This window comes from Megasphaera sp. NM10 (assembly GCF_000417505.1).
Classification (GTDB): domain Bacteria; phylum Bacillota; class Negativicutes; order Veillonellales; family Megasphaeraceae; genus Megasphaera; species Megasphaera intestinihominis.
Genome location: NZ_APHY01000016.1, coordinates 1 through 57,671 on the forward strand (window position 1 = coordinate 1; position 57,671 = coordinate 57,671).

Consider the following 57,671-nt stretch of genomic DNA (forward strand, 5'->3'; position numbering starts at 1 on the left):
CAGATCGAAAGCGACGACAAAATCGTCGACAACACGTGCATGCAGATGGTCATGCGGCCGGAACAGTTCGACATCATCGTCACGCCCAACCTCTACGGCGACATCCTGTCCGACCTGACCAGCGGCCTCATCGGCGGCCTGGGCCTGCTGCCTTCCATGAATGTCGGCGACGACTATGCCATGTTCGAAGCCGTCCACGGCAGTGCCCCGGATATCGCCGGCAAACACATCGCCAATCCGACAGCCCTCTTGTGGTCGGCCTGCATGCTCCTGGAATACATCGGCGAAACGGCCATTGCCGCCAAGATCCGCAAAGCCGTCGATGAAGTCCTGGCTGAAAAGCAGCACCTCACACCGGACCTAGGCGGCAGCGCCACGACGGAAGAATACCGTGACGCCGTCATTGCCAAGCTGTAAGATAAAAGGAGGCATTCCATGAAGATCACCGTCTTAGGCTGCGGCCGCTGGGGCAGTTTCCACGCCTGGTACGCCGACCACATCGGCCATGACGTCACCTTATGGGGCCGTCCCGGTTCTCAGCACTTGCAGGAACTTATGGACACCCGCCAGAATGAATACCTGCGCCTGCCCGATTCTGTGAGCCTGACTTCGGACCTGACGGCAGCCCTGGCAGCCGCCGATATCTGCATCATCTCCATCAGCGCCCAGCAGCTGCGCAGGTTCACGCATCAACTGAAAGAAGCCGGCTTCGCCCCGTCCCTGCCCTTCGTCCTGGCCATGAAGGGTCTGGAAGAAGGAAGCGGCAAGCGATTGACGACAGTCATGGCAGAAGAACTGGGACCGTCCGTACGCACGGCCGTCTGGGTCGGGCCCGGCCACGTCCAGGATTTCATCAGCGGTATGCCGAACTGCATGGTCATCGCCTCGGCTGACGAAGACCTGACCCACTTCTTAGTCGATACCTTCACGAGTCCCCTCATCCGTTTCTACTACGGCCAGGACCTGTTGGGCATCGAAATCGGCGCGGCCGCCAAGAACGTCATGGGCATCGCTGCCGGTATGCTCGACGGCGCTCATCTGACCAGCCTGAAAGGAGCCCTCATGGCCCGCGGCGCCCACGAACTATCGGTCCTTGTCGCCGCCATGGGCGGACAGGCCATGACCGTCTACGGCCTGAGCCACCTCGGCGATTACGAAGCGACCCTCTTTTCCCTGCACAGCAATAACCGCCGCTTTGGCCAGGACTTCATCGAAGGAAAGCCCTTCAAAAAACTGGCCGAAGGCGTCAGCACGACAGAGGCACTCCTCGACCTGTCTGGAAAATACAGCGTAGAACTGCCCATTACGGCAGCCGTCCACGCCATCATAAAAGAAAAAAAGGACCCCCACGAGGTCCTGAAAAATCTATTTCTCCGTTCCACTAAGAGCGAATAAAAAAGACCTGTCGCAACGCGACAGGTCTTTTTTTTAGTGGTTAGCAGCTAGGGGCTAGGGGTTAGCGGATGGTTTTAAATTTAAAGCCATCTTCTCCAAACTACAAACTCCGTACTACAAACTATTTCCCTTGTTCGATCTGTTTGATTTCTTCCTGCGAGGCAGCCGTCAGGTCGCCCCGTTCGAACTGTTTATTATGGGGCATGTCGAGAATGAAGCGGTCGGCTTTGTTGAAAATGACACGGCCTTCTTCCAGGTCCAGGTCAAAGACGTGTCCGCCTTTTTTCCGGTCTGCCGAAATGAAGTGGGAATGCCAGCCCGACGTATTGACGCCGCTCAGATAGTCCGGGATGTAGATGCCGATGAGGCTGCCGTCGATATCTTCAAAAGTGAAGCGGCGTTCATCTTTTTCCAGGACCTTGGCAAAGGGCAGATAGGGCTCCTGCTGTTCCAGCTCGGTCCGGGCCGATACGCTGCGGAAATGGCCGTCGATGCGGACGATGTAGACATCATTGATGCCCAGTTCCCTGACCTGCTCGGTCAGGATATCCTTCAGGGCTTCAATCGACGGCTGGCGCTTCAATATGACGGGAACCTGTTCCCGCAGCCACGTCACCGTGGCAAAGGGCGTCGTATCGCTCGTGGCCGCTTCCACAGCCGATCCATCGCCTAAGACGCGGTAAGCATGGCCGTCGATGACGATGAGTTCACCGCCTACGGCGTGAAACGTCCCCAGCCCCGTGTCGCCATGGGTCAGCAGCGTTTCCATATCGGTACTGCCGTAATAATTGCCGCGGGCCAGGGCCTGCAGCGTAGACACCTGGTAAATTGCCTGGCGTTCTCCCATTTCCATACAAACTTCCTTTCTCAAAGACCTAATCATTTATCGGCACCTTTATCCGCTTTTTCATCGGCATCCGGTGTATCTCTGCGGGTCACCAGTATCTTATCGACCCGCAGGTTGTCCATATCCATGACTTCAAAAGTGAAATTTTCCCACTCGTACGTATCGGTTTCCCGCGGGATACGGCCGACACCATAGGTGATGAGGCCGCCCAGGGTCTTATACAAATCTTCGTCTTCGTCGGGCAAATCGTCTTCGATGTCGAAGAAATCCTTGAACTCTTCGATGGTCAGCAGGCCTTCCATGAGCCATTCATTAGGGCCGCGCTGAATGATGCGGTTCGCTTCCTCCTTTTTCTCTTCTTCGCCAGCCGGCATGATGCCGACCAGTTCTTCCAGGATATCATGCAGGGTCAGAATACCGCTGAAATTGCCGTATTCGTCGAGGACGGCGACTTCATGGACGCTGTGTTCGCGAAAGACGTGGACGACTTTCATAATGTCCATCGATTCGGGAATATAAATCGGCTTGTGGACGCTCTCTTCGACGATGGTCGTCAGGGAAACGGTCTTATCCTTCCGGACGGCGGCATAGTATTTCTGGAAGATTTCGCTGACGGAAATCATGCCGATGAAATCATCCAGCGAGCCCCGGCCGACGGGCAGAGTGTTGTGGTTAAAGGCTACCAGTTCCTGCATGATTGTTTCTTCCGGATCTTCGACATCGATCCAATCGACCTGGGTCCGGTTGGTCATGATATCACCGACGTCCATGTCGGCCAGGCGGAAGACGCGATCTACCAGTTCCGGTTCCTCTTTTTCAAAGGCCCCGAGTTCGACGCCCTGTTCCAGGAGCAGCTTGATTTCATCTTCTGTAACGGGCAGGACTTCCGGTTTATTGACGCCCATGATTTTCGTAACCATCGCCGTCGACCAGGACAAAATCCATACGACCGGTGTACAGAGAATGGAAAAATAGAGCATCGGCCGGGCCAGGAGACAGGAGATTTTTTCCGGTTTGTCGATGGCGATGCGCTTGGGCACGATTTCACCGAGGATAATCGTCAAGTAGGTAATGAAGGCGACGATGCCCGTCAGGCTGATCGTATAGGCATAGGCTTCCAAGCCAGGAATTTGGGCTACATACTTCGACAAAGGGCCGGCCATGGTGGTTCCGCCGTAAACACCGGTGAGCAGGCTGACCAGGGTAATGCCGAACTGGACCATGGAAAACATCTTATTCGGATTTTCACGAAGTTTCAGGACAATAGCGGCTGACTTGCTGCCTTCATCGGCCAGGGCTTCCAGCCGGGATTGATGACAGCTGACGATGGCCATTTCCAAGAGGGAAAAGATGCCGTTGCCAAAAATCAGCAAAATGATGACGAGAAATTGTTTTCCTAGGGAAAACTCCACAATAGATACACACTCCTTTTAAATGGTTACCACCAAGGGCCGACGCCAATACCGATACCACCGCCGTGGTGGTGCCAGCCGCCGCCCCAGCCGATGCCGATGCCTACGCCGACACTAGGGCCGCTATGGGACGGTTCACCCGTATGGCGGTCGGCTTCATCGACAATGGTAATCGACTTGGTCACAGTGCGCACAGTGTCACCGATCTTGATGTCGATGACCAAGTCGGTCTTGCCGGCTTGCATGGGATGAATATTCATTTTTTCCGTAATATCGGCGACTTTCGTATTCAAACTCGTCGCTTTGACGTCATAGGGTACCATCCCCGGTACATGGACGCGGATGATGCCGTAGCTGCCCAGGGGGATCTTCTTCGGATAGACGACGACTTCGACCTTATCCATCAGTTTTTCTGCATTGCCATAAATCAGGGCCGCATCGTCGCCGGCCTGCAGTTTCCAGGCGCAGCTTTCATCCTTGGCGACGAAATAATTGCCTATGAGGACGTGGGATACCGTATCATAGGCCTTGACGTGATAAAAGTAATCGCCGACGACATTCTTGTCGACGCGGAAATAATAGCTGCCAACGAGGCCTGTCGTCTGGGACGGCAGATTTTGCAAAAGTCCCGTCACTTTATCATAGGTACTCCCTTTGAGGATATAAAAATCGTCCAGGTTCTTGACGTTGACCGTCGGGTCGGTCAGGACGATAGCCGCTGCCGGCTCCGCCTTGGCGGGCTCATCGGCAGCAAAGGCTGTCAGACTCGATACGCTGATACAAAGTGCTCCTAAGAGAATCTGCCACTTTTTCATCAAAAATCCCTCCCCCTGGTTGCCATAGGCAACTTATTTTTTCAATAGAGAAATATTTTCGAGCCGTTCCATCGCCTTTTCCAGGGTTTCATCGCGGACGGCGAATTGCAGCCGCGCCAGGTGATGGACCGGTTCGATGAAGAACGTCGAAGCCGGCACTAAGGCGACGCCAACTTTTTCTGCCAGGTCCCGACAGAACGCTTCGTCGTCATCATAACCATAACCGCCGATATCGACGAGCATATAGAAGGCCCCTTGCGGCACATTATGGCCGATGCCGATGTCATCGAGGCGCTTCATGACGAAATCCCGCTTGCGCGTATACATGGCCCGCAGGCCATCGTAATAGTCCCGGCCGAAGCGCAGGCCCGTCACGGCCGCTTCCTGCAGCGGGCTGGGCGCACTGATGGTCAGGTAGACGTGGAGTTTCTTGATGGCATCCGTCAGAGCCGGCGAGGCGAAAATATAGCCCAGGCGCCAGCCCGTGATGGAATACGTCTTGGACAGGGAACCGCAGCAGAGCGTCCGTTCATACATGCCGGGCAGGGTAGAAAAATACGTATACTGTGTCGGTTCATAGATGATGTGCTCGTAGACCTCATCGATGACGACGAAGGCATCGTACTTTTCGACCAGCTTGGCAATGGTCATCAGCTCTTCCCGGGAGAATACCTTGCCGCACGGATTGGACGGATTGCAGAGGAAAATCGCTTTCGGATGCTGCTTGAAAGCCGCTTCCAATTCATCGGCATCAAAGGTATAGTCCGGTTCGCGGAGCGATACGTAGACAGGCTCTGCCCCGCAGAGCAGGGCGTCTGTACTGTAGGCTTCATAAAAAGGCGAAAAGAGGATGACTTTATCGCCAGGGTCGACGAGGGTCATCATGGCCGCCATGAGGCTTCCGTCCCGCCGCAGGTGACGACGACTTCCCGTTCAGGGTCGATGGTCTGGCCCGTGAACATGCGGCGGCAGTCGGCCATGGCCTGGCGCAGATTGGCTGCGCCATTATCCATGCTGTATTGGTGCGGTCCGGCCTGAGCTACTTCGCTGAGGCGGTCGCGCATGGCCTGGGGCGGCGGAAAGTCCGGGAAGCCTTCGGCCAGATTGATGGCGCCGCAGGCTTCGGCCACTTTCGACATGCGGGCGATGACGGAATCAGTGAATAAGTCTATCTTTCGGGAAATGTCCGGCATAGGCCCTCCTCTTACAAGTCCAGATTGCGGACTTTCTTGGCATTTTCTTCAATGAATTTGCGCCGCGGTTCGACTTTGTCGCCCATGAGGACCGAGAAAATGCGGTCCGCTTCGGCGGCGTCTTCCAATTCGACTTTGAGCATGGTCCGGTTTTCCGGGTCCATCGTCGTTTCCCAAAGCTGTTCCGGGTTCATTTCGCCCAGGCCTTTATAGCGCTGGACGACGACGTTGTTGCTGTCACGGCCCAGTTCATCGAGCTTGGCCTGCATCGATTCGTCCGTATAGAAGTACCAGACCTGTTTGCCCTTGCGCACCTGATAGAGCGGCGGCTGGGCGATATAGACGTGGCCGTCTGTGATGAGGGGCTTCATGAAGCGGTAGAAGAAGGTCAGGAGCAGCGTCCGGATGTGGGCGCCGTCGACGTCGGCATCGGTCATGATGATGATCTTGTCATAGCGGCGTTTGCTCAAGTCGAATTCCTGGCCGATGCCCGTGCCGAAGGCAGTGATCATGGAACGGATTTCATCATTGGCCAGGATCTTGTCGAGGCGGGCCTTTTCGACGTTGATGATTTTGCCGCGCAGGGGCAGGATAGCCTGGAAACGGCGGTCACGGCCCTGCTTGGCGCTGCCGCCTGCCGAATCCCCTTCGACCAGGTAGATTTCCGTCTGGTCCGGATTCTTTTCCGAGCAGTCCGCCAGTTTCCCAGGCAGGCTGCTGATTTCCAGGGCGTTCTTGCGGCGCGTCAGCTCGCGGGCGCGGCGGGCGGCCTGGCGGGCACGGGACGCAGAAATGGTCTTATTGATGATGGCCTTGGCTTCAGATGGATGTTCTTCAAAGAATTCTTTCAGCCCGTCGGAAACGATATTGTCGACGATGCCCTTGACTTCGCTGTTTCCCAGTTTGGTCTTGGTCTGGCCTTCGAACTGCGGTTCCCGTACTTTGACGCTGATGACCGCCGTCAAGCCTTCGCGGACGTCTTCGCCGGACAAGTTGTCTTCGTTCTCTTTGATGATGCCGGCACTGCGGCCATAATCGTTGATCGTACGCGTCAGGCCGGAACGGAAGCCGCTCAGATGCGTGCCCCCTTCTTCAGTGAAGATATCGTTGACGAAAGTCAGGATATTTTCACTGTAGCTGTCGTTATACTGCATGGCAATGTCGATGATGACCTTGTTCTTTTCGCCGTCGACGTTGATGACCGTCGGATTGACGGCCTGATGGCTTTCGTTGAGGAATTCGACGAACGACGTCAAGCCGCCTTCATAACAGTAGACTTCGCTCTTGCCTTCACCGCGCTTATCGGTCAGGGTGATGTGCAGGCCTTTATTGAGGAAAGCCAGTTCGCGCAGGCGCGTCTTCAAGGTATTGAAGTCATAGACCGTGTCCGGGAAGATTTCATGGTCCGGTTTGAAAGAAACTTTTGTCCCCGTTTCTTCTCCTGCTTCCAGAGGGCGTACCTTCCGGAGCGGCTGATCGGTCACGCCGCGGGTAAAGGAGATGTCCCATAAATAACCATCCCGTTTGACCTGGACCTTCGTCCAGACGCTGAGGGCGTTGACGACGGAAATGCCGACGCCGTGGAGGCCGCCGGAAATGGGATAGCCGTCGCCGCCGAATTTCCCGCCTGCATGGAGGACCGTCAGGACGACTTCGACAGCAGGCTTGCCGATCTTATGCATGGCTACAGGGATACCGCGGCCATTATCGACGACAGTGATGCTGTTGTCTTCCTGGATGGTTACTTCGATGTGCGTACAATAGCCGGCCAGAGCTTCGTCGATACTGTTATCGACGACTTCGTAGACCAGATGATGAAGGCCCCGTGTCGATGTACTGCCGATGTACATCCCAGGCCGTTTGCGGACGGCTTCCAGTCCTTCCAATACTTGAATCTGTTCGGCACCATATCTAGCTTTGTCTTTCGACATAGAGATTCTCAACTCCTGTTTCTTGCAATTTTAATGATTCATTTAGGCAATCTAACACTTTATTATACCGTAAAATCAAACATTTTTGAATACATACCTTGCCGGGTGCAGGCACTTCTGATAGCGCCGGACCACAGTCTCTCCCGTGACCGGCAGGGCAAAGACCTGCTTTCCTGTGACGACCAGGCAGCGCCAGGCCTTTTCCGGTATCCCGTCGACGGCGACGAGAGGCAGGCCGCAATGCTGGCAGACCGAGCGGCCCTGACGGCCTGACAGGTTGACGATGGCTACGACATCGCCGGCATGGATGGAGAGATTACGGCTCAGATGGAGATACATGGTCGTCCTTCTTTCTGTATTTGGCAACGAGGTTCTCGATGAATTTCGGCGGGATATCGCCGGGGACGCGGCGGGTGATGAGCATGGCCAGGGTAAAATCATCGGCTGCCGTATCGTATTCGTAATATACCTTTTCAATATAGGTATAGATGAGATTGCGGCGGACTTCATTGTACGCCTGTTCTTCCGCAGCCGCCGTCACGTCCGTCTTCAGATAGCCGGTCACGGCCTCCCACGACAGCCAGGGCATGTCGTCGAGGTAAGCGCGTATCTGCCGCTTCAAGGCATGCCGGGCCTCGCTGCGGCAAAAGAGGCACTGCCTTTCGCCAGGCGCCATCCAGCGGCCGCAACAGGGACAGGAAACGAAGCCTTCCAGCTGGTAAGCCTTCTTCCGCTTGGCCTGGGCGAAACGGAGCTGGACCACTTTTTCCCGCAGCCCTTCTGCCAGATGGGCCGTTTCCTGGCGGATACGGGCTACCGTATCGTCATCGAGGCGGACCTGGCTGATAGTCTCTTTAGGAAAGACATCTTCCCTTTCGCCCTGCAAGGTCTCATAGACCGGCCGGACCGGTTTTTTCCCCTTTTTGACAAAACGGACATCGGCAATGGCCCGATGCCCTACGTAAGAATTAATTTCCTCTATGATTTCATTTTTATACATAAACAGATAATTCATATATACCGGGTTCATGACGGCAATGATAACCTGTTTATCCTTAAAATCTAATATATATGAATATTTGGCAATCTGTTCGCCAGCAATCTGTTTCCAGTCCCGTTTGGCCTGGTATAAGTGATAAGGCAAAAGGAGCCGGTTTTTCTCCAATACTTTCGGTATGGCTAAACCGGCTTTTTTTAATTCAAGACTGCGTTCCTCCATGAGACAGGACCCTCCCTTGTTCAATGCAAATGGGATGACAGCCGGCCATGCCGGCAAAGATCCCCGGTTCCGTCGTCGTAATGAACGTCTGGATACGGTCGCGGACGAAATCGAGCAGGGCCTGCCGGCGGTCCGGGTCCAGCTCGCTCATGACATCGTCCAGGAGCAGGACCGGATATTCACCCGTCTCGGACTTGACGTATTCCAGCTCCGACAATTTCAAGGCCAGGACGGCCGTCCGCTGCTGCCCCTGGGAGCCGTATTTCCGCAGATCCGCCGGGCCGACGGAAAAAACCAGGTCGTCCCGGTGCGGCCCGACCGATGTCGCCTGACGGCGCACGTCTTCTTCGAGATGGCGCTGCAAGAGGGCATAGTACCATTCCGGATTGGTCTGATGGTCCCGGTCGCCGCCGCCATAGGGCTGAACATATGTTAGGTTCAGCATTTCCGTCCCCCGGCTCAGACGCTTGTGGAGGACGCCGGCCAAAAAGGACAACTTGTGCAGGGCTTCGAGCCTTTTCGCGACCAGCGAAGCTGCAAAGCCGGCAATCTGGCGGTCCCATTCATCGAGAGGATGGATGCCTTCATATTTCATCTTCTTCAGCAGGAGATTGCGCTGGGAAATGGCCCGGTTGTACTGCAGCAGTTCCCGGTAGTACGGCCGGCTGACCTGGGAGATTTCCATGTCGATGAAACGGCGCCGCAGCGACGGGCTGCCCTTGATGAGCTGCAAGTCGTCCGGCGAGAACAGGACTTCGTTGAGGGTCCCGACCAGTTCCTTTTGGGGAACTTTTGTTTCATTGACCCAGAGTTCTTTCTTGGCCGTCCGGGATAAGATGATTTTCAGCTGCTGCTGCGTATCACTGCGCTGAAACTGGATGATGATGCTGGCCTGGTCCTGGTTCCAGCTGATGAGGTCGGCATCGGCGATGCCCCGGTAGGACTTGCCGATGCCCCCCATATATAATGATTCCAATAGATTCGTCTTGCCCTGGCCATTCTTCCCATAGAGGAGGATGATGGCCTTGGGAAAGGTAATCATTTCATCATCATAATTCCGGAAACGGTGGAGCCGGACCGATTCAATCATCATAATTATTCACCTTTAATCAAATATGTACCGATACCTTTAATTTCAACTTTGTCTCCAGGATAGAGTTTTTTGCGTTTCGCAGTGCATAAAATTCCATTTACAAAAATCTTTTTTTCGTCCAGCAGAAAGCGGATTTCACCGCCGCTCTGTAAAATACTGGCCCATTTCAAGAATTGGTCGAGCTGGATCATCGGTGTCGTAATGTTTACTGTTTCCATTATTTTGTCCTCATAGGCGTTACAACAAATACACAGGAAGTATCTTCTTTATCCTGGACCAGCATGGGGCTGTTTTCCTTGGATTTCAAGATGACTTCCGAATCATGGCAATGCTTCAAGATGTCGAGGATGAATTTCCCATTAAAGGAAATATCCAGGCCCTGGCCTTCCAAATGGCAGGGGACGTAGTCTTCGACCGTACCGTAGTCAGGATGCTGGCTCATGAGTTTGATCTGGTCATCGGCGACGATGAAGTTGATGACATTGTACTGGGCATCTTTGGCGACGATAGAAGCGCGTTCGACAGCGCCCGTGAATTCGGCCCGGTCCACCGTGACGATGCACTTGAAGTCATTGGGGATGACGCGCCGATAATTGGGGAATTCCCCTTCGATGAGCCGCGTCCGGATGTAGACATTGCCGAACTGTACGGCCAGGTAATTGCGGACTGCCGTGATTTCGACGGTTTCCGGGATATCTGTCGGCAGCTGGCGGGAAATTTCTGATAACAATCGGCTGGGGATAACGGCCTGTAAGGGATTATCCACAGGCGCATCGAGGGTAGCCGTCTTCAATGCCAGGCGGTGCGTGTCAGTGGCGACCATGGTCATCTGATCCCCCTGGACGTCCAGGAAGGTCCCCATGAAAATTGGGCGGGCCACATCAGTAGCGCAGGCATAGGACGTATTGTCGATGAGGTCCTTCATGACGACGCTCGTCGTCGTAAAGCTGGTATAGCCGTTTTCAACGATTTCGACTTCTGTGAAATCATCGGGATTCATGGTCAGACATTCAAACTTGAGTTTGCCGCCTTTGATGAGCAGCTGTGTATCGGCATCTTCCTTGATGATTTCGATTTCATCACTAGGCAGGCGGCGGGTCAATTCCATTAAATAAGGATTGGCAATAAAAGCTTCACCGCCTTCTTCAATGATACCGGGAACGGTGATCTTAATGCCCATATCGTAGTCATTGGCCTGGAACTCGATGATACCATGGAGGGCTTTGATAAGCAAGCCGTTTTCAGAAGATATATTGTTGCTTTTGTTCTGGGCGACTTTCTGGACAGCCTGCAGGCCTTTGTTCAGATCTTCTTTTTTCAGTTTTAGTCTCAATGGAGTATCCTCTTTTCTGCGCTGAATAAATTAATTAAATGTGAATTAAAAAATAGTAGTCTTAGTAATAGGGGCTGTGAATTTGTGGATAAGTGGAAAAAGACAGCGATTTTAAGCTGTCCACAGCTGTGGATAACGTGTGGACAAATCGTCATTTTTTATCCACATTTCCACTGTGGATTTCTTTTTTTGACTTATCCACAATGTATGTACAATTTTATCAGCCTAGTTATCCACACCGCGGATTTCATTCATCATCTTTTCCAGATGTTCTTTGAAATGGCTGTCTTTGTCTATTTTCTTCCGAATCTGCGAGCAGGCGTGCATGACTGTCGTATGATCGCGGCCGTTGAAGGCTGTCCCGATGTGAGGATACGTATTTCCTGTCAGTTCGCGGCACATATACATGGCAATCTGCCGCGGCAGGGCGATGTCTTTGGTCTTTTTCTTGCCCATGAGCTCTTTATAATTGATGTTATAGTGTTGACAGATGTACGTCGTGATTTCGTCAATGGTGATATATTTCTTTTCATCCTGGGCGTCGGTAATGTAATGGATGGCGTGTTTTACTAAAGGCAGGGTGACGTTGCTCTTGGACTGCGATGCTTCCAGGAGGACGCGGATGAAGGCGCCGTGCAGTTTTCGGATGTTTTCGCTGACATTGGCTGCGATGTAATTGAGGGCATCCAGGTCGCAGGTGATATTTTCTTTTTCTGCCCAGGCCCGGAGGATAGCCGTGCGCGTTTCTAAATCAGGCGGCTCGATTTGCGTGACCATGCCGTTTTCAAAGCGGGAACGCAGGCGTTCTTCCAGTTTCTTGATGTCCCGTGGCGGACGGTCGCTGGTGAAGACCATCTGTTTTTTGTCCTGATAGAGCTTGTTGAAGGTGTGGAAGAATTCTTCTTTTGAACTTTCTTTATCCCCACGGCCCAGGAACTGGATGTCGTCTACGAAGAGGACATCGACATTGCGGTAACGGCGGCGGAAACTTTCCGTGTTTTTGTCCTGGATACACTGGATGAATTCGTTGACGAAGTCTTCACTGGTGATGCACAACAGGCGCATGTTAGGGAAGTTCTTCAGCAATTCGTGGCCGATGGCGTGCATCAGGTGGGTCTTGCCCAAGCCGCTGCCGCCGTAGATGTAGAAGGGGTTCCATTTCTGGGCCGGTGCGGCTGCAATGGACTTGGCGACAGCTGTGGCGACGCGGTTGCTATTGCCGACGATGAAGTTATCAAAGGTATAATCTTTATTTAAATTATTATTATAAGGGATTTCATCAGGCGTGACGGGGACGGCTTCTTTGACGACGGGCATGGGGGCTGACGGACCGTCACTGATGGGCAATTCAGGCTGGACCCATTCTGTCTGTCCTGACGGGACGGACTGCGCGTCTCCGGCCGGGGCAGCGGCTGCCGGTACGGGAGGCGCTGCCGGCTTTTTCGGCAGGGTGATCGTTTCAGCGACGGCTTCTGGCTGGCTTTCGGGAGCGGGCTTCTTTTCCTGGCTCGTAATCAGCTGGACCCTTGTCGGGCGGCCGATGGCGTCCTGGGCGACGGTTTCCAGGATATCCGTGTATTTTTTGCTGACGTAGTCGCGGAGAAAATTCGTCATTGTGTCTAATATGAGGAGATTTTCTTCTTCGGAATAGGAGTAGGGAATGATGTTGCCTTCAAACCAGTTGGTAAAAATCTCTTTCGGCAAGACTTGTTTCAGGTTAGCCAGCATTTTTTCCCATAAGCTGAGCAGGTCCATAATAATCCTTCCAATCTGTGCGTAAAATTGTGCGAGACATAGAGTGTACCATATAAAGTGTATATGTGTATAGCCTGAATTGTGGATAACGTGGACAAAGAGGACACAAAAAGGCGGAAAGACGATAATCATCGAATTTCCGGTTCTTTTCCACTTATCCACAAAATGTGGATAGATTGTTGACAACTTATTTATCTATCCACATTTTACAACAAAACCGAAATTAAGGGAAGAAAATTTTTACGGAATACTTATACATGAGGTATGCGCAAACAGTATAATACTTGGAAAATAGGGCTTGACAGCCGGGGCTTCGCTTACTATAATTAACCTGTTATGGTGTAAATTCATTTACTGTCAATGACGACAAAGGAGGTGTCTAGCTTGAAACAGACATATCAGCCGAATACATTATGGAGAAAGAGGACTCACGGCTTCCGCGAAAGAATGAAGACGAAAGGCGGCCGCATGGTTTTGAAAAAACGCCGCATGAAAGGCAGAAAGAAACTTTCTGCTTAATTATTACGAGATAAACAGAAAAGTTCCGGTTGGCGGAATTTTTCTGTTTTTCTGGCATTTTTAGGACAATTTGCGTATGTATGAACTAACAAAAGAACAACGGCTGTGCAAAAACCGTGAGTACCAGCTCGTATACCGCCGCGGCAAGTCGTATGTCAACCGCCGCGTCGTCCTGTACGTCCTGCCGCGCTCACCGAAACAGCCGACCCGGATTGGTTTCGTAACGGGTAAGAAAATCGGCTGCGCCGTCGAACGCAACCGCTGCCGCCGCCTGATGAAAGAAGTCTATCGTCTGCACCAGTTCGACCTGCGCGACGGGTTCGACTTGGTCCTCATCGGCCGCAGCAGTTTAAAATACGCCGGATACAAAGAAGCAGAACAAAGCATCCTGCAATTATTCCGGCATGCCAGGGTATTGAAAAAGAAGTGATGACACATGAAACGGTGTTTCATAGCCCTTATCCGGTTTTACCAGTTGTTCATATCGCCCCTTCACCGGCCGTGCTGCCGGTTTTATCCGACTTGTTCTGCCTATGCCATCGAGGCTTTGCAGAAGTACGGTGCTGTCAAAGGGAGTTATTTGGCACTAAGGCGCATTTTAAAATGCCATCCCTTTCACAAAGGCGGATATGATCCGGTACCGTAGATCCCTATTTTTACAACTGAACAGGAGTTGAGAGTATTGGGCTTTTTCAGTGGAATAATGGATGTCCTCAGCGGCATTATGACGACATTCATGAATTACTGTTATGCATTTACCCAGAATGTAGGCTATCCGAGCTATGGCGCTGCCATTATCATGCTCACCTTGATTATTAAACTGGTTCTGGCTCCGCTTACGGCTAAACAGATCCGTTCCATGGAAGGCATGCAGACCCTGCAGCCTAAGATCAAAGAATTACAGAAGAAATATAAGGGCAATCAGAAAAAGATGCAGGAAGAAATGACCAAACTGTATCGGGAAATGGGCGTCAACCCCTTGTCGGGCTGTCTGCCGATCCTCATTCAGATGCCATTCCTCATCGCCATTTTCTATGCTCTTCGGGAATATCCCTACGACCCGGCCTTTGAAAGTTTCTTATGGCTTCCCAGCCTGGGCCAGCCGGACCCCACATATATCATGCCGGTGCTGTCGGCTGTTTCGACTTACTTCATCCAGAACCAGATGTCAGGTACGCAGGTAGCGGCTTCGGATGCACAGGCTAAACAGCAGAAAATCATGAAGATCGTCATGCCGTTATTCATCGGCTGGATCAGCTTGAATTTCCCCAGCGGCCTGGTCATTTACTGGGTTGTTTCTAACGTATTCCAGTGGGCACAGCAGTTCCTCATGACCCACCTCAAGAAAAAAGGAGCACGATCAGAAGCATGAGTACCATCGAAACTACAGGAAAAACGATCGAAGATGCCGTCCGCTCCGGTCTGGTCCGTCTCGGCAGAATGAAGGACGAAGTCGACATCGAAGTCTTGGAAGAACCGAAGAGCGGTTTCTTCGGATTCGGCAGCAAGCCGGCGAAAGTACGCATTACCGAAAAAGAAGGCGTACCGACGGTCCCGACCATGGAAAGCCAGCCGGCAGCCGTGGAAAAGCCCGTCGCACCGGCAGCGGCTGAACCGGCTGCCAACGCAGCTGGCGCAGCTGAAGAAGCGGTTCCCCAGGTAGAAACAGAACCGGCTGAAGCCGAAACAGGCGATGATTTTACGGCTGAAGAAGCCGCCGCCAAGGCGAAGGCCTTCCTTCAGGAAGTGCTCAAGAACATGGGCATCGACGTCGTCATCGAAAAGATGATCAAGTCCGATAAAGTCCTGCTCCACCTGCACGGCAAGAACTTGGGTATCCTCATCGGCAAGCATGGCCAGACCTTGGATGCCCTCCAGTACCTGACCAACTTGACGACGAATCAGGGCGAAAGGACGCGCCATTTCATCATGCTCGATGTCGAAAATTACCGCCATCGCCGGGAAGAAACGCTGAAACAGCTGGCTATCCGTCTGGCGAACCGCGTCAAGAAGAACGGCGACCGCGTCGTCCTGGAACCGATGAACGGTTATGAACGCAAAATCATCCATGTGACCTTGCAGAACGACCCGCAGGTCCGCACGGAAAGTGAAGGCCAGGACCCGTACCGCCACGTCGTCATTTACTATCAAGAATAATTTTTAGTTTGCCCTATGAAGCTTAACAAAGAGGCTGTCGCATTCAGACAGCCTCTTTCGAGTATTTTTCTACAAACTCTGTACTACAAACTATAAAGTAAAAGGAATCTTGCATGATGTCAGGAAACTTCATGCGAGCCCCTTGGCTATGAAAGGAGTATTGCCATATGTACGATACGACCGATACGATCGCGGCCATTGCCACCCCCCTGGGGGAAAGCGGCATCGGCGTCATCCGTATCAGCGGCAGCCATGCCTATGACGTAGGCGATGCCATTTTCCGCAGCCCTTCGGGAAAGCCCCTGGCCCAGCGCCAGGACCGTTCTATCCAGCATGGCTTCATCGTTGCCGATGACGGCCGTCCTGTCGATGAAGTGCTCATGCTCATCATGAAAAGGCCGCACTCCTATACGGCGGAAGACGTACTGGAAATCCAGTGCCACGGCGGCCGCAAGGCCTTGGAAGAAATCCTCGGCCTGGTCCTGGCCCACGGCGCCCGCATGGCCAATCCCGGAGAATTTACGCAGCGTGCCTTCGTCAATGGCCGCATCGATCTGGCCCAGGCCGAAGCCGTCATGGATGTCATCCAGGCCAAGAGCCGCCAGGGCCTGACCAGTGCCGTCAATCAGCTTGAAGGGCGGCTGTCTAAAGTCATCGGTGCCATGCGCCATGATTTGACGGACTTCATTACCCGCCTGGAAGTCACCATCGATTATCCTGAAGAAGACCTGGAAGATATCACCGTCCCCGATGTAGCCGGAGCTATCCGCAAACAGCTGACGGCCCTGGACGATATGCTGGAGGCTTCTCACGACGGCCGCATCATCCGCGACGGCGTCATGGCCGCCATTGCCGGTACGCCGAACGCTGGCAAATCGAGCCTGCTCAACCGCCTGCTCCAGGAAGACCGGGCCATCGTCACCGATGTGCCGGGGACGACGCGGGATGTCCTGGAAGAATGGATTTCCCTCAAAGGTGTCCCGGTCTGCCTCGTCGATACGGCAGGTATCCGGGAAACAGACGATACCGTCGAAAAGATAGGCGTCACCAAGGCCAAGGCCTATATGGACAAAGCCGATATTATCCTGGTCGTCATCGACCGGTCCCGGTCCTTGTCCGATGAAGATAAGGCCATTCTGGAAGACACGAAGGATAAGAATGTCCTGGTCGTCCTCAACAAGACCGATTTAATGCCAGTCGTTACGGAAAAAGATTTGGCAGGCTATGGTCATCCCGTTCTCTCCTTGTCGGCTGGTACGGGTGACGGCCTGGATTCCCTAAAAGATAAATTGTTGTCCCTGGCCCTGTCCCATGCCGATACGGCAGGCAGTGCCCTGCTCACCAATACGCGCCATATCGAACTGGTGCGCCAGAGCCGGCAAGCCCTGCAGCGGGCCCTCGATTCCATCGAAGCCGGTATGCCCGTCGACTGTGCCGTCGTCGACCTGCGCGAAGCCTGGGAGCTTTTGGGCTCGATCACGGGCGATACGGTCCACGACGATATGGTCGAAGAAATATTCAGCCGATTCTGTTTAGGTAAATAAAGGGGTGTAACCATGTTTGTAGTCGATACATACGATGTCATCGTCATCGGTGCCGGCCATGCCGGCTGTGAAGCGGCCCTGGCCAGTGCCCGCCTGGGCGCCAAGACCCTGATGGCGACGCTGAACTTAGATAATATTGCCCTCATGCCCTGCAATCCCGCTGTCGGCGGACCGGGGAAGAGCCATCTCGTCCGGGAAATCGACGCCCTGGGCGGTGAAATGGGCATCAATACGGATAAGACGTGCCTCCAGATGCGCATGCTCAACACCGGCAAAGGACCGGCCGTCTATTCTCTCCGGGCCCAGTCCGATAAGAAGATGTACCAGATGGCCATGACCAAGACCCTGGAAAACCAGGACCACCTCGATGTCAAGCAGCTCATGATCACAGACCTTCTCGTCGAAGACGGCGCCGTCACCGGTGTCCGGACGGAACTGGATGAAGTTTATAAAGCCAAGTGCGTCATCCTGGCGACGGGGACCTACCTCAAAGGGAAGATCATCATCGGCACCTGTACCTATTCCGGCGGCCCTATCGGCCAGCGCTCGGCTGAAGATTTGTCGGGGTCCCTGGTCAAGGCCGGCCTCAAGCTTATGCGCTTCAAGACCGGTACGCCGGCCCGCGTCGACCGCCGTACCCTGCGGACCGATGAAATGGCCAAGCAGGAAGGCGACAAAGACGGTCATGCCTTTTCCTTCCTGTCGGAACGGAAAGACCGCAACAAAGAATGTTGCTGGCTGACCTTTACCAACGAAGAAACGCATAAGATCATCCGCGACAACCTCGACCGGGCTCCCATGTGCAATGGCATCATCACCGGCATCGGGCCGCGCTACTGCCCGTCCATCGAATCGAAAATCGTCCGCTTTGCCGATAAGAAGCGGCATCAGCTCTTCATCGAACCGGAAGGGGAATCGACGGAAGAAATGTACGTCCAGGGCATGAGCACCAGTATGCCTGCCGACGTCCAGTACGCCTTCCTGCGTACCATCCCGGGCCTGGAAGACGTCAAAATCATGCGCCCGGGCTATGCCATCGAATATGACTGCCTGGACCCGACGCAGCTCACGCCGTGGCTGGAAACGAAGAAGATTTCTGGCCTCTTCTCGGCAGGCCAGGCCAACGGGACCAGCGGTTACGAAGAAGCCGCTGCCCAGGGTCTCATGGCCGGCATCAACGCGGCCTTGAAGGTCCAGGGCAGAGAACCGTTCATCCTAACCCGCTCCGAAGCCTATATCGGCGTCCTCATCGACGATTTGGTCACAAAGGGGACGAATGAACCGTACCGCATCATGACCAGCCGCAGCGAATACCGCCTCATCCTGCGTCAGGACAATGCCGACCTGCGCCTGACCCAGAAAGGCTATGACCTGGGCCTGGTCACGCAGGAACGGTATGACCGCTTCACGGCCAAGAAAAAAGCCATCGAAGAAGGCATCGCCGCCCTCCAGGCCATTTCCGTCACGCCGTCCAAGGCCAATCTGGAAAAATTGGAACGCCTGGGCACGGCACCCATCCACACGGCCATCACGGCCTACGACCTCCTGCGCCGCAACGATGTCGACTACGAGGCCCTGCGGACGGTCTTCGACCTGCCGGAACTGGCTGCCGACGTGGAAGAAGAAATCGAAATCATGATCAAGTACGAAGGCTATATCAGCCGCCAGATGGAACAAGTCGAAAAGATGAACCGCCTGGAACAGAAGAAGATGCCCGCCGATATCGTCTATGCCGATATCGACACCCTGTCGGCCGAAGCCCGGCAGAAACTCGATGAAATCGGGCCCTTGTCCTTAGGCCAGGCCAGCCGTATTTCCGGTGTGTCCCCGGCGGATATCACGGCCTTGCTCATCGTACTGGAACAGCACAGCCGGGAGGAAAAAAATCATGTTTCGCAGTGAATTAGAACAGGCCCTGAAGGCCATGGGCCTTACCGTGACAGACGGGCAGCTTTCCCAGTTCTGCGCTTTTAATGAAAGACTGGTGGAAACGAATAAAGTCATGAACCTGACGGCCATTACCGACCCGAAAGGCGTCGCCATCAAGCACATGGCCGACAGCCTGTCCTGTTATGACCCGGCTTATTTCAAAGAAGGCGCTCGTGTCCTCGATTTGGGGACTGGCGCCGGATTCCCCGGCCTGCCCCTGCTCATCTACCGGCCGGACTTGAACGTGACGTTCTTCGATTCCCTGCAAAAGCGCCTGACCTTCCTGGAAAACACGGTCAGCGATATAGGACTGACGGCGTCGTTCCTCCACGGCCGGGCCGAAGAAATGGCCCATAAGCCGGAATACCGCAGCGCTTTCGATATCGTCACCAGCCGGGCCGTCGCCCGCCTGAACATATTGGCCGAATGGGCCCTGCCCTACGTGAAGACCGGAGGCTATTTCATTTCCCTCAAAGGGGCCCAGTATGAAGACGAACTGGCAGAAGGCGAAAAAGCCTTGCAGATCCTGGGCGGCAAAATCGCCGAAGTCCGACCTGTTCACCTGCCGGGACTCGATGACGTCCGCGCCGTCCTTTACATCGAGAAAGTGAAGGAAAGCCCCAAAAAGTATCCCCGCAAGCCCAAGATGGCTGCGAAAAATCCCTTATAGAGAAAGAAGTGTATGCTATGTCTTTGAAAAGAATCTTCTGTCTGGCTGCAGCCGCCTGCCTGACTGTGTCGGCCGCCGTCTTTGCCGATACGCCGCAGCCACCTGAAATCAGCGCTCATGCCGCCTATGTCATGGATGCCGATACGGGTGACACGCTCTATGCGAAAAATGCCGACGACCGGACCTATCCGGGCAGTACGACGAAAATCATGACCGGTATTCTCGGCGTCGAATTGGGCAAGGCCCAGGGCAAAATGGACCAGCCCCTCAACATCACCAATGACGTCTACAACATCGAAAGCGATGCGTCTGTTCTGGGCATCGATCCTGGCGACCAGATTACCCTGCGCCATGCCCTGACCGGCATGATGACCGTATCCGGCTGTGATGCGGCCGTTGCCGTAGCCGAAACGGTTACGCCGACCCAGGCCGATTTCGTCGCCAAGATGAATGAAAAAGCAGCCGCCCTGGGCTGCACGAATACCCATTTCGCCAATCCCCATGGCCTGCCGGACAGCGATCACTATTCGACGGCCCGCGATATGGCGACGATTGCCGCTTATGGCATGAAAATGCCGGAATTCCGCGACATGGTCAGCCACAGTGAATACGACATGCCCTATATCAACGGCGGGTCCAAGCACTGCACGACGACGAACTATTTCCTGACCAGCGGCTTCCCCGGTGCCAACGGCATCAAGACCGGCACGACCAACGCCGGCGGTCCCTGCCTGGTCGCTTCGGCTACCCAGGATGGCCGGACGGTCATCGCTTCCATCATGAACTCGGACGACCGCTTCGGCGATGCCCAGAAATTGATGGCCTATGGTTTTTCCGTCCTGAAACCGGTCGAACCGGCAGAAAACGTCTATATCCTGCGTCAGGCACCGGCAGGCCAGACATTGTCGGATATCAGGGAAAAAAAGGCCCAGGCTGCTGAACTGGCATCGCAGCAGAAGCAGGAAGCCGCTACGGCTGCCGCTTCCACGGCTGCGGCCAAAGCGCCTGTCAAAACAGCTACAACGGTAAAGACCGCAACGGAAACAGCTGCTAAAACGGCAGCCAAGACGACTGCGAAAACCGCTGCCAAAGCTGATACGGCGAAGACCAGTAAGCCGGCTGTTTCCAGCCAGCCTTACGTTCCCTTCTCGCCGGCTGCTTAAAAGTTAAAAAAGGGATATTGACAATCACCGTCCATATTCGTATAATAAGCACATCAGCAGATTCGTACAGGACTGACGGAATCAAGTGGAGTAACCACATGAACTGTACGGAGATTTTCATGCCGACCGTCTGGGCAAGAGTATGCTACATATTCTTGAGCCAGGCGGCCGGTATTTTTTTTCGCCAGTCTGGCTCCTCACAAGGAGTGTTGTCTAAATGAAACGAAATCGCTGGCTCATCGCCCTGTCTGCCATGGGGCTCCACCTCTGTATCGGCAGTGTCTACGCCTGGAGCGTCCTCACCAAGCCCATCATGGAATCTATGGGCTTCACCCTCAAGGAAACGACGTGGACCTTTTCCCTGGCCATCCTCTTCCTCGGCCTGTCGGCCGGCTTTTTGGGCAGTTTCGTCCAGAAAATCGGTCCCCGCAAGTCCGGCCTCTTATCCATGACCTGCTTCGTCACGGCCATGTTCGGCACGGCAGCGGCTTTCTATGCCCACAGCCTGCCCATGCTCTACGCTTTTTACGGCGTCATCGGCGGCGTCGGCCTGGGGACGGGCTATATCACGCCCGTATCGACACTGGTCAAATGGTTCCCGGAAAATCGGGGCTTTGCTACGGGCCTGGCTATCATGGGCTTCGGTTTTGCCAGCCTCATCGCCGGTCCGGCCATTCAGCTGCTGGTCCAGCATTTTGGCTTAGTCGCTAACTTCATCATCCTCGGCTGCGTCTATATGGTCGTCATGACGGCTTCGTCGCTCTACCTGGCTCCGCCGGCAGCCGGAGACGTTCCGGCCAAGGCCGAAAAAGAATCTTCCGTCGAATACGCCGACGCCCAGCCGCAGTTCACCGTCCGCCGGGCCATGAAGACCTGGCAGTTCTACGCCATCTGGTGGCTCTTCTTCACCAACATCACCTGCGGTATCGCCCTGCTGTCCGTCGCTTCGCCCATGGCACAGGATGTCGTCGGCATGTCGCCTATGGCAGCGGCTTCCATGGTCGGCTTCATCGGCCTCATGAACGGCGCCGGCCGCATTGCCTGGGCGACCATATCCGACTACATCGGCCGCTCGGCTACGTATGTCCTCTTCTTTATCATTGAAATCCTGGCCTTCTGGCAGCTGGCTGGCGTTACGGGCGCCTTCAGTTTCCAGGTCCTGGTCCTGCTCATCATTTCCTGCTATGGCGGCGGCTTCTCGTGCATGCCGGCCTACCTCAGCGACCTCTTCGGCACGAAATACCTCAGTGCCATCCACGGCCGCATCCTCACGGCCTGGGGCGCTGCCGGCGTTGCCGGCCCCCTGGTCCTGTCGCTCATCAAAGAAAATACCAATAGTTATGCCGTCACCTTGTACTTCTTCGTCGGCGCCTTCACCGTCGCCCTGGCCCTAATGCTCTTCCTCAAATACCGCACCCGCCACGGCATCGCCCGCGTCGCAGAAGCACGGGGATGATCGTTCATCGTAGGCCTGATGATCGTTTATCGTAGGTCGTTCGTCGTAGGGGGCCGCACGCGGGCGCCCCACGGGTCGCCCCTACAACGAAAAAAGCTGTCGCTATGCGGCAGCTTTTTTTTCGATGACGACGAACGATGAACGAATCGCAGCCAGGCGACAAATAATCCAAGGCCTGTGGCCTTGTGTGTAGGGGACGTCCTGTCAAGGCGTCCCGTTGTGAACAATGGAAGATATACTTAACTGATATATGTGGCATGGTTTTGCGACCTGCGACCGACGGCCTGCGTTCTCTTGGACTCAGATGCCGCTGTGCGGCGACAGACTCAAACTGACAACGACGCTTCGGGAAGCCCTCCGCGCGTAGCGGGCCGCCTTTACAGGCCGGCCCCTACGGAATCGCAGCCAGGCGATGTTATGGATTTACGACAAACGATGAACGCATTACCATAGGCGATGTTATGGCAGAACCGTTATGGATTAACGGCAAATCATTCACGGCCTATGGCCTTGTGCGTAGGGGACGCTCTTTAACCTCTCAGACCGCCTTCGGCGGCCAGCTCCCCTATAAAGGGAGCCTTGGGCGTCCCGTTGTGAACAATGGGAGATATACTCAACTGGTCTATGAGAAATGGTTTTGTGACCTGTGAACTGCGAATAATGATATCGACGAACAGCATTTCACGGGATTCCCACAACGGGCCGCCCAGCCTCTGCTGTCCGTTCCAGCAACCGTCTTGCGCCTCCCATTGGTCGGCACCCGACGGGCTGGAAAGGCTTTGGACGGCCCCTACAGCGACATCTGTGATGTCGCGGCGGCCTGCGGCCTGCGGGGCTGTCTCACGAAGGTTTCTGCCATCATGTGCCGTCCTTTTTTTATGGTTTGTAGCACGGAGTTTGTAGTTTGCAGAGAGGATTTTAAATTTAAAGCCATCTGCTAACCACTAACTGCTAGCCACTAACCACTTAAAGAGGCTGTCGCACCTGCGACAGCCCCTTTGCGTATGTGAATAAAATCACTTAATGAGTTGGACGCATAAATGAACGAAAATGATTGCTTTTTGATTATAATGAATGAATTTGATTGAAAATGATTGAATATAACGGTATAATGAGGCCAAAGGAGGATAAAAAGGGAAGTGATACGATGTTGACAGAAGAAAGACATGAAAAGATCATGCGTCTTGTCAATACGAGTGGTGCCGTTTCGGTTCAGGACTTAGTGAGTTTTCTGAACATTTCCGAATCGACGGTCCGTCGGGATTTACTCACGCTGGACCGGGAAGGCCGCCTGCGCCGTGTCCATGGCGGCGCCACGACGCTGCGCGATGATTCTTCATATGAAGCGGATATGGAAAATCTGCAGGACAAGTATTCCATTCATATGAGCGATAAACGCCGCATCGCCCAGTATGCAGCCAGCCTGATCAAGAAGGATGACTTCGTCTATCTCGACGCCGGTTCGACGACGGAACAGATGGCCGATTTCCTGGCCGAATCTGAAGCGACCTTCGTGACCAACAGCATCCCGCTGGCCCAGAAATTGGGGCGCAGCGGCAGCCGCGTCTACATCCTGCCCGGACGGGTCAAAGGCGATACGGAAGCCATTGTCGGCAGTGATATGCGGGATATGATCGGCCGCTATCATTTCACCAAGGGCTTCTTCGGAGCCAATGGAATCGCTCCCCATTCCGGATGTACGACGCCGGATGATGAAGAAGCTGTCTGTAAGCGCGCTGCCGTAGGCCAGTGCCTAGACCGCTTCGTCCTGGCCGATTCCAGTAAATTCGGTTTATCTTCGCACATTACATTTGCAGACTTATCAATGGTTACGCTGATTACGGCCAAAGATGAAGAACACGTCGATTACCGGCTTATCAGCAGATTACGGAGGTGCATATCCTGTGATTTATACAGTTACGTTCAATCCATCGTTAGACTACGTCGTCCACATGAAGACCTTCACGGCCGGTGACATCAACCGGGCCGAACAGGAAATAATCTATCCTGGCGGCAAAGGCATCAACGTGTCCCTCGTCCTGGGAAACCTTCATATTCCTTCTAAGATGCTCGGTTTCGTCGCTGGTTTCACAGGCCGGGAAATTGAACGCCTGGCCAAAATCAACGGCGGCGATACGGATTTCATCATCCTCGACGAAGGCTGCTCGCGTATCAACCTCAAAGTCAGCGCCGATGATGAAACGGCTGTCAATGGCATGGGACCGCATATTCCCGAAGAAAAACGGCAAGCCCTGCTGGCTCAGATCGATACCCTCAAAGCCGGTGACACCCTGGTACTGGCCGGCAGCATCCCCAGCGATATTCCCGATGATATTTACGAACAGATCCTCAAACGCCTCCAGGACCGCGATATCCGCGTCGTCGTCGATGCCACAGGCGACCTTTTGAAGAATGTCATCAAATATAGACCGTTCCTCATCAAACCGAATAACTTTGAATTAGGCGAATTGTTCAGCGTCGACCTCCATACGGATGAAGAAATCATCGTCTGCGCCAAACAGCTCCAGGCCATGGGGGCCCGCAACGTCCTCGTATCTCTCGGCGGTGACGGCGCCCTGCTCCTCGGCGAAGACGGCCAGGTCTACCGCCGCCAGTCCCCGAAAGGCACGCTGGTCAACTCCGTCGGTGCCGGCGACAGCATGGTCGCTGGGTTCCTGGCCGGTTTCGAAGCGTCCAAGGGCGACCTCCAGGAAGCCTTGAAAATGGGCATCAGCGCCGGCAGTGCATCGGCCTTCCATGAATGGCTGGCTACGGAAGACGATATCAAGGAAGTATACGCTACCTTATAAAGAAACACGCATTTTTGTGTAGAGAGTTGAGAAGAGAAGGAGAGAAATAATGCGTATTGTAGATTTACTCAAGAAACAGAGCATCGACCTCAATGCGTCTGTAGCCGACAAGGCCGCTGCCATCGACCACCTGGTCGACCTCATGGCCGCCGGCGGCAACCTGAACGACAAAGAGCTGTACAAGCAGCGCGTCCTCGCCCGTGAACAAGAAGGCAGTACGGGTATCGGCGAAGGCATCGCCATTCCCCATGCCAAGACGGAAGCCGTCAACGAACCGGGCCTGGCTTCGATGATTGTCCGCGACGGCGTCGACTACGAAAGCCTCGACGACGAACCGGCTCACTTGTTCTTCCTCATCGCCGCTCCGGCTGGCGGTGCCAACGTCCATCTGGAAGTCTTGAGCCGTCTGAGCCGTATGCTCATGGACGACGATTTCCGCGACAACCTGATGAAGGCCCAGACGCCGGAAGAATACCTGGCTATCATAGACAAGGCCGAAGCCGAACAGGTCGCAGCTGAAGAAGCAGAAGCTGCCGCTGAAGCCGCTGCCGAAGAAGCACCGGCTGAAACGGAAACAGCCGCTCCGTCGGATCGTCCCTACGTCATCGGCGTCACAGCCTGCCCGACGGGCATTGCCCACACCTACATGGCAGCAGAAGCCCTGGAAAACAAAGCCGCTGCCATGGGCGTCGACATCAAAATCGAAACGAATGGTTCCGGCGGTGTCAAGAACCACCTGACCCAGGCCGATATCGACCGCGCTGTCGGCGTCATCGTCGCCTGCGATAAAGACGTGCCGGTCCAGCGTTTTGCCGGCAAACCGGTCATCTTCACGAAAGTCGCCAACGGCATCAAGATCCCGGAAGAACTCATCCAGACCGTCCTCGACGGCAAAGCACCCATTTATCAGGGCAATGAATCGTCGTCGGAAGCCGTCGATGTCGAAAGCGCTGAAAAAGAAAGCGTCGGCCATCAGATTTATAAGCACTTGATGAACGGCGTATCCCATATGCTTCCCTTCGTCATTGGCGGTGGGATCCTCATCGCCCTGGCTTTCCTCTGCGACATGGATAACGCCGGTACGGCCAACTTCGGCAGCGGCACGCCGCTGGCTGCCTTCCTGAAAAATGTCGGCGGCCTGTCCTTCAGCATGATGATGCCTATCCTGGCAGGCTATATCGCCATGAGTATCGGTGAAAGGCCGGCTCTCATGCCCGGTATCGTCGGCGGTTTCCTGGCAACGACAGGCGGTTCTGGTTTCTTCGGCGCCCTCTTTGCCGGCTTCATCGCAGGCTATCTCATCATTTTCCTGAAAAAAGCCCTGGCCCATCTGCCGGAAGCGCTGGACGGCACGAAGTCCATCCTCTTCTATCCGGTCCTCGGCCTGGTCCTCATCGGCGTCATCATGACTTATATCATCAATCCGCCGACGTCTGTTTTCAATACGTGGCTCTTCGACGTCCTCAACAGCATGACCACATCGAGCCGTATCGTCCTCGGCTTCATCCTCGGCGGCATGATGTCCATCGACTTCGGCGGCCCGATCAACAAAGCCGCTTACGTCTTCGGTACGGCCTCGCTCATGAGTGCCAGCGGTCAGGCTGTCAGCTCGGGCATCATGGCTTCGGTCATGGTCGGCGGCATGGTTCCGCCTCTGGCTATCGCCCTGGCTATGCTCATCTTTAAAGGTAAATTCACACCGAAAGAACGACAGTCGACGATTACCAACTTCATCATGGGCCTGTCCTTCATCACCGAAGGGGCCATTCCTTTCGCCGCATCGGATCCGGTCCACGTTATCCCGCCCTGCGCTATCGGCGCCGCTGTCGCCGGTGCCTTGTCGATGCTCTTCAACTGCGCCCTTCCGGCTCCTCACGGTGGTATCTTCGTCTTCGGTGTCATCACCAACTGGCCTATGTACATCGTCGCCTTAGTGGCCGGTGTCATCGTCGCAGCTATCCTGCTCGGTATTTTCCGCAAAAAACGTCCGCAAGACTGATTGCGTTATCGCTATAAATCGTATACACTATATTATGTAGCTTTATCTCATCTTCTATATTTCCTAAAAGGAGGAATTTGTCATGAAAGAATTTGAATTTGTTGTCACTGATCCCCAGGGTATCCACGCTCGTCCGGCAGGCCTTTTGGTCAAAGAAGCAAAGAAATTTGAATCCAATATCAGCGTATTCAAAGGCGCCCGCAAAGGCAATTTGAAGAAAATCTTCACCGTCATGGCTCTCGGCGTAAAACAGGGCGAAACGATTAAAGTACAAGTAGAAGGCGCAGACGAAGAACAGGCAGCTAGTACTGTAGAAGCCTTCTTGAAAGAAAACTTCTAATTTCTTTGAGGGGGAAAGTACATGCTGACGTTAAAAGGTAAAAGTGTCTTCTCCGGTATCAGCATCGGACCGCTGGCACTGTTCCATCGTAATACGATTTCTACGGCCGTACGGCCAATCGAAGACGTCGATGCCGAAATCGCGCGTTTCCAGAAAGCCCGCGAAGAAGCTATCGGCCAGCTCAAGGACTTGTATGTCAAGGCTGTAGACAAAGTCGGTGAAGAACAAGCCGCTGTCTTTGAAGTCCATCAGATGATGCTTGATGACGATGACTATATCGAAGGTATTGAAACCAAGATCTGCGATGAAAAAATGAATGCTGAAGCCGCTGTCGACCAGACGGCTCAGAAATTTGCTGAAATGTTCCGTTCCATGGAAGATGCTTATATGCAGGCCCGCGCAGCCGACGTCCTCGACATCTCCCGCCGTGTAGAACAGCAGCTTTGCGGCGGCCCGGGAATCGACTTCAGCAATTATGACCACGTCATCATCGCAGCCGATGACCTGGCTCCCAGCGAAACGTTACAGCTCGATACGGATAAGATTCTCGGCTTTGTTACGTCAGCAGGCAGCACGAACTCGCATACGGCCATCCTGGCCCGCACACTGGGCATCGCTGCCGTCGTCAGCACGGGCACACAGCTCCACAACGACGTCGACAACATGACGGCCATCATCGATGGCACGACGGGCACGGTCTACATCAATCCGGATGAAGAAACCATGGCGGCCATGAAGCAGAAACAGAAGGAAGAAGAACTTCGCGTAGCCGCTCTGGAACAGGTACGCGGCGTCCCGACGGGTACCAAAGATGGCAAGAAAATCAACCTCTATGCCAATATCGGCAACCCTGGCAATCTGCCGCAGGTTCTGGCCAACGATGCCGAAGGCATCGGCCTCTTCCGCAGCGAATTCCTGTATCTCGAAAGCAGCGATTATCCGACGGAAGACCAGCAGTTCGAAGCCTATAAACAGGCGGCTGAAGCCCTGCAGGGCAAGACCGTCGTCATCCGTACCCTGGATATCGGCGCCGACAAGAAAGTCGACTACTTCCAGCTCGACCCGGAAGAAAACCCGGCCATGGGCATGCGTGCTATCCGCATCTGCCTGACCCGCGTCGACCTCTTCAAGACGCAGCTCCGCGCTCTCCTGCGCGCTTCGGCTTATGGTAAGATCGCCATCATGTTCCCGATGATCATTTCCGTCTGGGAAGTACAGCGGTGCAAAGAAATCTTTAACGAAGTCCGTCAGGAATTGGATGAAAAAGGCATTGCCTACGATAAAGATATGGAAATCGGCATCATGGTCGAAACACCGGCTGCTGCCGTCATGAGTGAAGAACTGGCTAAGGAAGTCGACTTCTTCAGCATCGGTTCCAACGACTTGACCCAGTATACCCTGGCCATCGACCGTCAGCAGACCCAGCTCGATGCCTTCTTCGATCCCCATCATCCGGCTGTCCTCAAACTCATCCAGATGACCATCGAAAATGGCCACAAAGCCGGCATCTGGGTCGGCATCTGCGGCGAACTCGGTGCAGACCTGACACTGACCGAAACGTTCCTGCGCATGGGCGTAGACGAACTCTCCGTCAGCCCACCGTCGGTCCTGCCGCTCCGTGAAAAAGTACGCTCTCTTGATTTGAGCAAGTAATAAAAAAGGTCTTGTCGCGATGCGACAGACCTTTTTAGCTGTTAGCCGTTAGCCACCTGCCTCCCCTGTGAAGGGGAGCTTTTTGGCATTGTAGGGGTCGCCACGTGCGAGCCCCTACGACCTGATAACCATTACTTCAGCACTTCTTCCGAGCTGGTCGGGAGGTTAGGCATATCGGTGTTGAACCATTTTTTGTAGATTTTCTGGAATTCGCCCGATTCTTTCAGTTTGGCCATGGCGTCGTTGACTTGTTTCAACAATTCCTTGTTGTCCTTGTTGATGGCGAAGGCCAGGTATTCCGGTTTGGTATCGGGGATATTGATGACATCGAATTTATCTTTGCCGTCCTGGGTCAGAAAGTAATCGGCAACCGGTTTGTCGAGAATGGCTGCCGGCGAACCGCCGACCTGGAGTTCCATGATGGCTTCGGAGTTATTGTCGAACTGTTTGATCGTATAGCCCTGTTCTTCGGCATATTTAGCGCCAGTCGTACCGATCTGGACGGCAATCTGTTTGCCCTGCAGGTCGGCTACGGAATGGACGCCGCTGTTTTTCGGTGTCAAGATGACCAGTTTCGATTCGTAGAACGGAGCGGCAAAGGCGACTTTCTGGGCCCGTTCCTTGGTGACGGTCATGCCCGTAGCGGCGATATCCATGTCACCCTGCTGGATGATGGGGATGATACCAGAAAAAGCGATGTTGTTGAATTCGACATCACGGCCCATTTCTTTGGCTACGGCGCGGATCAAGTCCATTTCAAAGCCCTTATATTCCGTCGATTGGTCGTTATCCTTGAATTCAAAAGGAACAAACGTCGCATTGGTAGCGACGCGAAGCGGTTTCTTCGTATCGTTGGCAGCATCTTTCTTGTCACTGCCGCAGCCGGCCAGCATCGAAGCGGCTAATACGCCTGTAAGCAAAGCAGCACCTAATTTTTTCGTATCCATACAATCCCCTCCAGAAATTGAATAAAAATAAATTTATGCTTATTATTATACCATCTTGTGGGAAAAAGTAAAGGGCTTGTCGCAAGCGACAAGCCCTTTATCGTTGTTCGTGATTCGTAGGGGAGACCACGTGGGGCGCCCGCTCCTGGGGATGTACGAATCTTCCGGCTACGGCTAATCTGCTGGAGAAATCGGACATATCCCGAAGCGGGTCGCCTTGAAAGGACGGCCCCTACGAGCAGCAAGCAGCTGACTGCTTACTGCTACTCCTTCAACTCCGGCATCTTGATAGGTGTCTTATCGATGAGGCGGACGACGAGGAGAGTGATGATGCAGATGATCCATTCAAAATAAATGACGTGGGGCAGGACGCGGATCTGCGGGCAGAGCTGCCAGGCAAAGAGGCCGATGATGCCAACCAGGGTCGTCCAGAAGGCCGTGTTCTTGCGGCACAGGGACGGGCAGAACATGGTGCAAAGGAAGACCAGCGTGAAGGCCGTCGTCAGGCTCAAACCGATGAGCATGACTTTGACGATGTCGACGGCGTTGAAGGCCAGCCACAACGTACCGGCGCCGATGATAAGGATGATTAGGCGGTTGGACTTGACGTAGCTTGCTTCGGAAATATCCGGTTTGATAAAACGTTTAAAAATGTCCTGAGAGATGAGGGTACCGGCACCGAGGAGAATCGTGCAGGCCGTCGATACATCGGCCGCCCAGAGGGCAGCCAGGGTCATCCCTGACGAGAACGGGTCGAGACTCATGATGATCTGCGGCAGAGCCATGGTCGGATTGATGCCCGGGAACTGGGCTTTGGCAGCCAGGCCGAGGATAGCCGACAAGAAGCCGACCGGGAAGATGAGCAGGCCGCCGAGGATGAAGCCCCTGCGGGCTGCCTTGGCGTTCTTGGCGCCGCAGGCAATCTGGACCGGCCCCTGAGCCGTGATGGCCTGGGTCGTCATGACGATGATCCAGCCCAGGAGTACGGCAAAGGACAGGCCGCCCATGGGCGAGAACCAGTTAAAATCCGCTGCCGGCAGGGCTGCATTGATGCCGCTGATGCCGCCGTCGCGGAGAAGGATGCGGACGAGGGAATAGAGGATGCCGAGGTAAATGACGGTGACGCTGAGGATATTCGATAAACCGGAAGACCAGAGGCCGCCGATGGCCGTGATGCCGACGAAGACGACGGCACTGGTGATCATGCCGGCGTGCATGGAGAAGATATCCGGCATGAGGGCGTGTAAAATCGAACCGCCGGCGACGTACTGCAGGGACGTGATGCAGATCATGATCAGGGACAGGCCGATGACGCTGATGATGCGGGCTTTTTTATCGTAACTCCGTTCAAAGAGTTCCGGAATGGTCGTGCAGTTCAGGGAACGGTACTTACCGGCAGCGACAAAGCCCATGATGATGGCGCCGATAGCCCAGGCCGCATTGTACCAGCCGGCAGCCAGGCCGATTTTCGTCGCGCTTTCAGCGACGCCGACGGTCGAAGCCGCGCCGACGGCCATACCCGTGATACTGACGGCGACCAGGCCCGTAGAAAACTGGCGCCCTGCAAATAAATACTCTGTCGGGTTCTGACTGGCCCGGCGTTTGACATAGAAAGAAATGGCAAATAATAAAATGATGTATAAGATGACAATACACAATTGAATCGACATTTTCTCTCCATCCTCCTTTGACTTATAAATTTAAAAATTTGCAACCTTAGTTCCATCTATGGGAACATAATATACCAATAATTAACGTTATTATAGGCTAAAACGAAGAAAAATACAAGGAGGAGAAAAAAGGGCTTGTCGCCGTGCGACAAGCCCTTTTTTTCAATCTATGCTTTTTTCTGTGCGGCCATGGCCTGGAGTTCTGGTTTGAATTCTTCGACCAGTTTCTTTTCGGCTTTGGCACCTTTGGAGAGGGCGTTGTAGATGATTTCCGCCATTTCGTAACGGGTCATCGTGCGTTCGCCGTGGTATTTTCCGTCTTCGTAGCCCTGGATGATGCCGTTGCCAGCGAGTTTGCTGACGGCTTCATAAGCCCAGTGGTTTTCCGGGACATCCGGGAAGTCTTTGGACATATTCGGATTGATGACCGAAAGGAGGGCATCGAGGCGGCTGGTGAGATAATCAATCTGTTTCTGCTGGGCTTTTTCCCGTTCTGTCAAGCCGTTCGTGGCATTGCGTCTTGCCTTATTGCCACCCTGGCCGATACGGAGGGAAATGCCGCCGCCATACATGTTTTCGCCTGTTCCGAAGGACGACGAAACATTGACCATGACGTTTTCATTCGGCCGGTAGAAGGCGCCGATAGCCGTAGCCGTTTCGCCTTTGTAACCGCCGACAGCAGCTGCAATGTTCCACTTGGAATCAGCATCGAATTCGAGGGGATGCAGGTTGGCCAATGCCGCTGCGTTAGCCCCGACTTTGTCGACGCGGCTGTCCAGCTTGTTGACCTTGTTTTCAACGCCGGTGACGCGTTCATTGGTCTGATAGAGCTGGCTGCCATTGACGGCATCTGTGCTGTCAGCGGCAATCCGGCCCGGAGCGACGTTGACCACTTTCTGATCGTTGGCGTTGATGCCGTTGGAATCGATGTAGGTCTTGTCGCCGACCTTATAGGAAGAAGCGGTCATGCTACCGGCAACCGTAGCGTTGCCGCCGACACTGAGATCTTTTTCCATGGTGACAATATCCTTAAAGGTTGCCTGGCCATCGAAGGTAGAGGTGCTGGTGACGTGGAGTGTATCCGCCGTCGTGCCGCCAGTAACGGTTGCACCATTGTTGACGACGAGTTTTTCTGTTTTTGTCGTACCTTCTACAGTCAGGTCTTTTTCAACCGTAGCGTTAGATTCCATGGTGACGTCGCCTTTCAGGTCAGACGTACCGTTGACTGTCAGGTTCTTGCTAACGTTTGCATTGCCCTGCAGGTCCGAATCGCCTTTGACAGTCAGTTTCTGATCAACCGTTGCATTGCCATGGACACCGAGGTCCTTCATGACATCAGCATAATCCATCGTAGCCTGACCCGTTTCAATCGTGTTGCCAGAAATGGTGGTCTTTGTGACGGTCCCTTCTTTAATGGCCGTATTGTGGTCCGTGTTTTCAAAGGTTGTTCCACTGTCCGTCGTCGTTACCGTCGTTTTACCTACGGTATTGGTAATGGATTCGCTGGCCGTGTTGGTAATGTTCTGAGCAGCATTGGCAATGGTTCCGCCAGCAGCACTCAGGCTGATGTCTTTGGCACTCTGACTGATACCGGTACTGGTGCTGCCATCCGTTACGGCACTGCTGACCATGCCTGTTGTCGAATCTTTTACGATGTCGATGAGGGTGGAACCGTTGACCAGGGCATCTTCCGTCTTGGTGGCCGTCTTGGTGGTGGCGCTGTACTGGGTATCGCTGGCTTTGATCAGCTGTTCCGATTTGTCCACGGTGCTGTTGGTGTTGTTGGCCTTGGTCCCGTCAGTGATGGAGGAGGCCAGGCTCATGGCATCCTGGTTCACAACGGTGGTGTTGGTGCCGTCCGTTACGGAGAAGGCAACCTGGTCCGCCTTCTGCAGGCTGTTGGAGGTATTGGTCCCATCCGTAATGTTGGTGTTGGTCTGGCCGGCAATGGTGTCGATGGTGGTCTTCTTATCCCCATCGGTGAGCTGGGATTTTTCTTCTGCTGCGCCCCGGAGATAGGAAGCGGTCTTGCCATCGACCTGGCTCATTTCTTCTTTAGTCTGATAGGACAACTGGGTGGAAGTGTTGGAGCCGTACTCGTTGGAAACCTTGCTGACAATGGAGCTGGAAGCATCCGTTTCTACATCAATAGCCTTGTTGGTGATCTTGTTCTTTGCTTCGTTGGTGATGTTTTCTGCTGTCAGGCTGCTGTCGCCGGTCACGGTCGTGGTCTGGTTTCCGCCTACCTTGGTATCCAGGTCGGACTTGTAGTCTTCCGTGACCTTGCCGGTGACAGTGGTCTTCAATTCTCCACCAACGGTGTTGGTCATATTGCCGGTTGCTGTGTTCACCAGATCTTTGGCAGAATTCGTAATGGTTCCGCCTACAGCCGTATTGGTAATGCCGTCCGCCGTCATTTCGCTCTTTACGGCAGAACCGTCACCGATCTGGCTGGTAATGGCCGTATCCGTCTGTTCGACCTTGGTCAGCGTATCGCCGGATGCGTTTTTGATTTCTTGGAGGATGTCTTTGACTCTCTGGCTGAAGGTGGAAGTATTGCCATCGGCATCCTTCACCACGTCGCTGGATTCTGTGGAAGTCTGTTTGGACTCATTGCTGTTCTTGTCAGAATCCACAACCTTGGAAGTCACATCACTGCCTTCCACAGTCAGGGTACTCTTCTTCCAGTTGCCATCTGCGTCGGTAGATTTCGCCCAGGTGGAAGTCCCATTTTCATCATAATCGATGGCACTTTCTTTTTCGCTGCCATCTTTGGTGCTGGTGGTTTTCTGATAGGACGTGATTTCACCGGCTGCGACTTTCGTGCTGGCCGTTACGTTGTTATCGCCTACAATGCCGTTCTTGGTCAGGTCGATTTCATCCACATTCAGCTTGCCGTTGACCGTCAGGTCGCCGCCGATAGTGGCATCGCCGCTGGTGGTAATGGTTTCAGTGCTCAGGTTCTTCACACCGGTGAGGTTGCCATTCTGCATGGTTGCCGTGCTATCGGAGATGCTCTTACCCTGGATAGCGCCGCCGGCGGTCAGGTCACCGGTAATGGTGGCGCTGCCTGCCGTCAGAGCGCCCTGGATGGAAGCGCTGGCTCCCGTAATGGCGCCGCCTGCGTGGATGTCACCCAATGCGGAGATATTGCCCGTAGAAGTTACGGTGCCGCCGGTAATGGAACCGCTGGTGTTGATGTTGCCATTGGCGATGGTAGCAATCCCATCGGTCAGGGTCTTGCCCGTTACCGTTCCGTTGCTCATGGAAGCACCCTTACCGTCGGTTACTGTTTCGCCGGTGATGGTTGCCTTGGAAGTGACATTCCCGTTTTCATCTACGGTGAAAGCCCCGTTGGCCCCTTTGATGCTGCCGTCTGCGCTCATCGCTGCCTTGGCTTCGCTGTAGGTATCGCCGCCGGTGTAGACGCCGTCTTTATCTACGACCGTGCTGTTGGTGCCAACCTTGATCCCCTTTTCGTTCAGGGTGATCTGGTTGTCCTTGCCCTTGTTCAGAATCATTTCATGAGCATCGGTCTTGGAGGTGGTCACGTTGCCTTGGGCATCAATGGTAGTGGTGTTCTTTTGCAGAACATTGTCATCGCTCAGGCTCAGTCCGCTGTTGACGGCTTCCACCAGCTTGGTATCTGCTGCCACACGGCCTGCCAATTCATTGGCATCAGCCTGGCTCAGGGCGTTGAACCCATCCACCATATTCTGGTTGACCTGCTGGATGACCTTATCCTGGGCTGCATCTGCACCCAGCCGAGCAGCCGTTTCGTCTGCCAGACCTTTATCCAGCAGCGCCACGTTTTCGCCAATGGTATTGGCGGCTCTCACGATAGCCCCATCCTGTACGGCGGCATCGTCCTTGCTCACATAGTTATCAGATGTCTGTTTTTCCAGATATTCCTTCACATTGGTGATCCGGGTATCCAGAGCCGTATCGGCAGCTTCCCGGGCAGCAGCTTCAGCGGCATCTGCCTTTTCCAGATTCGTCACAGAGTATTTCCGTTTCAGTGCTTCTTCATTAATGGCATCAGCATTGGCTTTGACCTGCGTATCCAGCGCATTCAGGTTCTCGCCCACAGATTTAAAAGCATCAACATATGCCCCATCCGTCGCTTGAATATTTTCACCTATCGAAAGGAGTTCATTTTGAACTTCCTTACTAAATTTTTGAATATCTTTCTGCAGGCTTTCTTGCCCTTTATCTATCCCTTCTTTGGTATAAACTTCTACTGCCGTAGTAGAACCAGTGCCAACCGGTTCCACCATTATGGTGGCATCCGCTGCATAGCTAAACCCTCCGACCGGGAGGAGTATGAGGGCCGTGATGGCGGCCAGGGCCGGGCGTCTGGTCTTATCGCCTGTGCTGGAGGCCTTGGTATGGCCTTTGGCTAATTCCGATGCTACGACGTAGCAATTTCTTGATTTACTCCAGATGACTTTAAATATCTTATTCATATTTTCGCACCCTTTCTGTATAAAAATTTGACAGGGACCTTAATTTTGCGTACAAAAATAAAAGGTACCGGAAATGCTGAAATTTTTGGGATTTTTATGCGTCTTTTTGGAAAATGAATTTGAAATAATCTTCCTGGAACTGGGCGATATTTTCGTTTGGCCAGGGGGATTTTGTGCCCCTTCACTTCGATGTACTCACTCTTTATGATGTGAATTGCAGACTGGTTGACGATATAACCTTTTCCGGGAGAGACGAACTGGCCGGGGACGATGGATTCAAAGGTCTGCAGCAGGGCTGACAGGGATTGGCGCGTTTCCAACATGGAGCCGTCATAGGTGTGGACTTGCTGGACATGGCCGTTGCTTTCGATGAAGAGCAGGTTGTTGACTTCTTCGACCTGGATGCCGCCGCCGACGAGGCGAAAGATGACCTTTTTGCTGTGCCGCTGGCGTATCGTGTCCATGACCCGGTCCATGGCCTGGTCGAATTGTTTTTGTGTAAACGGCTTGGTCAGGTAATGGGCGGCCCGGACGTCGAAGGCTTCGACGGCGAATTCGTCACTTGTCGACAGGAAGATGATTTCGGCTTGACTTTTCTGTTTTCTCATTTCACGGGCGATATCGGTTCCCAGCAGGCCGGGCATGCAGATATCCAACAAGATGATGTCGAAATCTTTCCTTTCTTCCACGGCGTCTACAAAGTTCATGGCGTTGTTATAGGCGTATATCTCGATATTCGAGGCTTTGTTCTGGTAATAAGTCTGTACGGCTGTTTTCATGATTTCCAACTGGTCTTGTAAATCATCGCAGAGGGCAATTCTCAACATAGGTACCTCCTTTCTGTTCACGGTAAGGGAACAATCATCCTTTTGCAAGTGTATTATAACTCGTGTTGATGCTTAAAAATTCCTCCGTGACATGAAATGTACTTTTTTTGGCATAAACGGAATAGGCCCTGATTTTTTTTATACAATATCAAGTACATTGCTATTATTCTGTAATTATCCTATGAAATTTAAGTTTTGACTCCAAACGTCACTTTATTTTGCCGAATTCCGTATAACTGGAAAATGCTTGAGGTCTATTATGCTTCCGTATACAATTTACTGGCATATTAATGTGACTGAGAAACGCCATTGCATCGCGTTCCTAAATATGGTATGATACGGCCGAGGCAAAAGATAACATCACGTATCGTGAGTTATACTTTTTTCGGATATTTTTCAAGATGGTTTTTTCATCTGCTTGGATCTGCTTTGGACCGAGACAGAAAGGATGGCTCATCATTTGTTGGTAGTGCTGAAATACGTGGGATTTTTCACAATTTCGCCTGCCAGTATGGACGTTTGTCGCTTAGACACCTTTCGGTCTGTGCCGGAAGGTGTTTTTTTTTGTTTCTTTTGCCCCAGATTCTCATAGGGAGGTTTTTTTATTGAAAAAGTGTTGTGATTTTCTGGTAAACAACATGGCCATTTTCGTCGTCCTCATCGGTATTGTCGGCGCCGTATGGCCCCAGACCTTGCAATGGGTCGGCCCGTACGTTGGCTGGCTGCTGGGGATTGTCATGTTCGGCATGGGCATGACCCTGACTGTACAGGATTTCAAGACCGTCTTCAAGCGGCCGTGGGAAGTCCTCATCGGCGTCGTCGCTCAGTTCCTCATCATGCCCTTCGTGGCCTGGGCCCTGGTACGCCTCTTTGCCCTGCCGCCGGAACTGGCCATTGGCGTCATCCTCGTCGGGACCTGCCCGGGCGGGACGGCATCGAATGTCATCTCTTATCTGGCCAAAGGCGACGTCGCCCTGTCTGTCTCGATGACCATGTCGACGACGCTCCTGGCGCCTATCGTGACGCCGGCCCTGACCTGGTTCCTGGCAGGCGCCTGGATCCATGTTTCCTTCGTATCCATGATGATTTCCATTGCGGAAATGGTCCTGGTACCGGTCCTGCTCGGTTTGGCGGCTCATCATTTCTTCGCCCGCGGCGTCGAAAAAGTCCTGCCGGCCATGCCCGTCGTATCGGTAGCGACTATCGTCATCCTCGTCGGCTGCGTTGTATCCCTCAGTGCATCGCGTCTCTTTGACGTCGGCCTGCTCATGGCGGCTATCGTCATCTTGCACAATGTCTTTGGCCTGGCCCTTGGCTATGGCATGGCCAAATTGTTCCGCCTCGATTCGCGTAAATCCCGGACCGTAGCCATCGAAGTGGGCATGCAGAATTCCGGCATGGCTGCGTCTTTGGCCGTCTTATATTTCAACCCGGCAGCGGCCATTCCCGGCGCTATTTTCAGCGTATGGCACAATATTTCCGGGTCCATCGTGGCCAATTTCTTCTCGCGCCGCGATGAAAAAGCCGAAGAAAAGGCTCGTGCCCTGTCTGTCGATAAATCGAGTGTTCCTACTCATTAATTCATATTTCAAAGGAGTCTTACAATCATGAAAATTTTCCGTACTGTCAAAGAAATGCAGGCATTTGCTGGTGAACAGAAAAAGGCTGGTAAGGTTATCGGCCTGGTCCCGACTATGGGTGCGCTCCACGAAGGTCATCTGACCCTGATGCGGGCTGCCAAGGCCAAATGCGACGTCGTCATCGCTTCGGTCTTCGTCAATCCGACCCAGTTCGGCCCGAACGAAGACTATGATGCTTATCCGCGTCGCTTCGATGAAGACTGCCAGAAATTGGAAAGCGTCGGCGTCGATGCCGTTTTCCATCCGGAACCGTCGGAAATGTATCCTGAAGGCTACTGCACCTATGTCAATGTCGACGGCGACATTACGCATAAACTCTGCGGGGCTCAGCGGCCTATCCATTTCCGCGGCGTCGCTACGGTCGTCACGAAATTGATGAACATTACCCGCGCCGATGAAGCCTTCTTCGGTCAGAAAGACGCCCAGCAGGTCGTCGTCGTCCGCCGTTTCGTCAGCGACCTCAATATCCCGGTCCACATCAATATGGTCCCCATCGTCCGCGAAGAAAGCGGTCTGGCCCGGAGCTCGCGCAATGCTTACCTTTCGCCGGAAGAAAAACAGGCGGCCCTGGTTCTGTCCCGCAGCCTGCGCAAAGCCAAAGCCGCTTATGAAGGCGGCGAAAAGGATGTAGAAACACTGAAATCCATCGTGACCAAGGAAATCCAGTCGGAACCGATGGCTTCTATCGACTACGTCGATCTCTTCTCCTTCCCGGCCTTGAAACCGATTGCGACGGTCGACCAGGAAAGCCTGTTGGCTATCGCCGTCCGCATCGGCAAGACGCGTCTCATCGATAACGTCATCTTGGGCTAAGGAAATCTTCACATTATCTTCACATTTCCTCCACATCTTTTTCGCACCCCTCTGGTATAGTAGAAGCATAAACAGAGGGGTACTACAAAGGAGGTTTTCGTGATGAAGAAAAAAATCTTAGCCGGATTGGCTGCACTCGTAGTGATTGCCGGTTTTTCCGCCTTTGCAGCGACACCGGCTGCTTCAGATGGTTCATCGTCAGGGACTTACGGCCCGGGCTATACGTGTTATGACAACGGTAACGGGTATTGCCGGGGACCGCGTGCCTGCTATGATGACCAGGATAACTGCTATACTGGAAATGGCTATTGCCAGGGACCGCGCCGCGGCTGCCGGGCTGATGGCCAGCGCGGTTGTCAGGGCCGTCAGGATTGCCCTGCCTATAGCGCTCAACAGTAAGCCGTTCTAATCAAAGGGGGAAAACAATATGGTAATGACTCACTACATGGAACTCTTATCGCTCTATGAACCTTGGTTTTTGATTCTCTTCATGCTCGTACCGATGGTACTGGCCGAAACGATTTTGGCTGCCGGTGCTTTTTCCTTGCTCTACAAGGACAGCCGCAGTGAAAAATGGGACAGCCTGAGCCACGTCTGCGGCCTCATCCTGGGTGTCTTCTTCATCGTAGCTACAGTATACATCGTCACATCCTACGTGCCGACTATCCAGTGGCGCGGCCCGATTGATTACATTTCTATCTGGGCCTATGTCCTGGGCGTCATCCCGGCCGTCCTCATCCTCTTGCAGGAATTGGGCATCATCTTTAAGGGCCTCGATACAACGGCAAAAATCAAGAAACACATCGTCCTCATGATTCTCTTCGTCTTGTTCACCCATTTAGCCATGGTCTTCGGCATGGCCGACCCGCAGCTCGCAGGCTACGTCCCGCCGAAACAGAACATGCAGATGCAGATGAACGGCAATATGCCTATGGACCACAGTCAGATGGACCATAGCCAGATGAATCACGACCAGATGAACGGTCAAATGAATGGTCAGATGAATAACAATAACGGCCAGATGGACCACAGCAAGATGTAGTTTCGTGGCTAGTGGCTAGTGGTTCGTGGCTTCGTAGGGGCCGTCCCAGAGGGCGGCCCGCCTCTCCTGTTAGGAGAGGTGGCCCGAAGGGCCGGAGAGGTTTAACCTCTCAGTCAGCTGTAGCTGACAGCTCCCCTATAAGGGGAGCCATTATACGAGCCACGAACCACTAAAAAGGGCTTGTCGCACGTGCGGCAAGCCCTTTTTTTATGCTATAATTGATGTAAAAAGGGGTGAACACGATGGACTTAGCGCAGCCGATTTTAGAGGGCATCATCGCTCTGGCTAAACAATACGATATTCAAAAAGTCATTCTTTTTGGCTCCCGTGCCCGTGGCGATAATTGGGAACGCAGTGATATTGACCTGGCTGTCTGCGGTGGAAATGTCACGCGGTTTTCTCTCGATGTCGACGAGGTCATACCGACGCTGCTCATGTTCGATGTCGTCGATTTAGATGAACCGGTCCAGCCCGAACTACGAGCCGCTATCCAACGGGAAGGAGTTGTTATATATGAAAAAGTATGAGAATTTCTGCAAAGCCTTGAATAACCTCAAAGAAATACAAAAAGAAATACCGCCTTATTCGACGGTCGTCCAAACGGGAATGGTTTCCCTTTATGAAATCTGCTTTGAACAGGCTGGGAAAGCCATGAAAGAAGTATTGGAAAACAATGGCTATAGCCAGCATAAGATAGGGTCACCGCGGGCGATTATCAAAATGGCTTATCAGGCCAATCTGATTGACGATGAGGATTGCTAGCTGGAGGCGTTGCGGGACCGGAACAATGTAGCCCATTCTTATAATGAAGAAATTGCCAATAATATCATCAAGGACAGCAAGGAAAAGTACATCGCCATGTTTGAAGAGTTGCAGCGGGAAATAGAAAAAAATTGGTTGTGAAAATGATCGGGAGGTGGAATTTTGCGAACGAATTCGATTTTGATCGTCGATGATGATGAAAAACTCTGTGCCCTGCTGCGGTCCTATTTCGAGCAGGAGCGGTTCATGGTCTATGTCGCCCATGATGGCATGACGGCGTTACATACACTGCGCACCCAGAAGCCGCAGATCATGCTCCTCGATTTGATGATGCCCGGCATGGATGGCTTCGAAGTCTGCCGCCGCATCCGCCAGTTCAGCGATATACCCATCATTTTTCTGTCTGCCAAGGATGATGAAACGGACCGCCTGGTCGGCCTCAACATGGGCGGCGACGATTATGTGACCAAGCCTTTCCACGTCAAGGAAGTCATTGCCCGCGTCTACAGCCTGTTGCGGCGGACCCGTGGTGAAGTACTGCAGCAGACGACGTCGTATACCATACGGGACCTGACTATCGACAAGGAAAAATTTACCGTCCTGCGGGGACAGCAGCCCATTGCCCTGACGCCGACGGAATTCAATCTCCTGCTGGTCCTGGCCTCGGCACCGGATCGGGTATTCAGCCGCATGCAGCTCGTGGATAAAGTACAGGGCGGCTATGGCTTTGAAGGCTATGAACGGACTATCGACACGCATATCCGCAATCTGCGCAAGAAACTGGAGCCCGACCCGGCCCATCCGACGTATATCCTGACCGTATACGGTATCGGTTATAAATTCGACGGAGGGAATCATGAAGAAAGCTGACAGCATCGTCATCCGCCTGACCGGGATGGTCTTTATCCTGATTTTCCTGACCATCGCCATCCTGCTCATCCTGGTCAATAATCAGATGGACAGCCATTTTTCCCAGTATTTGAATAACATGTCGCAAATGATGGGAAACAGCCATCAGGGCATGGGGATGATGCACGGCATGATGCATGGGCTGGCGGAAATTACGTATATATCGGCTGTCCACCGGTCGCTGTTGTGGGTCGGCCTGGTCATGCTGGCCGTCAGCGTTACCATCAGCTACTTCATTGTCCGGGAAATCATGCGGCCTTTGTCGGCCCTGACTGACGCCGTCCAGAAGGTCAAGTCCGGCACGTATGGCCAGACCGTACCCGTCGAGCGTCATGACGAAGTCGGGACCCTGACGGAGACTTTCAACGATATGTCCCAGGAACTGGCGAAAAACGATAAGATGCGGCGCCGCCTGTTTGCCAACATCGCCCATGAACTGCGGACGCCCCTGGCCATCTTGCAGGGCAATCTGGAAGGCATGATCGACGATGTCATCCCGACGGATAAGAAGGTCCTCCTGTCCATGGAAGATGAGACGTTGCGCATGGGCCGGCTCATCCAGGACCTGCGCGACTTGTCGCTGGCTGAAATCAACGAGCTCACCCTCCATAAAGAACCTTATGATATCAACGTCCTCCTGGAACGGGCCGTGAGCATGCTCCAGCCTTTATGCGACGAAAAATCCCTGACCGTCCATTTGGACTTGGCCAGGGATTTACCGAAAGTATCCATCGATATAGACCGTATCAATCAGGTCATTTATAATCTGCTCAACAACGCCATCCGCTATATCGAAGCGGGATGTATGATTACCGTTTCGACGCAGGTCGTCACCGTACAGGGCCAGCCCTATGTGCAGGTCCAGATCGCCGATACGGGCAGCGGCATTGCCCCAGAGGATTTACAGCATATCTTCCAGTATTTCTACCGTAGCGAGAAATCGCGGAGCCGCAAGAGCGGCGGCAGTGGTATCGGCCTGGCTCTAGCCCGGCAGTTCGTCCGCAGTCATGGCGGCAGGATATGGGCGGACAGCGAAGTCGGCAGAGGGACGACGTTTACTTTTATTTTACCAATTCATAGCCAGCATCGGCAATGACTTTGGCAAAGGCTTCCGTCGGGATGTCTTTGCTGGTCGTGACGTCGGCTTTTTTACCTTCCAAGTCGACAGTGACAGCCGTGACGCCGTCCATGGCAGCCAATGCATCGTGTACGTGTTTCTGGCAGTGCTGGCACATCATGCCTTCGATTTTCAATGTTTTTTCCATCGTTTCATCCTCTTCTTTCTTTGGTGTACTGAGATTTTGTAATGTATATCCAGCAGTAGTGATGACTTTTTTGAAGTCCTCTGCGGAGATAGCTTTGTCAGCCGAGACATCGGCTTTTTGACCATCGAGGTCGACGACGGCATCGGTGACGCCGTCCATGGCTTTCAGGACTTTCGTGACCGTAGCCACGCAGTGCTGGCACATCATGCCTTCGATGGACAGGGTATAGTGATACGGAGCCGGAACGGCTGCCACTTCGGGAACCGGCGTTTGCGTCGCTGCCTGTGCAGCTTTCGGGCTACTGGTTTCCGGCGCCGATGTTTCACGTGAAACATCGGTACTGTGCGTCGTCTTGAAGAAGCGCAGGCGCAGGGCGTTCATGCAGACCGTGAAGCTCGACAGACTCATGGCAGCGGCGCCGATCATGGGATTGAGGCGGATGCCAAAGGCCGGATAGAGGACGCCTGCAGCCAGGGGGATGCAGATGACGTTGTAGAAGAAGGCCCAGAACAGGTTTTCTTTGATATTCTTGATGACAGCCTTGCTCAGGCGGATGGCGCTGACGGCGTCGAGGAGGTCGCTGCGCATGAGGACGGCATCGGCGCTTTCGATGGCGACGTCGGTCCCGGCACCGATGGCCATGCCCAGATCGGCTTTGGCCAGGGCCGGCGCATCGTTGATGCCGTCACCAATCATGGCGACTTTATGGCCTTCGGCCTGGAGGGCGGCGATGTGTTTTTCTTTATCCTGCGGCAGGACGCCGGCGATGACCTGGGGAATATGCAGGCGCTGGCGGATGGCTTCGGCTGTGCGCTGGTTGTCGCCTGTGAGCATGACGACGTTGATGCCCATTTTGGCAAAGTCGGCAATGGCTTCGGCGCTGGTCTCTTTTTCGACGTCGGCTACGGCGATGATACCGATGATTTCTTTGTCGTCAGCAAAGAGGAGCGGCGTCTTGCCGTCGTCAGCCAGGGCATTGAGGCTGGCCGTGATGGCTTTGGTGTCGATATGGGCTTCGTCCATGAGGCGCGTGTTGCCGGCATAATAGGTCCTGCCGTCGATGACGGCCTGGACGCCGCGGCCGAAGAGGGCCTTGAAATCGCTGGCTGTCCTGCCGGTCAGCTGATGGTCGCCGGCATAGGTCGTAATAGCTTCGGCCAGGGGATGTTCGCTGCCTTTTTCCAGGGCTGCAGCGATGGCGACGAGGTCTTCTTTCGTGCCTTTCAGGGGAAGGATATCCGTGACTTTCGGACGGCCTTCGGTAATGGTACCGGTCTTATCCATGACGACCGTGTCGATGGCATGGGCCGTTTCCAGGGCTTCGCCGGATTTGATGAGGATACCGTTTTCAGCCCCTTTGCCAGTGCCGACCATGATGGCGACTGGCGTAGCCAGGCCCAGGGCGCACGGGCAGGAGATGACCAGGACGGAGATGGCCGTCGAGAAGGCGAATTCGGCGTCGACGCCCATGACGAAGTACCAGATGAGGCCTGTAATGATGGCGATGGTGATGACGGCCGGGACGAAGTAACCCGAAATGGTATCGGCCATCTTGGCGATAGGTGCCTTGCTGGCACTGGCTTCATCGACGAGCTTGATGATCTGGCTGATCGTCGTGTCGTCGCCGACGCGGCGGGCTGTGATGTGGATGAAACCCGTCTTGTTTATCGTAGCCGACGTGACTTTATCGCCGACTTGTTTTTCTACAGGGATGCTTTCGCCAGTAATGGCGGCTTCATCGACGCTGGTCGTCCCTTCAGAAATGATACCGTCTGCCGGGATGCTTTCACCCGGACGGATGACGATTTCATCGCCGACGACGAGGTCTTCGACGGGAATGACCGTTTCGACGCCGTTGCGCAGGACCGTGGCCTGTTTCGGCGCCAGGTCCATCAATTTTTCGATGGCCGTACTGGTCTTGCCTTTGGCGCGGGCTTCGAGGTATTTACCGATGTCGATGAGGGTGACGATCATACCGGCCGATTCAAAGTACAGATTGGTGCTGTACTGGGCGACGAGGGCCCAGTCGCCATGGCCCATGCCCCAGCTCATGCGGAAAATGGCGAAGACGCCGTACAGGGCAGCTGCCATGGAACCCATGCCGACCAGGCTGTCCATGTTCGGGGCGCCCTGGAAGAGGTTGCGGAAGCCGTTGACATAATACTTGCGGTTCAAGTACATGATCGGCAGGATCAGTAAGAACTGGGTAAAGGCGAAGGTAATGGCATTTTCATCGCCGTGGAAGACATACTGGAAACCTTCCGGTACGGGGATGCCGAACCATTCGTAGAACATGTGGTGCATGGCGATGTACATGACCGGGATGAGGAAGACGATGGACCAGATGAGGCGGTGCTTCATGGATTTCATTTCTTCCTTGGCTATGTCAGAGGCGCTCTTTTGCGGAGCGCCGGCCTGTTTCTGGCTGCCGCCTTCGGCCGGGCTGGCTCCGTAGCCGGCGTCGACGACGGCCTGGATGATGTCTTGCTCGCTGACGACATTTTCATCGTACGAGGCCTGCATACTGTTGGTCAGCAGGTTGACGCTGGCCTTGTCGATGCCGTCCAGCTTGTTGACGGCTTTTTCCACGCGGGACGAGCAGGCGGAACAGCTCATGCCTGTGATGTTGAATTTTTCGTGCTTCAACGGACTCACTCCTTTATTTCATGAGTTTCTGAAGGGCGCAGACGAGTTCATCGACGACTTCGTCTTTGCCTTCACGGATGTCGTGGACGACGCAGGACTTGATATGCTGGCCCAGGAGTTCCTTATTGAAAGAATTCAATGCCGACTGGATGGCACTGACCTGAGTCAGGATATCAATGCAGTAGCGGTCGTCTTCGACCATCTTTCGCACACCCCGTACCTGGCCCTCGATGCGGTTCAGGCGGGAAATGAGCGATTTATACTCTTTGCCCTCTTTGTTGCGATACTTATGTTTCTCCGTATCGCAGCAGGGACAGACTTTCTTTTCGTCCATAATTGAGTTCTCCTTTCATTTAAATACCCCTATGGGGTACATTGATATAATATACCGATATGGGGTATATGTCAAGGGGGTTTTAGCGGTTAGTAGTTAGGGGTTAGGGGCTAGCGGATGGTTTTTAATTTGTAGGGGCGCCCACGGACCCCTACGAACGCTAACCGCGGATTGTTAAAAAAAGGACTACGTATGATGATATAAGCCCTCATACGATAGTCCTTTTTCTGTAGGGGCGTCCGCCCCGGGATTATGCGATTTCACTGTAGGGGCGACCGCGTGGGGCGCCCGCTCCGGAATATGTCTGATATCCCAATCAGTTTGCCAGGGGAATCATCCCAGTTCCTAACGGGTCGCCCACGTGCGACCCCTACGGTGCGGCCATGAGGCCGCCACGAGCCACTAACACTAACCACTAACCACTAACCATTAAAAAAAGCTGCCGCAAAGCGACAGCTTTTTTACTCCTATTTCAACAATGCTTTTACAGCTTCTGTTTCATCCGTAGCGTTTTCAGTACCGGAGATGATGGCACCCTGGACTACGATGCAGTCGAGGCCTTTGTCCTTGCGGACCTGTTCGACTTTGGAAACGACGTCTTTTTCAATGGGGACGATCAGTTTGTTTTCCAATTTGCTCAAGTTCTGAGCCAATTCACGGCCGAGGTTCTGGCGTTCCTGGTCGGTCTTCATTTTCGGAGCTTTTTTAGCGAACTGTTCGTTAGCGTCTTTAACGGCAGCCTGCATCTGGGCGCTGACTTTCGGGAAGTCCTTATGGGACTGTACCAATGTATCGAAGTTGACGACACCGACGCCGGAAGCAAAGGCCGACGAAACAGCGACGAGGCTCATCATTCCCATAACGGCAAGGGATGCTAATTGTTTTTTCAGTTTCATAATGTATTCCTCCTGTGCCGCAGAGCGGCTGAATTACTCTTTCTTACTATGGTTCTATTCGTATATTATAACAAACTTACCGATAAAGTACAACCTGCACAGAATCAGGCTTTTTCGTCGTCGCCTTCTGCTTTGTCTTCTTCATCGTCGTGAATATAAATGTATTTGTCTTTTTTCATCTTGTCGATGATTTCCGGTGCCATGGCGATGAGTTTTTCAAAGGCCGAAGCCTGGTAGCCATCTTTCTTGATGGAGAACATTTCTACCCGGTCCCCTTTGATGACCAGGATGGCAGCTGGTTCCATCTTGGCACCGCCGCCGCTGCCGGCACTGCTGCGCCCGTTTTCGGTCTTGCCGTTGACGCCGCCGGACCCGAAGCCAAAGGTGACGTCTACGAACGGTACCAGGATGGCGTCACCGATGTGGACGGCCTGGCCGACGACGGTTTCGACTTTGATCATTTCTTTGAAACTTTCAAAAATTTGTTCCAAGTTGTTCTTGATGTACGAGTTATCCATGTTGTTCCTCCTTGTTCACAGCGTGCCACTCAGCCCATAAACGGCGTACAGGCCGGGAGGCGGCAAAGGCGGCTGTAAACAGAAGCAGCACTGCCGGATATAGACGGCCCGAAGCACGGACGGTACAGTCATACTGTTCCTCTACGAAATTGAATTGTAAGTCTGTGACGCTCCCCGGACAGATGGCATAGAGGGCACCGGCCAGCATCCCCGTTTCATGCGGTTCAGGGAGGCCGACGATGCCGGTCAGGGTGAAGCGGCGGATTTGGCCGTGGCCGAGCAGGCGCGACAGCCAGGTGAAGAAAGCCGCTAAAAAGTCGGCATTGAAGAAGCTGGCTAAGAACCGGCGTATGGGCGGTTTCTTTTTTTTTCGCTTCTTTCGCGTCACTCTGTGCTGGGGCATCCGGCCCTTCCTGGCGGAGCAGGTCTTCATACGTGAGGCGCTGGCTTTCTTTTTCCAGTTCGTCCCAGGCCTTTTCTTCCTCTTCCGCTGTAGGGAGCGGCGGTTCGACAGACCCTTTCACGGCAGGGCTGCGCTTCCAGCACATATGCAGTTCATGATGCGGCTCCTCGCCCAGCGTATAGGACCAGGATGCATCGGCCAATTTCCGGCCCCATCGGCCCTGGCCTTCGATGTGGAAAGGCGTCCCGATATGGATGGTAAGGGCGTAGGAGACGGGCAGGCAGAGGATGAGCAGTATGCAGCTGAATAAGATGGCAAGGATGACGATGATTGCCATAGGGCAGCCCCCTTTTGTGAAAATAATCCGTTACTTTTATTTATTCGATGAACTCGGGGCGATTTCCTCTTTTTTAGGCGTCTTGTTTCGCTTTTTCTTGTTTATTGAAAATGCAGTCCACATCTTCGGCACCGAAGCAGCGGGAACAGGAAATGCACAGGGCCGGTTCGGTATCGCCCGATTTCCAGCGGTTCGGCAGGTCCGGCTGGCGCAGGTAGGGACGGCTCATGGACACGAAAGCCAGGTCTGTCGATTCCAGTGTATCTTCGATATCTTCGACCTTGCGGAAACCGCCGACGACGCCGACATCGATTTTGTCTTTCAGCATAGCTGCGGCTTCAGAGGCATAGGCTTTGAAATACATCGGTTCCTTTGTGCGGCGGATAGCCCGGATCGGGCCCTTGCGCGGCAGGGACGATGTGTTGCCGCCGCTGACTTCGATGGCGTTTACACCCATGTCGGCCAGCCAGGTCATGACCTGCTTGCTTTCTTCAAAGGTCATGCTGCCGTCTTTCATGAAATCGGCACAGTTCAATTTGACCCAGACCGGATAATCGGCGCCGACGGCCTGGCGCATGGCGGCGACACATTCCAGGAGGAAGCGGGCCCGGTTTTCCAGGCTGCCGCCGTAGGCATCGGTGCGGGTGTTGAAATGGGGCGACAAGAACTTGCTGGCCAGGTAGCCGTGGGCGCCGTGGAACTGGACGCCGTCGAAACCGGCGGCCTTGGCTCTGGCAGCGGCTTTGGCGACGGCTTCCGTCAGTTCGTGGATCTGGTCGACTGTCAGGGCCTGCGATTCCTGGGTCCACTTGCCGACCTTTTCCGTAACGCCGCTGGGGCTGATGATAATGCGCGTTTCCCCTTCCGGGATTTCCGGCAGGAGGATGGCGGACCCCATGACGACGAGCTGGGCGATGATTTTTCCGCCGTGCTGGTGGACGCGGTGGACGACCTGGGACAGCGGGGCAATACATTCATCATCGTCGATGCGGATCTGGCAGTGCTGACGCGGTTCCATTTTGGTAGTAGCCATCATGCCGGTAATAATGATACCGGCACCGCCGTCGGCCAGATTTTCATACATTTGGGCCAGCTTTTCTGTCGGAAGGCCGTAGTTCCCCATTCCTTCAAAGGTAGCAGAACGGACAAGGCGGCACTTCGCTTCAATACCGCCGATGTGACATGTATCAAATAACATGGTAGAAATCTCTCCTTGGTAATAAAAAATGAATTTCAGTTTATCCCGAATATTATACAATATTTGAGGAAATAAGCCAATGCATTATTTGAGGAAATAAGCCAATGCATTGTTTTTTGAACATTTGGGAGTTCATTTTAAAAAGGGCTTGTCGTCGTGCGACAAGCCCTTGGCTATTCACTTATTGGGATCATCAGGAGGTTTTTTACCTGTTTCTCGTTCATATTCATCGAAATCAATTTTGCTTTCTGAACCGAGTTCCAATGCTTTTTTATAGTACCATTCTTTAAAATCCAGCTCTTCCATGTAGTACTGCAGTTGTTCAATCTGATCCAGGACAAACTGACGCTGCTGGCGGATGAGGGCCTGCCGTTCTTTCAGGCTTTCATCGCCGCGCTGAGCCAGTTCGGCATATTCGCGGATGCGCTTGATGGGCATGCCCGTATTTTTCAGGCAGGTCAGCAGGTGGAGCCAGCGAATATCCATATCGCTGAAGAGACGGATACCGTTTTTCCGTTCTACCTGGGGCAGCAGCCCTTCTTTGTCATAATAGCGGATGGCAGACGGACTGATACCAGTCATCTGCGCCGCTTGTGAAATCGTATAAGACATAGTTTATCTCCCTTATTTTAAATACTGCCGGTAGAAGGCTTCGATTTTGTCGAAGGGAATGACATCCATTTTATAATACAGGTCGGTGTGTACGGCATCGGGGATGATCAGCAGTTCTTTGTTGTTCCCTTTCAGTTTCTTGAACGCGTCTTCGCTGAAGTAGCGGGAGTGGGCTTTTTCCCCGTGGATCATCAGTACGGCGCTTTCGATTTCATCAGCCCGGGACAGAAGGGGCATGTTCATGAAATCGAGCAGGGAACTGAGAGTTGCGCCTGTGGTGGAGCCGAAGGACCGGGGGCTGTAGCCGCGTTTTTCCTGGTAGTAGTCATGATAATCCTTGACGAACTGTGGCGTATCGGCTGTTACTTCTGTGGGGACACCGCCGGCCATTTTATAGGTGCCATTCCGGTAATCTTCTGTGCGCTGGGCGCTGATGGCTTTGCGGGCTTCCATCCGTTCTTTTTTTAGGGTTGCTTCATCTTTTTCATAGTCGAAATAGCCATTGGCGATGACCCGGCTCATGTCGTACATGGTAGATGTGACCGTAGCTTTGACGCGCGTATCCATGGCAGCGTCATTCAGAGCAAAGCCGCCCCAGCCGCAGATGCCGAGGATGCCAATTTTTTCCGGGGCGATGTTATTGCGGGTGGACAGGTAATCGACGGCGGCAGAAAAATCTTCCGTGTTGATATCCGGTGAGGTCGTGTTGCGCGGTTCGCCGGCGCTTTCCCCGGTAAAGGACGGGTCGAAAGCCAGGGTGATGAATCCCCGGGCCGCTAATTCCTGGGCATAGCGGCCGGAAACCTGTTCCTTAACGGCACCATAAGGACCGGCTACGGCAATGGCAGCGAGTTTTTCACCTTGTTTCATATTTTTCGGCGTATAGAGGTCGCCGACTAACGTAATGCCATAGCGATTATGGAAGGTAATTTTTTGGTGAGCGACCTTCGCATTTTCTGGAAACGTCTTGTCCCATTTATTGGAAAGTGTTGCAGCGTCAATGGTTTCAGCCGGTGCTTTCGATGGAGCTGGGGCCTGGGCGGCATAACTGCTACCGGCACCTGCGCCGATGATGAAAAGGGAGCTGCACAGGGCAGCGAATACCATATTTTTCATGATGCGTTTTCTTAATTTCATAATTATAGGCCTCCTGTCAGAAAATTTATAGCTCATTTGTATTTCATGGCCTAAGCATAAACCTTAAAGGTAACTTTAAGTCAAGGGTTTTCTTTAGCGTGATTTCTTTATAACCCCCAAAACCTTTTGAGTTCATTGACAAAATGGGCTTAAATGATATACTTCTAGTAGAAGTAGTGAATTTTTGCAATTGAAACACGAAAGCCCCTGGAACTGCCATTCCAGGGGCTTTCTCTATGGTTTAGAACTATCCGCTAACCACTAACTGCTAGCCCCTAACCCCTTAAAAAGGATTGTCGTCATGCGACAGCTCCTTTTCTGCTCCTTTTGTAAAGAAATATGTTTTTAGTTGGCTTCACTAAGTGACTATGATATAATATAAGTGTTTGTTAATTTTACAATTCACGAAGGGATGTTGAATACATGGCTACAGCAATGGTAATCGGAACCCAATGGGGCGACGAAGGTAAAGGTAAGATTGTAGATTATTTGGCCCAGAAGGCCGATGTCGTCATCCGCTCCCAGGGTGGGAATAACGCCGGCCATACGGTCGTCGTCGACGATAAGTCCTTTGCACTGCGTCTTTTGCCGTCGGGTATCCTCTTTTCCGACAAAACTTGCATCATCGGCAGCGGCGTCGTTGTCAATCCGAAAGTCCTCCTTGAAGAAATCGAAGGCATGACCTCCAAAGGCGTGCAGATCAGCAAATTGGAAATTTCCACGCGTGCGCATGTCATCATGCCGTATCATATCCGCATTGATGAAGAAGATGAAAAACTCAAGGGCGACGCTAAAATCGGTACGACGAAGAACGGTATCGGACCGTGCTATGCCGACAAAGTCAACCGCGTAGGCATCCGCATCGGCGACCTCATGGACCGCGATGTCTTTGCCAAGAAACTGCGCATCAATATTGACCTTAAAAACCGTCTCTTTGAAAAATATTATGGCTGCGAAGGCTTCGATTACGATGAAGTCCTCAAAGAATACCTCGGCTATGCCGACCAGATCCGCCAGTATGTCAAGGATACGAACTACTCGGCGAACCTCTATGTCAGTGAAGGCAAGAAAGTCCTCTTTGAAGGGGCACAGGCTGCTATGCTCGACCTAGACCATGGTACATATCCCTTCGTTACCAGCTCCAATCCGACGGCTGGCGGTGCCTGCACTGGTTCCGGCGTCGGTCCTCGCCGTATGGAAAATATCGTCGGCGTCGTCAAAGCCTATACGACCCGCGTCGGCGCTGGCCCGTTCCCGGCAGAACAGCTCAACGAAGTCGGCGAATATCTGCGCAACACAGGCCATGAATTCGGCACGGTTACCGGTCGTCCCCGCCGCTGCGGCTGGCTCGACACGGCTGTCGTCAAATATGCAGCCATGCTGAACAGCCTCGATTACCTGGCTATTACCCGCCTGGACATCCTCGATGACCTGGATACTATTAAAATCTGCACGGGCTATAAATATAAAGGCCAGCTCTTGAAAGAATATCCGGCCAGCCTCGACGTCCTGGAAAACGTCGAACCGATTTATGAAGAAATGCCGGGCTGGAAAGCAGACATCTCGAAATGCAAATCCTATGATGAACTGCCTGAAGCTGCCCGCCACTATGTCGAACGCATCAGCGAACTCACAGGCGTTCCCCTGGGCATCGTCTCCGTCGGCCCGAACCGCAGCCAGACGATCATCCTCAAAAAGATTTTCTAAAAACAACTGAATTACACCATAATTGTGAAAAGGCGCTGTCTTATGAAGACAGCGCCTTTTTGAGTATTAAGTTCGCAGTTTGTAGTTTTTAGTGAAGGGTTTTAAATTTAAAGCCCTCTTCTACAAACTACAAACTCCATACTACAAACTATGAAGCAAAGGGAATCTCGCATGATGGCAGAAACCTTTGTGCGACAGTCCCTTTCAAGTTATTAGTGGTTCGTCAAAAACAAACGCCCCAATCGGGGCATCCGTAGGGGCCGTCCTGAAAGGCGGCCCGCCGTGACCAGTCGGTAATACATTATATGGTTCATGTGGCATGATTTTACGACCGGCGTTTTTTTCGGATTCAGATGCGGCGTTCCGCCGCGACAGACTCAAGCTGACAACGACGCTTCGGGAAACCCTCAGCGTGTAGCGGGACGCCCTTTGGGACGGCCCCTACGAGCTACGAGCCAGCGGTCCGCTGGCTAACGGCTAACCCCCCTAGCCCCTAGCCTCTACTCCCCGCAATGGCCGGCCATGGCGCAGGAGCTGCACGAGCCGGAGCAGCCACCGCCGATGAAGTTCAGGCCGATGACGCCGGTTACGGTTTTGCGTGGCATGAGCATGCCGCTGGGCAGGAGGGAGACGCCGATTTGTTCGGCGTGGACGGCCTGGGCGATGTTGGCCATCTGGCCGGACGGCCAGTCGCCAGTGCCGGGATTCATGATCCAGGCGGCTTTATAGCCTTTATCGGCGCCGGCTTCGTCGAGCATGTCGATGAGCTGTTTCGTATAGCCTGCTGTGGCGACGGCCAGGGCCGAATCGAGAGCCAGGCCGCGGGTGATGTCTTTATTCATGAACAGGGCATCGACCTCTTTTTCCAGGGCTTCGCCGAGGGTAACGGCATACATCAGGACGATGGCCGAATCTTCGATGCGCTGGTGGACAGTCGGGCTGTTGATGGTAAAGGGGCTGTCGCAAAGGACCATATGGGACGTGCTGTCATAGAAGCACTGCTGGCACGTAGCCTGGGGTTTGGCCAGTTCCATGACGCGCTGGCACGCTTCCTGGACGAAATCATCGGAAAGTTCAGCAGCTCCGCGCTGCAAGGCGTATTCTTTGACGCTGGCAGCGTCGATTTCCCGCAAGGGGTCGGTAAATGTTGGCATTTTTTACATCCTTTCTGAATCTGTACATTTGCTTCTTATTATACCATAGAAATTGTTAGAAAAATCAATGAAATCAGGGCAATAAATATTTGATTAAATGGTGGATAGACGATATACTATAATATAGACTTCAAAAATAATTTTGGAAGAAATGAGGTGGACATGGTGGCAGTCGACGAGTCTCCTGCTGAACGGGGCGCACCGGCGGAAATCGCCGTAGAATGTATCGTCCCCAATCCCCGGCAGCCGCGGCAGACCTTTGATGAACAGGGGCTGGCCGCTTTAGCGGATTCCATCCGTCAGCATGGGCTTGTCCAGCCTGTCGTTGTCCAGAAGGCCGGTCCCGGCCGATATGAGCTCATTGCCGGTGAGCGGCGGCTGCGGGCGGCCAAACGCTGTGGCCTGAAAACAGTGCCGGCTATCATACGAAGCTATACGCCCGATGAAGCGGCAGAAATTGCTCTCATCGAGAACCTGCAGCGCCAGGACCTGGATGCTATTGAAGAAGGCATGGCCTATGAACGGCTGATGAAGGACTTTGGCCTGACACAGGAACAGACGGCGCAGAAAGTCGGGAAAAGCCGGTCCCATGTGGCCAACATGGTCCGTCTGCTGCAGCTTCCAGCCGACATCAAGGAATGGATCGCTGCAGGCCGCCTATCCATGGGACAGGCCCGGCCTCTGTTGCAGCTGCCGTCTGCGAAACTGCAGCGGGAAGCGGCTCTGTACATTATGAAGCATGAGCTGTCGGCCCGCAAGGCAGAAGCCCTGGTCCGCCATCTGATGACCCAGGCCAAGCCCCGCCCGGAACCGGACGCCCATGTGGCCTGGCTGCAGGATAAGCTGAAGATGGCCTTGGGGACCGATGTGGCCATCCAGCTGGGGAAGGGCCGGAAAAAGGGGAAAATCGAGATTTCCTTTTCGTCAGAAGCAGAATTTGAACGGCTGCTGTCGATACTGACTGAAGAAAAAGAAGACACGCCGCGGTCACCTCTTTCTTCGTTTCATATATAATATTTTTGCATATTCATGTTCATGGGAGGAAAGAAATGCTGAATGTCGATATGCAGGCTGCCACGATGGCGCTTGCCGGTATTGGCGGGTTGATTTTATTGCTCTTGCTCGTCTATATCGTCATTTTACACAAGAAAATCAGAAAATTAGAAACGAATTACACCTTTTTTATGCAAGACGAAACGGGAGCCAGCGTCGAAGCGAAGCTGCGTGACGATGTCGATAAGCTGCATAACCTGCAGGGGACACTCGACATGATCCACCAGACGCAGAAGGATATCATGGCTGTCCAGAATCACTGTTTCCGTAAAATCGGGTTCGTTAAATATAATGCCTTTGACAATATCGGCAACAATCTGAGTTTTGCCTTTACCGTCCTCGACGGGAAAAATGATGGCTTCTGTCTTTCCAGTGTCTATGGGCGCAATGAATCGCGTATTTTTGCCAAACCGATCGTAGAGGGCAAGTGTCTCTATGGCATGAGTGAAGAAGAAAGGGAAAGCCTGGATAACGCATTGAATTACAGCGGTGACATGCAGGCTGTTCAAAAGGATCTGGAAGGATAACAAAGAGGGGAAAAGCGTGAAGATCCACATCAAGATATATCCATGGATGCGCAACCTGCAATCATGGTGCCAACGCATGAAGGCCTGGGAAACACCGGCATGGTGGCCGTCGTTCCTGAAAACGGACCGGACGGAGCCATTAGTCGTGACACCGGCGCAATATAAGAAACTCGTCCGCGGCTGTGCTGTCGCAGTGGTCGTCATTGTAATCGCTGCAGGCATCGGCATTTACGAGTTCGTTTCGCTTCAGCAGGCCAAGGCCCAGGAAGCACTGCATGAACAGCAGCTGGAATTGATGCGTGAAAAGACGACATCGCTCCAGGAAAAGATGGATAAAATGGATTCCCTGGATCAGGAGCTGCGGCAAATGGTCAAGGGGTCGGGGGCTGGTGACAGCCCAAAAGGTGACGGTGGCGTAGCAGGGGGACAAAAGAAATCTCCGGACCTTTCTCATGCCAGCTACAATGACCTGTTATTGGCCACCTCCCGCTTGGAAACCCGCAGTAACGCCCGCATCATCAGCTTCATCACCTTGAAGACGGTCTTGAGCGATACGGCAGGCGAACAGGTTCGGCAAATGCAGCAGATTACGCATAAATATCAGGGTGGTGCCCTGGGCGGCGGAAATAATGGCGATGCCAGCAGCACGTCGACGACGCCTTCCATCTGGCCCGTCAGCGGGACAGTCACGTCTAACTTCGGTTATCGCGGCAATCCTATTGGCGGCGGTTCCGGCTTCCATGAAGGCATCGACATCGGCGTCGACTACGGGACGCCTGTCCGGGCGACGGCAGCCGGTAAAGTCACCATGGCCGGCTGGGTCGACGGCTATGGCAACCTCGTCGAAATCGACCATGGCAATGGCTTCGTTACCCGCTATGGCCATAACTCCATGCTTTTAGTCACAGTAGGACAGGAAGTCCGGGCTGGCTCGATCATCTCCCTGGCCGGCAGTACCGGCCGCAGCACAGGGCCGCACGTCCATTACGAAGTCCGCGTCAATGGATCCCCGACCAACCCGCTGCTGTTCCTGCCGTAGAGATTAGCGCATGCCGGTCTTTGTCATCATGCACGGTCTCTTTGTCTTCAAAGTTTGTAGTACAAAGTTTAGAGTTTGTAGAAGATGGTTTTCAATTTTTTACCATTTGCTGTAAACTAAAAACTACAAACTCAAAAGGGGACTGTCGCACGTGCGGCAGTCCCTTTTTTTACTACTATCCCCCAGGAAGGAGGCGCGTTTATGAAGAGAAACATGCAGATACTCGGCTTTTGTATGCTTTTTGTCATCCTTCTCTTGAGTGGCTGTTCTTTGATGCCAGCCAATACAGGGGTCCTCATCGGGACGAACCTGGCCTTGAGCGGCAAGGGTATGTCCTATTCGACATCGACGGAACGGGGCATCGAACTGGCCAAGGATATGGTCAATGACCGGGGCGGCCTCTTAGGTAAGCCCGTCCAGCTCGTATCGGTCGATAATCATGGTAAACCGGAAGATGCCGTAGCCGCTATCCAGCAGCTCACGGTGCGCCATGTGTCGGCCATCATCGGCCCGGACTTGGCCGATTGTACGCGGGC

The 57,671-nt window shown here is 53.5% G+C and carries 54 protein-coding genes, 1 pseudogene and 1 riboswitch (1 of these 56 running past the window's edge); of the genes and pseudogenes, 30 read left to right on the plus strand and 25 right to left on the minus strand.

The window, feature by feature from the left end; genetic code table 11:
* Together NM10_RS03655 and NM10_RS03660 are read left to right on the plus strand one after the other, a co-directional pair.
* A partial coding sequence (locus NM10_RS03655; RefSeq protein WP_020310254.1) for an isocitrate/isopropylmalate family dehydrogenase occupies window positions 1-417 on the plus strand: 417 nt, incomplete at its 5' end.
* Window positions 418-435: 18 nt separating this feature from the next.
* Window positions 436-1,395, plus strand: coding sequence for an NAD(P)H-dependent glycerol-3-phosphate dehydrogenase (locus NM10_RS03660; protein WP_020310255.1), 960 nt, complete (start codon window positions 436-438; stop codon window positions 1,393-1,395).
* 121 nt (window positions 1,396-1,516) lie between these two features.
* On the opposite strand, the gene budA is transcribed toward NM10_RS03660, so the two are convergent.
* From budA to dnaA, 12 genes are all read right to left on the minus strand, one after another.
* Window positions 1,517-2,248, minus strand: a complete 732-nt coding sequence (gene budA / locus NM10_RS03665) for an acetolactate decarboxylase (protein WP_020310256.1) — start codon at window positions 2,246-2,248, stop codon at window positions 1,517-1,519.
* A 26-nt stretch (window positions 2,249-2,274) separates the two neighbouring features.
* Window positions 2,275-3,654 carry a hemolysin family protein gene (locus NM10_RS03670; protein WP_020310257.1) on the minus strand — a complete coding sequence of 460 codons (1,380 nt, stop codon included), beginning with the start codon at window positions 3,652-3,654 and terminating at the stop codon, window positions 2,275-2,277.
* 26 nt (window positions 3,655-3,680) lie between these two features.
* Complete coding sequence (locus NM10_RS03675) at window positions 3,681-4,469, minus strand: hypothetical protein (protein WP_020310258.1); 789 nt, start codon at window positions 4,467-4,469, stop codon at window positions 3,681-3,683.
* A 33-nt stretch (window positions 4,470-4,502) separates the two neighbouring features.
* Window positions 4,503-5,363, minus strand: a complete 861-nt coding sequence (locus NM10_RS03680) for a pyridoxal phosphate-dependent aminotransferase (protein ID WP_020310259.1) — start codon at window positions 5,361-5,363, stop codon at window positions 4,503-4,505.
* The gene (locus tag NM10_RS03685; RefSeq protein ID WP_020310260.1) at window positions 5,351-5,662 is read right to left on the minus strand and encodes an aminotransferase; all 312 of its coding nucleotides are present in this window, start codon (window positions 5,660-5,662) and stop codon (window positions 5,351-5,353) included. Before NM10_RS03685 ends, NM10_RS03680 begins: the two co-directional genes overlap by 13 nt.
* A gap of 11 nt (window positions 5,663-5,673) precedes the next feature.
* Window positions 5,674-7,593: a DNA topoisomerase (ATP-hydrolyzing) subunit B gene (gyrB, locus tag NM10_RS03690; protein ID WP_020310261.1), complete on the minus strand. Its 1,920-nt coding sequence runs from the start codon at window positions 7,591-7,593 to the stop codon at window positions 5,674-5,676.
* Between the two features lie 75 nt (window positions 7,594-7,668).
* Entirely contained in the window at window positions 7,669-7,932 is a 264-nt protein-coding gene (locus NM10_RS03695; protein ID WP_020310262.1) for a hypothetical protein, read from the minus strand.
* Entirely contained in the window at window positions 7,910-8,812 is a 903-nt protein-coding gene (locus tag NM10_RS03700) for a DUF721 domain-containing protein (protein ID WP_020310263.1), read from the minus strand. Before NM10_RS03700 ends, NM10_RS03695 begins: the two co-directional genes overlap by 23 nt.
* The gene (gene recF / locus NM10_RS03705; protein ID WP_239639597.1) at window positions 8,793-9,905 is read right to left on the minus strand and encodes a DNA replication/repair protein RecF; all 1,113 of its coding nucleotides are present in this window, start codon (window positions 9,903-9,905) and stop codon (window positions 8,793-8,795) included. The genes NM10_RS03700 and recF overlap by 20 nt, the downstream gene beginning before the upstream one ends.
* 2 nt (window positions 9,906-9,907) lie before the next feature.
* On the minus strand, window positions 9,908-10,123 hold the full coding sequence (locus NM10_RS03710; protein WP_020310265.1) for an RNA-binding S4 domain-containing protein: 216 nt from the start codon (window positions 10,121-10,123) through the stop codon (window positions 9,908-9,910).
* Window positions 10,123-11,238, minus strand: a complete 1,116-nt coding sequence (gene dnaN / locus NM10_RS03715) for a DNA polymerase III subunit beta (protein ID WP_020310266.1) — start codon at window positions 11,236-11,238, stop codon at window positions 10,123-10,125. The genes NM10_RS03710 and dnaN overlap by 1 nt, the downstream gene beginning before the upstream one ends.
* Before the next feature lie 225 nt (window positions 11,239-11,463).
* Window positions 11,464-12,993, minus strand: coding sequence for a chromosomal replication initiator protein DnaA (dnaA, locus tag NM10_RS03720; protein WP_020310267.1), 1,530 nt, complete (start codon window positions 12,991-12,993; stop codon window positions 11,464-11,466).
* A gap of 384 nt (window positions 12,994-13,377) precedes the next feature.
* On the opposite strand from dnaA, the gene rpmH reads away from it, so the two are divergent.
* From rpmH to ptsP, 15 genes are all read left to right on the plus strand, one after another.
* Window positions 13,378-13,512, plus strand: a complete 135-nt coding sequence (gene rpmH, locus NM10_RS03725) for a 50S ribosomal protein L34 (RefSeq protein WP_020310268.1) — start codon at window positions 13,378-13,380, stop codon at window positions 13,510-13,512.
* A gap of 76 nt (window positions 13,513-13,588) precedes the next feature.
* Window positions 13,589-13,942 carry a ribonuclease P protein component gene (gene rnpA, locus NM10_RS03730; RefSeq protein WP_020310269.1) on the plus strand — a complete coding sequence of 118 codons (354 nt, stop codon included), beginning with the start codon at window positions 13,589-13,591 and terminating at the stop codon, window positions 13,940-13,942.
* Window positions 13,943-13,948: 6 nt separating this feature from the next.
* Window positions 13,949-14,158 carry a membrane protein insertion efficiency factor YidD gene (gene yidD, locus NM10_RS13210; protein WP_020310270.1) on the plus strand — a complete coding sequence of 70 codons (210 nt, stop codon included), beginning with the start codon at window positions 13,949-13,951 and terminating at the stop codon, window positions 14,156-14,158.
* A gap of 57 nt (window positions 14,159-14,215) precedes the next feature.
* Window positions 14,216-14,884: a YidC/Oxa1 family membrane protein insertase gene (locus NM10_RS03735; RefSeq protein ID WP_036200823.1), complete on the plus strand. Its 669-nt coding sequence runs from the start codon at window positions 14,216-14,218 to the stop codon at window positions 14,882-14,884.
* Entirely contained in the window at window positions 14,881-15,669 is a 789-nt protein-coding gene (gene jag, locus NM10_RS03740; protein WP_020310272.1) for an RNA-binding cell elongation regulator Jag/EloR, read from the plus strand. Before NM10_RS03735 ends, jag begins: the two co-directional genes overlap by 4 nt.
* A gap of 167 nt (window positions 15,670-15,836) precedes the next feature.
* Window positions 15,837-17,213: a tRNA uridine-5-carboxymethylaminomethyl(34) synthesis GTPase MnmE gene (gene mnmE / locus NM10_RS03745; protein ID WP_020310273.1), complete on the plus strand. Its 1,377-nt coding sequence runs from the start codon at window positions 15,837-15,839 to the stop codon at window positions 17,211-17,213.
* Window positions 17,214-17,225: 12 nt separating this feature from the next.
* Entirely contained in the window at window positions 17,226-19,115 is a 1,890-nt protein-coding gene (gene mnmG / locus NM10_RS03750; RefSeq protein WP_020310274.1) for a tRNA uridine-5-carboxymethylaminomethyl(34) synthesis enzyme MnmG, read from the plus strand.
* Window positions 19,102-19,812, plus strand: coding sequence for a 16S rRNA (guanine(527)-N(7))-methyltransferase RsmG (gene rsmG, locus NM10_RS03755; RefSeq protein WP_020310275.1), 711 nt, complete (start codon window positions 19,102-19,104; stop codon window positions 19,810-19,812). The genes mnmG and rsmG overlap by 14 nt, the downstream gene beginning before the upstream one ends.
* Window positions 19,813-19,829: 17 nt before the next feature.
* A complete protein-coding gene (locus NM10_RS03760; RefSeq protein WP_020310276.1) occupies window positions 19,830-20,975 on the plus strand; it encodes a D-alanyl-D-alanine carboxypeptidase family protein in 1,146 nt (381 codons plus the stop codon).
* A gap of 58 nt (window positions 20,976-21,033) precedes the next feature.
* Window positions 21,034-21,118, plus strand: a riboswitch (ZMP/ZTP riboswitch).
* A 74-nt stretch (window positions 21,119-21,192) separates the two neighbouring features.
* The gene (locus NM10_RS03765) at window positions 21,193-22,431 is read left to right on the plus strand and encodes an L-lactate MFS transporter (protein WP_020310277.1); all 1,239 of its coding nucleotides are present in this window, start codon (window positions 21,193-21,195) and stop codon (window positions 22,429-22,431) included.
* 1,147 nt (window positions 22,432-23,578) lie between these two features.
* On the plus strand, window positions 23,579-24,406 hold the full coding sequence (locus NM10_RS03770; RefSeq protein ID WP_020310278.1) for a DeoR/GlpR family DNA-binding transcription regulator: 828 nt from the start codon (window positions 23,579-23,581) through the stop codon (window positions 24,404-24,406).
* On the plus strand, window positions 24,336-25,241 hold the full coding sequence (pfkB, locus tag NM10_RS03775; RefSeq protein WP_020723854.1) for a 1-phosphofructokinase: 906 nt from the start codon (window positions 24,336-24,338) through the stop codon (window positions 25,239-25,241). The genes NM10_RS03770 and pfkB overlap by 71 nt, the downstream gene beginning before the upstream one ends.
* 49 nt (window positions 25,242-25,290) lie before the next feature.
* On the plus strand, window positions 25,291-27,240 hold the full coding sequence (locus NM10_RS03780; RefSeq protein WP_020310280.1) for a PTS fructose transporter subunit IIABC: 1,950 nt from the start codon (window positions 25,291-25,293) through the stop codon (window positions 27,238-27,240).
* A gap of 82 nt (window positions 27,241-27,322) precedes the next feature.
* Window positions 27,323-27,580 (plus strand): HPr family phosphocarrier protein, encoded by a 258-nt coding sequence (locus NM10_RS03785; RefSeq protein ID WP_020310281.1) that lies wholly within the window; start codon window positions 27,323-27,325, stop codon window positions 27,578-27,580.
* A 21-nt stretch (window positions 27,581-27,601) separates the two neighbouring features.
* A complete protein-coding gene (gene ptsP / locus NM10_RS03790) occupies window positions 27,602-29,233 on the plus strand; it encodes a phosphoenolpyruvate--protein phosphotransferase (protein WP_020310282.1) in 1,632 nt (543 codons plus the stop codon).
* A gap of 131 nt (window positions 29,234-29,364) precedes the next feature.
* Here the strand turns inward: ptsP and NM10_RS03795 are convergent, their stop codons facing one another.
* The 4 genes from NM10_RS03795 to NM10_RS03810 all read right to left on the minus strand — a co-directional run bounded on the left by NM10_RS03795 (window position 29,365) and on the right by NM10_RS03810 (window position 37,143).
* Window positions 29,365-30,180: a basic amino acid ABC transporter substrate-binding protein gene (locus NM10_RS03795; RefSeq protein WP_020310283.1), complete on the minus strand. Its 816-nt coding sequence runs from the start codon at window positions 30,178-30,180 to the stop codon at window positions 29,365-29,367.
* A 263-nt stretch (window positions 30,181-30,443) separates the two neighbouring features.
* On the minus strand, window positions 30,444-31,850 hold the full coding sequence (locus NM10_RS03800; protein ID WP_020310284.1) for a sodium:solute symporter family protein: 1,407 nt from the start codon (window positions 31,848-31,850) through the stop codon (window positions 30,444-30,446).
* A 167-nt stretch (window positions 31,851-32,017) separates the two neighbouring features.
* Entirely contained in the window at window positions 32,018-36,316 is a 4,299-nt protein-coding gene (locus tag NM10_RS03805; RefSeq protein WP_020310285.1) for an ESPR-type extended signal peptide-containing protein, read from the minus strand.
* Complete coding sequence (locus tag NM10_RS03810; protein WP_020723856.1) at window positions 36,313-37,143, minus strand: LytR/AlgR family response regulator transcription factor; 831 nt, start codon at window positions 37,141-37,143, stop codon at window positions 36,313-36,315. The genes NM10_RS03805 and NM10_RS03810 overlap by 4 nt, the downstream gene beginning before the upstream one ends.
* A gap of 605 nt (window positions 37,144-37,748) precedes the next feature.
* Between NM10_RS03810 and NM10_RS03815 the strand changes: the two genes are divergently transcribed.
* The 8 genes and pseudogenes from NM10_RS03815 (at window position 37,749) to NM10_RS03850 (ending at window position 43,405) form a co-directional block, all read left to right on the plus strand.
* The gene (locus tag NM10_RS03815) at window positions 37,749-38,723 is read left to right on the plus strand and encodes a bile acid:sodium symporter family protein (protein WP_020310287.1); all 975 of its coding nucleotides are present in this window, start codon (window positions 37,749-37,751) and stop codon (window positions 38,721-38,723) included.
* Window positions 38,724-38,750: 27 nt separating this feature from the next.
* The gene (gene panC / locus NM10_RS03820; RefSeq protein WP_020310288.1) at window positions 38,751-39,596 is read left to right on the plus strand and encodes a pantoate--beta-alanine ligase; all 846 of its coding nucleotides are present in this window, start codon (window positions 38,751-38,753) and stop codon (window positions 39,594-39,596) included.
* A 102-nt stretch (window positions 39,597-39,698) separates the two neighbouring features.
* Window positions 39,699-39,995, plus strand: a complete 297-nt coding sequence (locus NM10_RS03825; protein WP_020310289.1) for a hypothetical protein — start codon at window positions 39,699-39,701, stop codon at window positions 39,993-39,995.
* A gap of 28 nt (window positions 39,996-40,023) precedes the next feature.
* Window positions 40,024-40,638: a DUF6803 family protein gene (locus tag NM10_RS03830; RefSeq protein WP_020310290.1), complete on the plus strand. Its 615-nt coding sequence runs from the start codon at window positions 40,024-40,026 to the stop codon at window positions 40,636-40,638.
* A gap of 242 nt (window positions 40,639-40,880) precedes the next feature.
* A complete protein-coding gene (locus NM10_RS03835; protein WP_020310291.1) occupies window positions 40,881-41,165 on the plus strand; it encodes a nucleotidyltransferase domain-containing protein in 285 nt (94 codons plus the stop codon).
* Window positions 41,152-41,541: pseudogene (locus tag NM10_RS15125) on the plus strand (HI0074 family nucleotidyltransferase substrate-binding subunit). Before NM10_RS03835 ends, NM10_RS15125 begins: the two are co-directional and overlap by 14 nt.
* Window positions 41,542-41,562: 21 nt before the next feature.
* The gene (locus NM10_RS03845) at window positions 41,563-42,270 is read left to right on the plus strand and encodes a response regulator transcription factor (RefSeq protein WP_020310292.1); all 708 of its coding nucleotides are present in this window, start codon (window positions 41,563-41,565) and stop codon (window positions 42,268-42,270) included.
* Complete coding sequence (locus NM10_RS03850; RefSeq protein ID WP_020310293.1) at window positions 42,257-43,405, plus strand: sensor histidine kinase; 1,149 nt, start codon at window positions 42,257-42,259, stop codon at window positions 43,403-43,405. The genes NM10_RS03845 and NM10_RS03850 overlap by 14 nt, the downstream gene beginning before the upstream one ends.
* Here NM10_RS03850 and NM10_RS03855 read toward each other — a convergent pair.
* The 8 genes from NM10_RS03855 to NM10_RS03895 all read right to left on the minus strand — a co-directional run bounded on the left by NM10_RS03855 (window position 43,371) and on the right by NM10_RS03895 (window position 51,655).
* Entirely contained in the window at window positions 43,371-46,220 is a 2,850-nt protein-coding gene (locus NM10_RS03855; RefSeq protein ID WP_020310294.1) for a heavy metal translocating P-type ATPase, read from the minus strand. The genes NM10_RS03850 and NM10_RS03855 overlap by 35 nt on opposite strands.
* Before the next feature lie 13 nt (window positions 46,221-46,233).
* A complete protein-coding gene (locus tag NM10_RS03860) occupies window positions 46,234-46,554 on the minus strand; it encodes a metal-sensing transcriptional repressor (RefSeq protein ID WP_020310295.1) in 321 nt (106 codons plus the stop codon).
* 467 nt (window positions 46,555-47,021) lie between these two features.
* Window positions 47,022-47,450, minus strand: coding sequence for an OmpH family outer membrane protein (locus NM10_RS03865; RefSeq protein ID WP_020310296.1), 429 nt, complete (start codon window positions 47,448-47,450; stop codon window positions 47,022-47,024).
* A 104-nt stretch (window positions 47,451-47,554) separates the two neighbouring features.
* Complete coding sequence (locus NM10_RS03870; protein WP_020310297.1) at window positions 47,555-47,968, minus strand: GerW family sporulation protein; 414 nt, start codon at window positions 47,966-47,968, stop codon at window positions 47,555-47,557.
* Window positions 47,969-48,192: 224 nt separating this feature from the next.
* Window positions 48,193-48,708 carry a hypothetical protein gene (locus NM10_RS13760; RefSeq protein ID WP_147675854.1) on the minus strand — a complete coding sequence of 172 codons (516 nt, stop codon included), beginning with the start codon at window positions 48,706-48,708 and terminating at the stop codon, window positions 48,193-48,195.
* A gap of 73 nt (window positions 48,709-48,781) precedes the next feature.
* A complete protein-coding gene (locus tag NM10_RS03885) occupies window positions 48,782-49,906 on the minus strand; it encodes an NADH:flavin oxidoreductase (protein WP_020310299.1) in 1,125 nt (374 codons plus the stop codon).
* A 177-nt stretch (window positions 49,907-50,083) separates the two neighbouring features.
* Window positions 50,084-50,518: a MerR family transcriptional regulator gene (locus NM10_RS03890; RefSeq protein WP_020310300.1), complete on the minus strand. Its 435-nt coding sequence runs from the start codon at window positions 50,516-50,518 to the stop codon at window positions 50,084-50,086.
* Between the two features lie 12 nt (window positions 50,519-50,530).
* Window positions 50,531-51,655: an alpha/beta hydrolase gene (locus NM10_RS03895; protein WP_020310301.1), complete on the minus strand. Its 1,125-nt coding sequence runs from the start codon at window positions 51,653-51,655 to the stop codon at window positions 50,531-50,533.
* A 423-nt stretch (window positions 51,656-52,078) separates the two neighbouring features.
* Between NM10_RS03895 and NM10_RS03900 the strand changes: the two genes are divergently transcribed.
* Complete coding sequence (locus NM10_RS03900; RefSeq protein WP_020310302.1) at window positions 52,079-53,362, plus strand: adenylosuccinate synthase; 1,284 nt, start codon at window positions 52,079-52,081, stop codon at window positions 53,360-53,362.
* Window positions 53,363-53,862: 500 nt separating this feature from the next.
* On the opposite strand, the gene NM10_RS03905 is transcribed toward NM10_RS03900, so the two are convergent.
* Entirely contained in the window at window positions 53,863-54,516 is a 654-nt protein-coding gene (locus NM10_RS03905) for a hypothetical protein (RefSeq protein WP_020310303.1), read from the minus strand.
* Window positions 54,517-54,678: 162 nt separating this feature from the next.
* On the opposite strand from NM10_RS03905, the gene NM10_RS03910 reads away from it, so the two are divergent.
* The 4 genes from NM10_RS03910 to NM10_RS03925 form a co-directional block, all read left to right on the plus strand.
* Window positions 54,679-55,530 (plus strand): ParB/RepB/Spo0J family partition protein, encoded by an 852-nt coding sequence (locus NM10_RS03910; protein WP_020310304.1) that lies wholly within the window; start codon window positions 54,679-54,681, stop codon window positions 55,528-55,530.
* A gap of 35 nt (window positions 55,531-55,565) precedes the next feature.
* Window positions 55,566-56,096 (plus strand): DUF4446 family protein, encoded by a 531-nt coding sequence (locus tag NM10_RS03915; RefSeq protein WP_020310305.1) that lies wholly within the window; start codon window positions 55,566-55,568, stop codon window positions 56,094-56,096.
* A 16-nt stretch (window positions 56,097-56,112) separates the two neighbouring features.
* The gene (locus NM10_RS03920) at window positions 56,113-57,135 is read left to right on the plus strand and encodes a peptidoglycan DD-metalloendopeptidase family protein (protein WP_020310306.1); all 1,023 of its coding nucleotides are present in this window, start codon (window positions 56,113-56,115) and stop codon (window positions 57,133-57,135) included.
* A 201-nt stretch (window positions 57,136-57,336) separates the two neighbouring features.
* Window positions 57,337-57,671: the 5' portion of an ABC transporter substrate-binding protein gene (locus NM10_RS03925; RefSeq protein WP_020310307.1), read on the plus strand. The gene runs 772 nt beyond the window's last position; 335 of the gene's 1,107 nt are visible here — the first part of the coding sequence; it begins with the start codon at window positions 57,337-57,339; its stop codon lies off the right edge, out of view.

What these genes read in the sequence shown, in the direction of transcription:
- NM10_RS03660 (WP_020310255.1), top strand. Translation starts at nt 436, where the DNA reads ATGAAGATCACCGTCTTAGGCTGCGGCCGCTGGGGCAGTTTCCACGCC.
- budA (WP_020310256.1), bottom strand. Translation starts at nt 2,248, where the DNA reads ATGGAAATGGGAGAACGCCAGGCAATTTACCAGGTGTCTACGCTGCAG.
- NM10_RS03675 (WP_020310258.1), bottom strand. Translation starts at nt 4,469, where the DNA reads ATGAAAAAGTGGCAGATTCTCTTAGGAGCACTTTGTATCAGCGTATCG.
- NM10_RS03680 (WP_020310259.1), bottom strand. Translation starts at nt 5,363, where the DNA reads ATGGCGGCCATGATGACCCTCGTCGACCCTGGCGATAAAGTCATCCTC.
- NM10_RS03685 (WP_020310260.1), bottom strand. Translation starts at nt 5,662, where the DNA reads ATGCCGGACATTTCCCGAAAGATAGACTTATTCACTGATTCCGTCATC.
- gyrB (WP_020310261.1), bottom strand. Translation starts at nt 7,593, where the DNA reads ATGTCGAAAGACAAAGCTAGATATGGTGCCGAACAGATTCAAGTATTG.
- NM10_RS03695 (WP_020310262.1), bottom strand. Translation starts at nt 7,932, where the DNA reads ATGTATCTCCATCTGAGCCGTAATCTCTCCATCCATGCCGGCGATGTC.
- NM10_RS03700 (WP_020310263.1), bottom strand. Translation starts at nt 8,812, where the DNA reads ATGGAGGAACGCAGTCTTGAATTAAAAAAAGCCGGTTTAGCCATACCG.
- recF (WP_239639597.1), bottom strand. Translation starts at nt 9,905, where the DNA reads ATGATGATTGAATCGGTCCGGCTCCACCGTTTCCGGAATTATGATGAT.
- NM10_RS03710 (WP_020310265.1), bottom strand. Translation starts at nt 10,123, where the DNA reads ATGGAAACAGTAAACATTACGACACCGATGATCCAGCTCGACCAATTC.
- dnaA (WP_020310267.1), bottom strand. Translation starts at nt 12,993, where the DNA reads ATGGACCTGCTCAGCTTATGGGAAAAAATGCTGGCTAACCTGAAACAA.
- rnpA (WP_020310269.1), top strand. Translation starts at nt 13,589, where the DNA reads ATGTATGAACTAACAAAAGAACAACGGCTGTGCAAAAACCGTGAGTAC.
- yidD (WP_020310270.1), top strand. Translation starts at nt 13,949, where the DNA reads ATGAAACGGTGTTTCATAGCCCTTATCCGGTTTTACCAGTTGTTCATA.
- NM10_RS03735 (WP_036200823.1), top strand. Translation starts at nt 14,216, where the DNA reads ATGGATGTCCTCAGCGGCATTATGACGACATTCATGAATTACTGTTAT.
- jag (WP_020310272.1), top strand. Translation starts at nt 14,881, where the DNA reads ATGAGTACCATCGAAACTACAGGAAAAACGATCGAAGATGCCGTCCGC.
- mnmE (WP_020310273.1), top strand. Translation starts at nt 15,837, where the DNA reads ATGTACGATACGACCGATACGATCGCGGCCATTGCCACCCCCCTGGGG.
- mnmG (WP_020310274.1), top strand. Translation starts at nt 17,226, where the DNA reads ATGTTTGTAGTCGATACATACGATGTCATCGTCATCGGTGCCGGCCAT.
- rsmG (WP_020310275.1), top strand. Translation starts at nt 19,102, where the DNA reads ATGTTTCGCAGTGAATTAGAACAGGCCCTGAAGGCCATGGGCCTTACC.
- NM10_RS03760 (WP_020310276.1), top strand. Translation starts at nt 19,830, where the DNA reads ATGTCTTTGAAAAGAATCTTCTGTCTGGCTGCAGCCGCCTGCCTGACT.
- NM10_RS03765 (WP_020310277.1), top strand. Translation starts at nt 21,193, where the DNA reads ATGAAACGAAATCGCTGGCTCATCGCCCTGTCTGCCATGGGGCTCCAC.
- NM10_RS03770 (WP_020310278.1), top strand. Translation starts at nt 23,579, where the DNA reads ATGTTGACAGAAGAAAGACATGAAAAGATCATGCGTCTTGTCAATACG.
- NM10_RS03780 (WP_020310280.1), top strand. Translation starts at nt 25,291, where the DNA reads ATGCGTATTGTAGATTTACTCAAGAAACAGAGCATCGACCTCAATGCG.
- NM10_RS03785 (WP_020310281.1), top strand. Translation starts at nt 27,323, where the DNA reads ATGAAAGAATTTGAATTTGTTGTCACTGATCCCCAGGGTATCCACGCT.
- ptsP (WP_020310282.1), top strand. Translation starts at nt 27,602, where the DNA reads ATGCTGACGTTAAAAGGTAAAAGTGTCTTCTCCGGTATCAGCATCGGA.
- NM10_RS03795 (WP_020310283.1), bottom strand. Translation starts at nt 30,180, where the DNA reads ATGGATACGAAAAAATTAGGTGCTGCTTTGCTTACAGGCGTATTAGCC.
- NM10_RS03800 (WP_020310284.1), bottom strand. Translation starts at nt 31,850, where the DNA reads ATGTCGATTCAATTGTGTATTGTCATCTTATACATCATTTTATTATTT.
- NM10_RS03805 (WP_020310285.1), bottom strand. Translation starts at nt 36,316, where the DNA reads ATGAATAAGATATTTAAAGTCATCTGGAGTAAATCAAGAAATTGCTAC.
- NM10_RS03810 (WP_020723856.1), bottom strand. Translation starts at nt 37,143, where the DNA reads ATGTTGAGAATTGCCCTCTGCGATGATTTACAAGACCAGTTGGAAATC.
- panC (WP_020310288.1), top strand. Translation starts at nt 38,751, where the DNA reads ATGAAAATTTTCCGTACTGTCAAAGAAATGCAGGCATTTGCTGGTGAA.
- NM10_RS03825 (WP_020310289.1), top strand. Translation starts at nt 39,699, where the DNA reads ATGAAGAAAAAAATCTTAGCCGGATTGGCTGCACTCGTAGTGATTGCC.
- NM10_RS03830 (WP_020310290.1), top strand. Translation starts at nt 40,024, where the DNA reads ATGGTAATGACTCACTACATGGAACTCTTATCGCTCTATGAACCTTGG.
- NM10_RS03835 (WP_020310291.1), top strand. Translation starts at nt 40,881, where the DNA reads ATGGACTTAGCGCAGCCGATTTTAGAGGGCATCATCGCTCTGGCTAAA.
- NM10_RS03850 (WP_020310293.1), top strand. Translation starts at nt 42,257, where the DNA reads ATGAAGAAAGCTGACAGCATCGTCATCCGCCTGACCGGGATGGTCTTT.
- NM10_RS03860 (WP_020310295.1), bottom strand. Translation starts at nt 46,554, where the DNA reads ATGGACGAAAAGAAAGTCTGTCCCTGCTGCGATACGGAGAAACATAAG.
- NM10_RS03865 (WP_020310296.1), bottom strand. Translation starts at nt 47,450, where the DNA reads ATGAAACTGAAAAAACAATTAGCATCCCTTGCCGTTATGGGAATGATG.
- NM10_RS03870 (WP_020310297.1), bottom strand. Translation starts at nt 47,968, where the DNA reads ATGGATAACTCGTACATCAAGAACAACTTGGAACAAATTTTTGAAAGT.
- NM10_RS13760 (WP_147675854.1), bottom strand. Translation starts at nt 48,708, where the DNA reads ATGGCAATCATCGTCATCCTTGCCATCTTATTCAGCTGCATACTGCTC.
- NM10_RS03885 (WP_020310299.1), bottom strand. Translation starts at nt 49,906, where the DNA reads ATGTTATTTGATACATGTCACATCGGCGGTATTGAAGCGAAGTGCCGC.
- NM10_RS03890 (WP_020310300.1), bottom strand. Translation starts at nt 50,518, where the DNA reads ATGTCTTATACGATTTCACAAGCGGCGCAGATGACTGGTATCAGTCCG.
- NM10_RS03895 (WP_020310301.1), bottom strand. Translation starts at nt 51,655, where the DNA reads ATGAAATTAAGAAAACGCATCATGAAAAATATGGTATTCGCTGCCCTG.
- NM10_RS03900 (WP_020310302.1), top strand. Translation starts at nt 52,079, where the DNA reads ATGGCTACAGCAATGGTAATCGGAACCCAATGGGGCGACGAAGGTAAA.
- NM10_RS03905 (WP_020310303.1), bottom strand. Translation starts at nt 54,516, where the DNA reads ATGCCAACATTTACCGACCCCTTGCGGGAAATCGACGCTGCCAGCGTC.
- NM10_RS03910 (WP_020310304.1), top strand. Translation starts at nt 54,679, where the DNA reads ATGGTGGCAGTCGACGAGTCTCCTGCTGAACGGGGCGCACCGGCGGAA.
- NM10_RS03915 (WP_020310305.1), top strand. Translation starts at nt 55,566, where the DNA reads ATGCTGAATGTCGATATGCAGGCTGCCACGATGGCGCTTGCCGGTATT.